Source organism: Psychrobacter sp. 16-MNA-CIBAN-0192 (assembly GCF_040309565.1).
In the GTDB taxonomy this organism is placed as follows: Bacteria; Pseudomonadota; Gammaproteobacteria; order Pseudomonadales; family Moraxellaceae; genus Psychrobacter.
The window spans coordinates 1-57,671 of sequence record NZ_JBEOOX010000011.1 but is presented as its reverse complement, the minus strand read 5'-3'; the positions used below and the strand labels follow the sequence as shown (position 1 = coordinate 57,671).

51 protein-coding genes (1 of these 51 running past the window's edge) are annotated in these 57,671 nt (G+C 43.0%); 24 read left to right on the top strand and 27 right to left on the bottom strand.

Features of this window, described 5'->3' with window-relative positions; genetic code table 11:
• Positions 1-605: the 3' end of an excinuclease ABC subunit UvrC gene (gene uvrC / locus AAEY78_RS09530; RefSeq protein WP_352339111.1), read on the top strand. The gene continues 1,258 nt to the left of window position 1, outside the view; 605 of the gene's 1,863 nt are visible here — the last part of the coding sequence; its start codon lies off the left edge, out of view; its stop codon occupies positions 603-605.
• A 62-nt stretch (positions 606-667) separates the two neighbouring features.
• On the opposite strand, the gene AAEY78_RS09525 is transcribed toward uvrC, so the two are convergent.
• Genes AAEY78_RS09525 through lgt form a run of 3 tightly spaced genes read right to left on the bottom strand, consistent with a single transcriptional unit; the run spans position 668 to position 3,077 of the window.
• Positions 668-1,237, bottom strand: a complete 570-nt coding sequence (locus AAEY78_RS09525) for a dihydrofolate reductase (protein WP_352339110.1) — start codon at positions 1,235-1,237, stop codon at positions 668-670.
• Between the two features lie 46 nt (positions 1,238-1,283).
• Positions 1,284-2,144 (bottom strand): thymidylate synthase, encoded by an 861-nt coding sequence (locus tag AAEY78_RS09520; protein ID WP_352339109.1) that lies wholly within the window; start codon positions 2,142-2,144, stop codon positions 1,284-1,286.
• A gap of 48 nt (positions 2,145-2,192) precedes the next feature.
• Complete coding sequence (gene lgt / locus AAEY78_RS09515; RefSeq protein WP_352339108.1) at positions 2,193-3,077, bottom strand: prolipoprotein diacylglyceryl transferase; 885 nt, start codon at positions 3,075-3,077, stop codon at positions 2,193-2,195.
• Positions 3,078-3,304: 227 nt separating this feature from the next.
• Between lgt and AAEY78_RS09510 the strand changes: the two genes are divergently transcribed.
• Both AAEY78_RS09510 and AAEY78_RS09505 read left to right on the top strand, forming a co-directional pair.
• Positions 3,305-4,123: an NRDE family protein gene (locus AAEY78_RS09510; RefSeq protein WP_352339107.1), complete on the top strand. Its 819-nt coding sequence runs from the start codon at positions 3,305-3,307 to the stop codon at positions 4,121-4,123.
• Positions 4,124-4,265: 142 nt separating this feature from the next.
• Complete coding sequence (locus AAEY78_RS09505; protein WP_352339106.1) at positions 4,266-5,324, top strand: NAD(P)-dependent alcohol dehydrogenase; 1,059 nt, start codon at positions 4,266-4,268, stop codon at positions 5,322-5,324.
• Between the two features lie 107 nt (positions 5,325-5,431).
• On the opposite strand, the gene AAEY78_RS09500 is transcribed toward AAEY78_RS09505, so the two are convergent.
• Entirely contained in the window at positions 5,432-5,953 is a 522-nt protein-coding gene (locus tag AAEY78_RS09500) for an RNA pyrophosphohydrolase (protein WP_352339105.1), read from the bottom strand.
• 485 nt (positions 5,954-6,438) lie between these two features.
• Between AAEY78_RS09500 and AAEY78_RS09495 the strand changes: the two genes are divergently transcribed.
• Positions 6,439-6,858, top strand: a complete 420-nt coding sequence (locus AAEY78_RS09495) for an OsmC family protein (RefSeq protein ID WP_352339104.1) — start codon at positions 6,439-6,441, stop codon at positions 6,856-6,858.
• A 66-nt stretch (positions 6,859-6,924) separates the two neighbouring features.
• Positions 6,925-7,350, top strand: coding sequence for an MAPEG family protein (locus tag AAEY78_RS09490; RefSeq protein ID WP_352339103.1), 426 nt, complete (start codon positions 6,925-6,927; stop codon positions 7,348-7,350).
• A 44-nt stretch (positions 7,351-7,394) separates the two neighbouring features.
• Here AAEY78_RS09490 and AAEY78_RS09485 read toward each other — a convergent pair whose 3' ends face one another.
• The 7 genes from AAEY78_RS09485 to AAEY78_RS09455 form a co-directional block, all read right to left on the bottom strand.
• Entirely contained in the window at positions 7,395-8,426 is a 1,032-nt protein-coding gene (locus tag AAEY78_RS09485; protein WP_502943734.1) for a tRNA dihydrouridine synthase, read from the bottom strand.
• Positions 8,416-9,912 carry a UvrD-helicase domain-containing protein gene (locus tag AAEY78_RS09480; protein ID WP_352339102.1) on the bottom strand — a complete coding sequence of 499 codons (1,497 nt, stop codon included), beginning with the start codon at positions 9,910-9,912 and terminating at the stop codon, positions 8,416-8,418. The genes AAEY78_RS09485 and AAEY78_RS09480 overlap by 11 nt, the downstream gene beginning before the upstream one ends.
• Before the next feature lie 154 nt (positions 9,913-10,066).
• Complete coding sequence (gene tatC, locus AAEY78_RS09475) at positions 10,067-10,813, bottom strand: twin-arginine translocase subunit TatC (protein WP_502943738.1); 747 nt, start codon at positions 10,811-10,813, stop codon at positions 10,067-10,069.
• A 119-nt stretch (positions 10,814-10,932) separates the two neighbouring features.
• Positions 10,933-11,637 (bottom strand): Sec-independent protein translocase protein TatB, encoded by a 705-nt coding sequence (tatB, locus tag AAEY78_RS09470; RefSeq protein WP_352339100.1) that lies wholly within the window; start codon positions 11,635-11,637, stop codon positions 10,933-10,935.
• 125 nt (positions 11,638-11,762) lie between these two features.
• Positions 11,763-12,035 carry a Sec-independent protein translocase subunit TatA gene (tatA, locus tag AAEY78_RS09465; RefSeq protein WP_352339099.1) on the bottom strand — a complete coding sequence of 91 codons (273 nt, stop codon included), beginning with the start codon at positions 12,033-12,035 and terminating at the stop codon, positions 11,763-11,765.
• A gap of 143 nt (positions 12,036-12,178) precedes the next feature.
• Positions 12,179-13,036 carry a bifunctional phosphoribosyl-AMP cyclohydrolase/phosphoribosyl-ATP diphosphatase HisIE gene (hisIE, locus tag AAEY78_RS09460; protein ID WP_352339098.1) on the bottom strand — a complete coding sequence of 286 codons (858 nt, stop codon included), beginning with the start codon at positions 13,034-13,036 and terminating at the stop codon, positions 12,179-12,181.
• A 99-nt stretch (positions 13,037-13,135) separates the two neighbouring features.
• A complete protein-coding gene (locus tag AAEY78_RS09455) occupies positions 13,136-13,576 on the bottom strand; it encodes a thioesterase family protein (protein ID WP_352339097.1) in 441 nt (146 codons plus the stop codon).
• Positions 13,577-14,042: 466 nt separating this feature from the next.
• Here AAEY78_RS09455 and rpmI point away from each other — a divergent pair, with 466 nt between their 5' ends.
• The 5 genes from rpmI (at position 14,043) to AAEY78_RS09430 (ending at position 19,100) form a co-directional block, all read left to right on the top strand.
• Positions 14,043-14,240, top strand: coding sequence for a 50S ribosomal protein L35 (gene rpmI / locus AAEY78_RS09450; protein WP_011281253.1), 198 nt, complete (start codon positions 14,043-14,045; stop codon positions 14,238-14,240).
• A 130-nt stretch (positions 14,241-14,370) separates the two neighbouring features.
• Positions 14,371-14,727 carry a 50S ribosomal protein L20 gene (gene rplT, locus AAEY78_RS09445; RefSeq protein ID WP_011281252.1) on the top strand — a complete coding sequence of 119 codons (357 nt, stop codon included), beginning with the start codon at positions 14,371-14,373 and terminating at the stop codon, positions 14,725-14,727.
• Positions 14,728-15,023: 296 nt separating this feature from the next.
• Complete coding sequence (gene pheS / locus AAEY78_RS09440) at positions 15,024-16,079, top strand: phenylalanine--tRNA ligase subunit alpha (RefSeq protein ID WP_352339096.1); 1,056 nt, start codon at positions 15,024-15,026, stop codon at positions 16,077-16,079.
• Between the two features lie 54 nt (positions 16,080-16,133).
• The gene (gene pheT, locus AAEY78_RS09435; protein ID WP_352339095.1) at positions 16,134-18,557 is read left to right on the top strand and encodes a phenylalanine--tRNA ligase subunit beta; all 2,424 of its coding nucleotides are present in this window, start codon (positions 16,134-16,136) and stop codon (positions 18,555-18,557) included.
• A 243-nt stretch (positions 18,558-18,800) separates the two neighbouring features.
• A complete protein-coding gene (locus AAEY78_RS09430) occupies positions 18,801-19,100 on the top strand; it encodes an integration host factor subunit alpha (RefSeq protein WP_352339094.1) in 300 nt (99 codons plus the stop codon).
• A 226-nt stretch (positions 19,101-19,326) separates the two neighbouring features.
• Here the strand turns inward: AAEY78_RS09430 and AAEY78_RS09425 are convergent, their stop codons facing one another.
• Positions 19,327-19,677 carry a hypothetical protein gene (locus tag AAEY78_RS09425; protein ID WP_352339093.1) on the bottom strand — a complete coding sequence of 117 codons (351 nt, stop codon included), beginning with the start codon at positions 19,675-19,677 and terminating at the stop codon, positions 19,327-19,329.
• Between the two features lie 451 nt (positions 19,678-20,128).
• On the opposite strand from AAEY78_RS09425, the gene ypfJ reads away from it, so the two are divergent.
• On the top strand, positions 20,129-21,016 hold the full coding sequence (gene ypfJ / locus AAEY78_RS09420) for a KPN_02809 family neutral zinc metallopeptidase (protein ID WP_352339092.1): 888 nt from the start codon (positions 20,129-20,131) through the stop codon (positions 21,014-21,016).
• Between the two features lie 166 nt (positions 21,017-21,182).
• Here the strand turns inward: ypfJ and AAEY78_RS09415 are convergent, their stop codons facing one another.
• The 3 genes from AAEY78_RS09415 to trxA form a co-directional block, all read right to left on the bottom strand.
• Entirely contained in the window at positions 21,183-21,428 is a 246-nt protein-coding gene (locus AAEY78_RS09415) for a YMGG-like glycine zipper-containing protein (protein WP_352339091.1), read from the bottom strand.
• A gap of 403 nt (positions 21,429-21,831) precedes the next feature.
• Entirely contained in the window at positions 21,832-23,100 is a 1,269-nt protein-coding gene (gene rho, locus AAEY78_RS09410; RefSeq protein WP_352339090.1) for a transcription termination factor Rho, read from the bottom strand.
• 563 nt (positions 23,101-23,663) lie between these two features.
• A complete protein-coding gene (gene trxA / locus AAEY78_RS09405; RefSeq protein WP_352339089.1) occupies positions 23,664-23,990 on the bottom strand; it encodes a thioredoxin in 327 nt (108 codons plus the stop codon).
• Between the two features lie 400 nt (positions 23,991-24,390).
• Here trxA and AAEY78_RS09400 point away from each other — a divergent pair, with 400 nt between their 5' ends.
• Positions 24,391-25,104, top strand: a complete 714-nt coding sequence (locus AAEY78_RS09400) for an RluA family pseudouridine synthase (protein ID WP_352339088.1) — start codon at positions 24,391-24,393, stop codon at positions 25,102-25,104.
• 61 nt (positions 25,105-25,165) lie between these two features.
• Here AAEY78_RS09400 and AAEY78_RS09395 read toward each other — a convergent pair whose 3' ends face one another.
• Entirely contained in the window at positions 25,166-26,119 is a 954-nt protein-coding gene (locus AAEY78_RS09395) for a D-2-hydroxyacid dehydrogenase (RefSeq protein WP_352339087.1), read from the bottom strand.
• Between the two features lie 439 nt (positions 26,120-26,558).
• On the opposite strand from AAEY78_RS09395, the gene rapA reads away from it, so the two are divergent.
• A complete protein-coding gene (gene rapA, locus AAEY78_RS09390; protein ID WP_352339086.1) occupies positions 26,559-29,447 on the top strand; it encodes an RNA polymerase-associated protein RapA in 2,889 nt (962 codons plus the stop codon).
• Positions 29,448-29,815: 368 nt separating this feature from the next.
• The gene (locus AAEY78_RS09385; protein ID WP_352339085.1) at positions 29,816-30,718 is read left to right on the top strand and encodes an acyl-CoA thioesterase; all 903 of its coding nucleotides are present in this window, start codon (positions 29,816-29,818) and stop codon (positions 30,716-30,718) included.
• A 113-nt stretch (positions 30,719-30,831) separates the two neighbouring features.
• Here the strand turns inward: AAEY78_RS09385 and mutY are convergent, their stop codons facing one another.
• The 5 genes from mutY to AAEY78_RS09360 all read right to left on the bottom strand — a co-directional run bounded on the left by mutY (position 30,832) and on the right by AAEY78_RS09360 (position 38,298).
• On the bottom strand, positions 30,832-32,070 hold the full coding sequence (gene mutY, locus AAEY78_RS09380) for an A/G-specific adenine glycosylase (RefSeq protein WP_352339084.1): 1,239 nt from the start codon (positions 32,068-32,070) through the stop codon (positions 30,832-30,834).
• Positions 32,071-32,136: 66 nt separating this feature from the next.
• Complete coding sequence (locus tag AAEY78_RS09375; RefSeq protein WP_352339083.1) at positions 32,137-33,063, bottom strand: GIY-YIG nuclease family protein; 927 nt, start codon at positions 33,061-33,063, stop codon at positions 32,137-32,139.
• Positions 33,064-33,130: 67 nt separating this feature from the next.
• On the bottom strand, positions 33,131-34,087 hold the full coding sequence (gene ylqF, locus AAEY78_RS09370) for a ribosome biogenesis GTPase YlqF (protein ID WP_352339082.1): 957 nt from the start codon (positions 34,085-34,087) through the stop codon (positions 33,131-33,133).
• A gap of 166 nt (positions 34,088-34,253) precedes the next feature.
• The gene (locus AAEY78_RS09365; RefSeq protein WP_352339081.1) at positions 34,254-37,433 is read right to left on the bottom strand and encodes a DUF2339 domain-containing protein; all 3,180 of its coding nucleotides are present in this window, start codon (positions 37,431-37,433) and stop codon (positions 34,254-34,256) included.
• A 127-nt stretch (positions 37,434-37,560) separates the two neighbouring features.
• Positions 37,561-38,298: a dienelactone hydrolase family protein gene (locus AAEY78_RS09360; RefSeq protein WP_352339080.1), complete on the bottom strand. Its 738-nt coding sequence runs from the start codon at positions 38,296-38,298 to the stop codon at positions 37,561-37,563.
• Between the two features lie 177 nt (positions 38,299-38,475).
• Between AAEY78_RS09360 and AAEY78_RS09355 the strand changes: the two genes are divergently transcribed.
• Both AAEY78_RS09355 and AAEY78_RS09350 read left to right on the top strand, forming a co-directional pair.
• On the top strand, positions 38,476-39,039 hold the full coding sequence (locus tag AAEY78_RS09355) for a YcgN family cysteine cluster protein (RefSeq protein ID WP_352339079.1): 564 nt from the start codon (positions 38,476-38,478) through the stop codon (positions 39,037-39,039).
• 45 nt (positions 39,040-39,084) lie between these two features.
• The gene (locus AAEY78_RS09350) at positions 39,085-39,894 is read left to right on the top strand and encodes a hypothetical protein (RefSeq protein WP_352339078.1); all 810 of its coding nucleotides are present in this window, start codon (positions 39,085-39,087) and stop codon (positions 39,892-39,894) included.
• 31 nt (positions 39,895-39,925) lie between these two features.
• Here AAEY78_RS09350 and AAEY78_RS09345 read toward each other — a convergent pair whose 3' ends face one another.
• Complete coding sequence (locus AAEY78_RS09345) at positions 39,926-41,164, bottom strand: Lnb N-terminal periplasmic domain-containing protein (protein WP_352339077.1); 1,239 nt, start codon at positions 41,162-41,164, stop codon at positions 39,926-39,928.
• 264 nt (positions 41,165-41,428) lie between these two features.
• Here AAEY78_RS09345 and AAEY78_RS09340 point away from each other — a divergent pair, with 264 nt between their 5' ends.
• From AAEY78_RS09340 to AAEY78_RS09320, 5 genes are all read left to right on the top strand, one after another.
• Positions 41,429-42,328: a CorC family transporter gene (locus AAEY78_RS09340; RefSeq protein ID WP_352339076.1), complete on the top strand. Its 900-nt coding sequence runs from the start codon at positions 41,429-41,431 to the stop codon at positions 42,326-42,328.
• A gap of 364 nt (positions 42,329-42,692) precedes the next feature.
• A complete protein-coding gene (gene lnt, locus AAEY78_RS09335) occupies positions 42,693-44,267 on the top strand; it encodes an apolipoprotein N-acyltransferase (RefSeq protein WP_352339075.1) in 1,575 nt (524 codons plus the stop codon).
• A 134-nt stretch (positions 44,268-44,401) separates the two neighbouring features.
• A complete protein-coding gene (locus tag AAEY78_RS09330; protein ID WP_352339074.1) occupies positions 44,402-44,812 on the top strand; it encodes a hypothetical protein in 411 nt (136 codons plus the stop codon).
• 404 nt (positions 44,813-45,216) lie between these two features.
• Positions 45,217-46,782 (top strand): peptide MFS transporter, encoded by a 1,566-nt coding sequence (locus AAEY78_RS09325; RefSeq protein WP_352339073.1) that lies wholly within the window; start codon positions 45,217-45,219, stop codon positions 46,780-46,782.
• A gap of 328 nt (positions 46,783-47,110) precedes the next feature.
• Positions 47,111-48,928 carry an aminopeptidase P family protein gene (locus AAEY78_RS09320; RefSeq protein WP_352339072.1) on the top strand — a complete coding sequence of 606 codons (1,818 nt, stop codon included), beginning with the start codon at positions 47,111-47,113 and terminating at the stop codon, positions 48,926-48,928.
• A gap of 148 nt (positions 48,929-49,076) precedes the next feature.
• Here AAEY78_RS09320 and AAEY78_RS09315 read toward each other — a convergent pair whose 3' ends face one another.
• From AAEY78_RS09315 to AAEY78_RS09305, 3 genes are all read right to left on the bottom strand, one after another.
• Entirely contained in the window at positions 49,077-49,931 is an 855-nt protein-coding gene (locus AAEY78_RS09315) for a hypothetical protein (RefSeq protein WP_352339071.1), read from the bottom strand.
• A gap of 154 nt (positions 49,932-50,085) precedes the next feature.
• The gene (gene fabF / locus AAEY78_RS09310) at positions 50,086-51,459 is read right to left on the bottom strand and encodes a beta-ketoacyl-ACP synthase II (protein ID WP_502943731.1); all 1,374 of its coding nucleotides are present in this window, start codon (positions 51,457-51,459) and stop codon (positions 50,086-50,088) included.
• Positions 51,460-51,723: 264 nt separating this feature from the next.
• Positions 51,724-53,076: an anhydro-N-acetylmuramic acid kinase gene (locus AAEY78_RS09305; RefSeq protein ID WP_352339070.1), complete on the bottom strand. Its 1,353-nt coding sequence runs from the start codon at positions 53,074-53,076 to the stop codon at positions 51,724-51,726.
• Between the two features lie 132 nt (positions 53,077-53,208).
• On the opposite strand from AAEY78_RS09305, the gene tyrS reads away from it, so the two are divergent.
• Positions 53,209-54,420: a tyrosine--tRNA ligase gene (gene tyrS, locus AAEY78_RS09300; protein ID WP_352339069.1), complete on the top strand. Its 1,212-nt coding sequence runs from the start codon at positions 53,209-53,211 to the stop codon at positions 54,418-54,420.
• A 96-nt stretch (positions 54,421-54,516) separates the two neighbouring features.
• Positions 54,517-54,756 (top strand): DUF1653 domain-containing protein, encoded by a 240-nt coding sequence (locus tag AAEY78_RS09295; RefSeq protein ID WP_352339068.1) that lies wholly within the window; start codon positions 54,517-54,519, stop codon positions 54,754-54,756.
• 118 nt (positions 54,757-54,874) lie between these two features.
• Here AAEY78_RS09295 and AAEY78_RS09290 read toward each other — a convergent pair whose 3' ends face one another.
• Both AAEY78_RS09290 and upp read right to left on the bottom strand, forming a co-directional pair.
• Positions 54,875-55,627, bottom strand: coding sequence for an SDR family NAD(P)-dependent oxidoreductase (locus AAEY78_RS09290; RefSeq protein WP_352339067.1), 753 nt, complete (start codon positions 55,625-55,627; stop codon positions 54,875-54,877).
• A 150-nt stretch (positions 55,628-55,777) separates the two neighbouring features.
• Positions 55,778-56,425, bottom strand: coding sequence for a uracil phosphoribosyltransferase (upp, locus tag AAEY78_RS09285; RefSeq protein WP_062533997.1), 648 nt, complete (start codon positions 56,423-56,425; stop codon positions 55,778-55,780).
• A gap of 399 nt (positions 56,426-56,824) precedes the next feature.
• Here upp and AAEY78_RS09280 point away from each other — a divergent pair, with 399 nt between their 5' ends.
• Entirely contained in the window at positions 56,825-57,394 is a 570-nt protein-coding gene (locus AAEY78_RS09280) for a DNA glycosylase (protein ID WP_352339144.1), read from the top strand.
• The last annotated feature ends 277 nt before the right edge of the window (positions 57,395-57,671 follow it).

Genomic DNA, 57,671 nt, shown 5'->3' with positions numbered 1-57,671 from the left:
ATACTATGGGTGAGGCGACCATTGGTAGCTGTGTGGTGTTCGACCAAGGCGGTTCGCGTCGACGCGATTATCGTCAATACGCGATTCATGACATTGTCGGTGGCGATGATTATGCGGCGATGAAACAGGTACTCACGCGACGTTATAAAAAACAGCCGCTACCGGATTTATTATTGATTGATGGCGGAAAAGGTCAGCTGAGTATGGCAAAAGAGGTGCTGGTAGAATTAGGTATTCTCAGCGATACGTTACTAATTGGTGTTGCAAAAGGCGAGGGTCGGAAAGCTGGACTTGAAGTATTACACTTTTTAGATCATGAGCCGCTTGATTTACCGATGGATAGTAAAGCGTTACATTTACTGATGCATATTCGCGATGAAGCGCACCGATTTGCTATCACTGCGCATCGTAAAAAGCGCGATAAGCGCCGCTCGTCATCGGTATTAGAGGTGATTCCGGGACTTGGAGAAAAGCGCCGCCGCGACATACTCAATCATTTTGGCGGTATGCAGCAGTTACTTGGCGCCTCCCAGCAAGAATTGGCAGGCGTACCGGGGATTGGTAAGGTGTTGGCAAATACGATTTATAAAGTGTTACATGAATAAAGAGTAGGGCAGGAAAGGATGTTTTTATTATTGATGCCAGACATGCCGCTATTCATAACAGATTAGCGGCTTTGTCTTTGATAAGTCACAAATTTAAAATCCAAGTCACTTTTTTCATCATGCATTTGCTCAGATTCTTCTGCTACTGTAAATTCGTTTGGCAACTCAGGATAAAACGCATCGCCCTCATTAATATCCGTATCCACATGCGTCAGCTCGATGCGGTCAGTAACGCTGAGCGCCTCGCTAAACACACGTTCACCACCAATCACCCAAATGGTTTTTAACTGAAATTCTGCCGCCAACTCTGCTGCTTGTTGTAGGGCAGCGTCTAAATCATGCACCACTTGCGCATTCTTTTTTTCTATCAGCCCTTGTTGTTGCGCATAATCCAGCTGGGTAGTAATAATAAAACTAATGCGCTTTGGTAAAGGTTTAGAGCCCATTGACTCAAAAGTTTTGCGTCCCATGATGACAATACCTTTAATAGTATCATCACTATTTTGGGTGGTCAGTTGCTTAAAATGCTGTAAATCAGTCGGGATATGCCATGGTAAATCATTGCCTTTGCCGATACAGCGATTACGGCTAATGGCGGCAATTTGCGCCACTTCGATGCTGTTGATACTCATGGTGTTACCTTTTTCTTAAAATAGCTCTTAAATTATAAACACGTTATTAGACTGCTACTGGTGCTTTAATAGCGGGGTGCGATTCGTAACCATCTACGCTGATATCTTCATATTCAAAGGCAAAGATATCTTTAATATCAGGGTTTAATGTCAACGTTGGCGGTTGAAATAGCGTACGGGTTAATTGTAAATTAACTTGCTCACGGTGGTTTTGATAAATATGGCAATCTCCGCCCGTCCAAATAAACTCACCAACTTCCAAGTCGCATACTTGCGCTACCATTTGCGTTAATAATGCATAGCTGGCAATGTTAAACGGTACACCTAAAAATAAATCGGCTGAGCGTTGATACAGCTGGCAAGAGAGCTTGTTGTCTGCCACAAAAAACTGAAACAGCGTATGGCAAGGCGGCAAAGCAACTTGTTCCGCTTCGCAAGGATTCCAGCCTGATACAATCAAGCGTCGTGAATTGGGATTGGTTTTGATTTGATGAATGACGTCCGTTATTTGGTCAACACCATCAGCTGCATAGCTACCATCGGCTTTTTTACTAGCACCATAATTCCGCCATTGATGCCCATAAATCGGACCTAAATCGCCTTCAGTACGATTAAAGCGTGCCGTTTGTGCTGCGGTTGCCCATTCATTCCAAATACGCACGTTATGCTGCTGTAGATACTCAACATGGGTACTACCCGTTAAAAACCACAATAATTCGTACACAATAGATTTAAAATGCACTTTTTTGGTGGTTAATAATGGAAAACCATCGGCGAGATCAAAGCGTAACTGCGCGCCAAAATGGCTAATCGTTCCCGTACCAGTACGGTCACCTTTTTCAGTGCCGTTATTCATAACATATTGCAGCAAATCCAAATAGGCTTGCTCATTTTTGCTCGTAATCATAAAACTGCTCTTTCATATGAGGGTTATGCGGGATAAAACTGCATTTGCTTAATAAGCGCCTTGTTTGCCCCAATCGTAAATACCGCGCTTATAAGCATAAACCAGTAATATAAAACCAAGGATAATCATCGGTGCCGATAACAATTGCCCTTTGGTCATCCATCCTAAAAGGATAAAACCTTGATCAACGTCTGGCTGGCGGAAAAACTCAATGATAAATCGGCTTATACCATAACCTAATAAGAAAATAGCGGTTGCCGCCATACGTGGGCGAGGCTTTGATGAATACCACCATAAGAAGATAAATAATAATAAGCCTTCAGCAAAAGCTTCGTACAGCTGGGAGGGGTGACGTGGCAATAAATATTGTCCGTTGACTTCTAGCATCAGTTCTTGCAGCGCAGGATTGGCTTGCAGTTGCTGCATATCAAAGCCAGCAGCTTGCGGAAAGTAGGTCAGCCAATTATAGCCACCATCTGATACTCGACCCCACAGCTCACCATTAATATAGTTGCCGATACGACCAAATAATAAACCGGTTGGCACTACAGGCACCACAAAATCAAAGACTTCAAACGCTGACTTTTTATACTTACGCGCAAAAAGCCACATACCCAGCATCACGCCAATAAATCCGCCGTGAAAGGACATGCCGCCTTCCCAAACTCTAAGCAGATAAGCTGGATTTTGCAGCAATTCGCCAAATTGATAAAACAGTACATAACCGATGCGACCACCTAAGATAACCCCAAGTGCCCCATAAAATATCAAATCGGAGACCATATCCGTCGACCATGTTTCGCGCTGGGTGCTGCGATACCACGCCAAACCATAAGCTGCAGCAAAAGCTAATAAATACATCAAGCCGTACCAATGTACCTCGACAGGTCCAAGCGCTAACGCTACGGGATCAAACTGGGGATGAATCATCATAAAGGCATCATAAAAGTGGTTATAGAATGCTGCTCATGATAGCAAAAATCAACCCTTAGGCATACACTCGTTATGGATGCAGTTGTGTGTCACAAGCAATTTTGAGTAGTGGCTTATATAAAGTCTGAGTGATAAGAAATCAAAAATAACGCTAGAATAAAGACAGATAAATTAGTGTTAAAATCCTAGATTGGAATTTTGACAAGTCTAAAAAATTAAGGAATATCATGTGTATTGTTGCTATAGCTTGGCAATTGTTTGATGAGTTGCCGTTAATACTATTGTCTAACCGCGATGAGTTTTTGCAACGTCTGACTGAACCTCTGCATCAATGGGCGGATAAGCCAATTTTTGCTGGTCGCGATAGCCAAAGCGGTGGTACTTGGCTGGGTATTCATCAAGAACAGCAGCAACGCCATTATCAAAATGGGCGCTGGGCAGCGGTGTTAAATTTCCGTGATGGCGTACAGGCAGCTGATAATGAGTGCTCACGTGGTAAGTTAGTGACTGACTTTTTAACCACTCATTTAAGCCCGATGGAGTTTGCCCGCCAAATTAGTTTGCAAGACTATGCCGGATTTAATCTCATTATTGGCGATGCTCAGCAAGCGGTCATTGTTAATAATCGCGGTCATGCGCCAACGCCACTTTATGCAGGGTTGCATGTATTTTCTAATGGTCAGCCAGAAGACTGTTGGTTTAAAACTGAACGACTGCGCAGCCGTTTGCGCCAAGAAGTCCTGCCATTAATAAGCGAAAATAGTGCTTTTGAGTATTGGCAAGACGCCGCCTTTATAGCTTTGTCAGACACTACCAAAGCGCCAATAAATGAGTTACCCAAAACAGGAGTGGACATTGCCATTGAACAAGCACTGTCTTCTATTTATATTGATCCGATAGCTTTACCTAATATTGAGACGACAATGCAAACCTATGGTACGCGCACTCAAAGCATTTTGACTTTAAGGCATGATTCCAAGTCCAGTATTTTACCAGCCACTTATCATTTGCAATTAGACAGTCGGGAATATCAGAACATACATTAGATTAATATAAAACCCCTAAAATAAGTGTGGTTTTACTTTGAATTGCTATTCTTATGTCATACACTCAATGAGTAGGGCATCAAAACCTACGATTAATATCTAATGCGATTTAAGTTAATGCTGATCATATAAGGATTGTGCCATGAACATGATGAAATCACTGATATTTATTGAGCCGGGTAAAATTGAGATTGTAGAGAAAAGAATTCCGGATGTAGGACCGAATGATGCTTTACTAAAAATTACCACAACCACTATTTGTGGCACGGATATTCATATTTATAAAGGGGAATACCCTGTTGCCAAAGGATTAACGATAGGTCATGAGCCAGTAGGCATTATTGAAAAACTAGGCTCAGCGGTACAAGGCTACCAAGAAGGACAACGCGTTATCGCTGGTGCAATTTGTCCCAGCTTTAGCTCGTATGCTTGTCAAGACGGTTTCCCCTCACAAGATGGAGGCTACAAAGCCACAGGCGGTTGGCGCTTTGGTAACATCATTGATGGCACGCAAGCAGAATACGTTCTAGTACCCGATGCTCAGGCTAACCTTGCGCCCGTTCCTGATGGTCTGACAGATGAACAAGTGCTCATGTGTCCCGACATTATGTCTACAGGATTCAAAGGCGCTGAAAATGCCAATATTAACATTGGCGATATCGTTGCGGTATTCGCGCAAGGTCCAATTGGCTTATGTGCTACTGCGGGAGCAAGGCTCAAAGGTGCCTCGACCATTATCGCCATTGACGGGAACAATCAGCGTTTAGCGATGGCAAAAAAAATGGGCGCAGATATTACTCTTAACTTTAATGAAGTCGATGTGGTTGACGAGGTATTAAAACTTACAGGCGGGCGCGGTGTTGATAGCAGTATCGAAGCGTTGGGTCTAAAAACTACTTTTGAGCAGGCACTTAAGGTATTAAAGCCGGGGGGCACTCTATCTAGTCTTGGCGTTTATTCTGAAGATTTAACCATTCCCATGGCATATTTTGCTTCTGGTCTTGGTGACCATACGATTCGCACGGCGCTATGCCCTGGTGGTAAAGAGCGTATGCGCCGTTTAATGAATGTCATTGAAACGGGCCGTGTCGATTTATCAGAAATGGTCACTCATACCTATGCTTTAGACGACATTGTCGAGGCATATGATTTATTTATGCATCAGCGCGATGGGGTATTAAAAATCGCTATTAAGCCATAGTCATTACTAGATCATCGCTACTATATCACTGACGTAAAAGTTAACCATAAAAAAAGCCTGTATCGCTTAAATACAGGCTTTTTTGTATTGTAGAATAAAACATAAAATCAGAACTGAATTAAATGATTGTTCTGTTCAGGGATAATCAACTCTTGTTTCAATGGCAGCTCGCGCGCCAACTCTTGTAATGCCCGCTGATATACCCCGCGTTTAAAGTGAATCACTTGACCAAGTGGGTACCAATAACTTACCCATTGCCAGTGGTCGAACTCAGGCTTACCCGCATCAAAGCGAATATGCTGAGTGTTTGGCTCATCTAAGCGCAGCAAAAACCATTTCTGTTTTTGCCCAATACATAAGGGATACTGTCCGTGACGCACGTAACGTTTTGGCAGCCGATAACGCAACCAATCTTGCGTCACCGCCAGCAATTCGACATGACGCGGATATAACCCGACCTCCTCCCAGAGCTCGCGATACATCGCATCCAACGGCGTCTCCCCACGGTCGATTCCACCTTGAGGAAACTGCCAAGCGTTGTGACCAAGACGTTTTGCCCACAGTACCTGTCCTTGTGTATTTGCCAAAATGATGCCGACATTGGCACGAAAGCCGTCTGCATCTATCATGACTAAACCTTTCAAATTGTCTAAAACCGCTTATTTTTTATAAAGTACTGATATACCAGTCATCATTATTATTAAGCAATAGATATTGGGCAACGGGTATCACTACTTTATTAAAATAAGATTCATTGCCATTATTAAACCAAGAAAATAGCAAAATGTGTAACAGTATTTTGCTATAAAATGTTTCACAAATTTAAACCTTAATAATCAATGGTTTAGAATCACAATTCAACAGGCAATTTAATAAAAAATAATCAGTACATATGCACAACTTTTTAGAAAAGATAAATACCAGAAAAGACAAATTAGACAAGTGTATTTTGGCACCATATTCAGCGCTATAATCAACACTATTATTAGTGACACTTGCTCTATAAAATCGAGTTTTCGCTTGTGCTACACTAGCGGCGTGAGATACTTTAAAGTTGATAACAACGTATTAATAAAACGTATTAATAAACTGATAAAAATAAGGACAAAGCATCATGGCTGAATCAAAAGCAAGCGTTACGTGGCAAGAAAACCGCGCCTTTATGGGTATTGCCCCATCAGGACATGAAGTACAGATTGACGCGGATAAAGAAAAAGGTGCAAGCCCAATGGAGTTGATTTTGCTTGGGCTTGGTGGCTGTGCCAGTTATGATGTGGTGGCGATTTTACAGAAATCACGTCAAGCAGTGGTAGGCGTACGTTGCGAATTAACTGCTCAGCGCGCTGAAACCGTACCTGCCGTTTATACTGATATTCACTTGCATTTTGTAGTGACTGGTCAAGATATTAAAGACAGCCAAGTCGAAAAAGCGATTAAATTATCAGCAGAAAAATACTGCTCAGCGAGTCGTATGCTGGCAAATGGCGGCGTCAATGTGACTCACGATTATGAAATTATCGAAGAAGCAGTTTAAGAAGCTGACTAAACAGAAATTCTCTGAATATAACTTGAAAATAGAAGGCTAGGGGCAACAATACTGATGAATGCACTATTTGGCATGATACCCGATACGGTGGCCGCTGCGATTTGGGCGATGGTGGTGGCAAGCCTACTACCACTGAGCATGGCAATGGCAGCAAAAATGCTGGGCGGATTCCGTTTAAGAGATAATGCGCATCCGCGTGATTTTTTGCAGCATACGACAGGGGCAGCAGCGCGTGCCAATGCTGCTCAGAAAAACAGCTATGAGACTTTGCCCGTATTTTTGGTCGCGGTATTGTTAGCGATGCTATTTTTTGTGCCGCAACCCATTGTGAATAAGCTGGCGTGGCTGTATGTGGTTATCCGCATGGGCTATTGCGCCGCTTATATCATCAACTTATCGATATTCCGCTCTATCCTTTGGGGCTTATCGATTGCCTGTATTTTAATGTTATTTTATTTAGCGATTCGTATTAGTGCTTAAATAGTTTTACTATCGTTATAAAATCTACGATATAAAAGCGATTATTAACCATGTGTACTGTTTTTCAGGGCATGGATAATAGTCGCTTTATCTTTTTCACGTTTAATATCTTGCCACAATGCTTGGGCTTCGCTATAGCCTTTAGTGAGCATTGCCAGCCACTGTTTGTAGCGCCCAATAAGAACGATATCGTTTTTCGCCTCGCCATGTAAAAAGTCAATTTGATGTGGAATCAATGCTTGCCAAGATAAAATATTAGCTGTGTTATCTTGGTCTAAATTATTGCTAGTATCAATGCGCGCAATCAAATCAGGTCGCGTCACCGCACCGCGACCTAACATCAAATGTGCGGTGCCCGACTGTTGCATACAAGACTGCGCTTGCTCCGCTGTCCAAATCTCACCATTGGCAATCACTGGAATAGCTAACGTATTAAAGCTTTGGATTTTATCCCAATAAGCGGGCGGTTTATAACCTTGTGTTTTAGTACGGGCATGAATGGTCAGCCAATCGGCACCACTATCAGCAATCGCCCCACGAATATCATCCATTTTCGAGGTATCGGTATAGCCAAGACGAATCTTTGCCGACACTGGAATATGAGCAGGAACCGCTTGACGCACCGCGCTAATAATCTCATACAGCACGGTAGGCTCATCTAACAAAACCGAACCGCCGCGATGATTGTTCACCGATTTAGCAGGGCAACCAAAATTAATATCAATGGCAGGTGCGCCAAGCTCGCAAGCATAAGCCGCGTTTTCTGCCATCAGATGCGGGTCGCTACCGAGTAGCTGAATATGAATCGGTGTGCCGCAGGCTGTTTTAGCATCATTATGCAGCTCTGGCACATATTTATAAAACACATGCGCGGGCAGCAGATGTTGGGTCACGCGAATAAACTCACTAACTGACCAGTCATAAGGTCGACCCAAATCATGGGCAATTTGCGTGAGTATCTGGCGCATTAACGGATCGCTTAATCCTTCCATGGGCGCAAGGAGACGGACAGGATTGGCAAAAAATTGCTGTACTGCTGCGATAGGTTGACGGTCATTCATTATACTAGCTGCCATAAATTACCTTTTTTCCTGCCTGCAATCCTGATATCAAGGGTTGAATATTGGCAATATCTAAGTTTACCTGCGCTCGTGTGCAAGCAACATATAGCAGGCGCAATTCTTCCGGGCTGATTTTAATACCATTGGTTGTCACATCATAATAAAAATCATCATCCAGCTGCACGCGTCCCCACTCAAGACCTTTGGCTTTGTGCGCGGTCGAGATAACATAATCGGCATTTTCAATACTGGTTAAACTATTTACCGCTCGGCTCAACACATTGGTGCCATGGTCATCAACCAATTTCACCAGCGTTTTTAAATCGCTGCCTTCATTGGTTTCCGCATATTCTTGTACATCTGCCCAATTATAAAAATACGCCAGTTCCGGTACGCCATAAGCCGATTTACCATGTTTTAAATTTTCCGCTGCTTGGCAAAATTTAAGCATCCGCTCAGTATCCGCTTGCAAGGCAACGCGATGCCCTAACTTAAGACCCGTTAATAATTGCGACATGGCAGCAGCATTGGTACGGCACAGAATCGCATCTTTTTTACTATGTACCAATTCTTTATCGGTAGAGGAATGCTTCGCTGGATTACCTATTAATGGGACGTCTTCTTGCAATGCCTTTAATAACGTATTGGCAATCTCCGCTATCGGCTCGCCAAAGCGAAAGGACTGCGTTAATAAAGTTTGCGGCAGCGGCAATTTTTTCATCGCATTGACTGCCCCGCGCCACTCATAAATTTGTTGATGAGCATCACCAACATAAATCACTTGCTTGGATTGCTGAGTTAAAATGCCCATCATTAACGGGTCAGCATCTTGCGCCTCATCAAACAGAATAAAATCGGCGGGAATGCTTGGTTTTGATAACGCCCATAATTTAAGATAAATATCATGACCAATACCTGCCGGATGACGCGCGTCAATGGATTGTAGCCAACGCTGCTCAACGGCAGGGTAGAGCATCTCGCGCAGTTGTTCAGCATCTGAGCTATCAAGCCATTTGGGAAATTCGATATGTCTCGGTGCAGGATAACTGGCATGGGTGCTACAAAAATGACTGACCGCATCACTGACAAAACGTGCCAATCGGGCAGGCGTTAACGTAATATATTTATTCACCCCGTCCATTTTTCGGCGCACTTGCACCGGTTGTAGACCTAAATCATCGCCCAAACGCTTAGGTGAAAAGCGAGGCAGTGATAATTTGGCGGTAATATCACGTGGTACATGGCGATAAGCGAGTGAGTGAAAGGTACGACAGTCCACATGACCGGGGAATTTTTGCCGCGCATCATTAGCAATGGCTTTATTAAATGCCAAATATAAACCGCGCCCGCGCAGTCGCTCGCCAATCAGCTTTAATGTCGTGGTCTTACCCGCACCAGCATAGGCGACTACCTTAAATGACTTGTGATCCATCGCCATATTCAGCGCGGAGAGCTGCTCGTCCGTGGGATGGCTCATATAAGCGGGCATAGTTGCAGACATAAAAAAGCTACCTAAAATACAAAGACAGAGATAGAAAATCAGGGGGTAAAAAAAGCCACTGCATAGACAATGGCTGAATGATCATAATAAGGGGGGGGTAATGAGTAATAAGCAGAAATCATAAAAAATAGCGCTGGTATGAATCACTAAATAATTAATGATTTGCCGCGTTATGCTCTGCTGCTACAGTGGTTTGTGGCTCTTCTTTAATCAATAGTTGAGCCAATAATAAGCCAAGCTCAAACAATAACCACATCGGTATCGCCAACATCAACATAGAGACGCCATCCGGCGGAGTGACTATAGCAGCAACCCCAAAACAGCCGACAATAATATAACGGCGTTTGTCCTTGAGAGTCTCAATGGAGACGAGACCGACCAATATCAAGAGTAAGGTCACCACTGGAATCTCAAAAGTCAGTCCAAATACCATAAATAACTTTAATGCAAAGCTAAGGTAGCTGTCGATATCAGTCATGGGCACGACGTTTTGTGGGGCAAACATGATAAAGAACTTCAGTACCCCTTTTAGAACAACAAAGTAGGCAAACGCAACACCGGCATAAAATAAAAATATTGAAGACAGTAGCACTGGAATGGCAATTTTCTTTTCTTTTTTATATAAACCCGGCGCAACAAATGACCAAATTTGATACAAGATATACGGCATCGCTACGAATGCTGCCACAAATATGGTCAGGCGTATCGGTGCCATAAAGTTAGAAGTGATATCAGTGGCAATCATGGTCGAGTTGGCAGGCAATTGCGCGACCAGTGGATCAGATAAAAAATTGTATAGTTCGCGAGAAAATCCTGCCAATGCCAAAAATATAATGAGAACAGCCACACATATTTTAATTAAATGCGTGCGCAGCTCAATCAAATGCTCAGTAATCGGCATATCAGCAAGTGTGTTTGAGCTATCATCCGACTTACTGTGGCTATCTTTTGATAACGCATCTGGCGATGCTTCGGTTTCGGCTATTTTTTCTAGGCGGCTTTTACGCTGTTTGAATAGTTTCATTCAGCCGCTCCTTTGGTATTCATTGCAGCATTTAACAAGACGTCGGCTTTATAATTTGGTAAATAAGGCGCAGAGGGTAAACGGCGTGCTTTGTCATAAGCACCCAAACGGAACCACATGTTTTCCCAAGGTCTAGTTATCATCGGCTGAACAGCGATATTGTCAGTTTTATCTGCTGTTGTGGCTTTACTAATTGTAGGGCTGCTATCAGCGCTATGAGGTATTTCTATAGCGTCATTTGACTGGTCTTGCGGAGAATGTTGGTATTGCTCGTAAGCATAACTGAATGCTGCTGGCACAGATGATATTGCTATATCTTGTTTAGCGTGGTTTGCATCAATATGAGTGAGTATATCAATGTTTGATTTTGAATCATTGACTGACTCAGATTGAGTCTTGCTGTGTATGCTTTGACTTTGCGCATATTCAAATTCTTTCATACTACCGCGCATTTCTGCCATCTCGCGGCGCATTTCTGCTTCAGTTTCTCGAATTTTGGCAAGCTCTTGTTCCATCTGCTGGCGCGTTTCCGCCAAATCAAGCTCAGCTTCTATTTCAGATTGCAACGTTGAGACCGTACGGCGAATTTTAGCGTACCATTGACCAGCCGTCCGCGCTGCCTTAGGTAGCTTTTCTGGACCTAATACAATGAGGGCAATGATGCCAAATAAGAGTAATTCGGAAAATCCGATATCAAACATAACGCTCAAATATAGTAATGAATATGGCAAGTAGACGTTAACATATGATGCTTCGACAAGGATATGTTAAAGCATAACGAGTTAAGTCGTAGAGTGGTCAGCCATTATATGTTAAAGCTTTCACTTTAACGTTTGTGCTGTTCCTCTACTGGTGTAGGACTGATTTCTATATCGTCGATTCGCGTGCCTACATGCCCATCTTGAACAGGGGAGCTGGCTTCGTGATCTAGAATCCGATGCTTATGTGCATGGTCTGCTTGCTCATCTTTTACAGCGTCTTTAAAGCCTTTGACCGCGCCGCCCAAATCTTTACCAGCATTTTTAAGCTTGGATGTGCCAAATACAACAACCACAACGACCAATAAAATCAGCCAATGCGTGATGGAAAAACTGCCCATAACGGTATCCTTATAACCTGATAAAACCAGTGTTAGTGCTAATACATTAAATATCAGTATATTATAACGCGCCATGATGACAAAAAGGTGAAAACAATTGACCCCATAACCGATGAGCTTTTATTCGTTTAATGCTGGGCATGCTATTGTTGACGAGCAGCCTTTTCATCAATACCTGACAGTCCAAAGCGTCGCCCAAGCTCATTTAACACCGCATCTGATTCAATATCAAACCATGCTAAACCCACTAGCGTATGAAACCAGACGTCTGCCACTTCATAAATCAGCTCATCACGAGCGGCGTCATATTGTGATTTAGCTGTATTTTCATCGCAGTTCGCAAAGTCTTTTGCCGCGATTATACTTTCGGTTGCTTCCTCACCGACTTTTTCTAGTATTTTATTAAGCCCTTTGGCATATAAGCTGGCGACATAAGAGCTGTCCGCAGCAGCTTGTTTGCGTTCTGCTAACACTTGATCCAGTTGCTGTAAAATGGGCTTAGTGTTGGATAAATTGTCAGTATTTTTACCAGTGACGTTATGCGTGTCGTTATTAACGTCAGATATTTTTGATGATTCACTATTAACGCTATCTTTCTTATTACTATAAATCTCAGCAGGGTCTTTTAGCACAGCATCAACTGTTTGCCAGACTGGCTCTTGTCCCGATATGTCTAGGCTTTGATAAAAACAAGACTCACGACCAGTGTGGCAGGCGATTCCGCCCATTTGTGTCACTATTAAGACAATCACATCGGCATCGCAATCGAGACGAATATCATGAACGTGCTGGGTATGACCGGAGCTTTCCCCTTTATGCCACAGCTTGTTACGCGACCGTGAAAAATAAACAGCGGTCTGTGTTTGCGCGGTTAATTGTAGTGCCTCAGCATTCATCCATGCCATCATCAAAATACGTCCTGTGCGCTCATCTTGAGCAATCGCAGGAATCAAGCCGTCAGTGTTAAAAGTCACGGCACTAAGCCAAGCAGGTAAGGTCATAGTCAGTCGGTCATCTTATATAAAGGAGAGAAGGAGTCAAACGAGTGGGGAATAGGTCGTGTTTATGGTATAAGCAATATCATCTAGTATAAACCATTATTAAATTCCAAAAGATGCCGGACTCAATTTTTCTTGCATATCAATGGTAATAGTAGTGACTTTATTTAAGCGATAATCATAATTGACAATATGCTCCCGCGCTATTGCCACTCTTGAGCCGTCATGCATGCGCGATACTTTAATAGCAATCATCGCCTCTTTATCAGACAGTTGTTCAACACCCACCTCAAACAACAGCGCTTCTCGCACTTGTACCCGACTGAGAACTGATAACTGTAAATGATTCACTATCAACCCTTGATGGTCGGTATTTATATTGGGTATGCCTTTTGCGTATAAAAAGCGGGCGCGTACCTCTTTTAATAATACAACCAACGCCTCAAGTGTCAAGTAACCCCCTTCAACTTCGGCTGAGCGAACACGCATGAGGGTCTCAAAAGTAAATACAGTCAGCTTAGTATTCAATTCTCGGTCTGACAAGACACTCTCCTATCACGCTAACTATGATAAATCTCTCAACTTTAGTAAATATTATCGCAACTTTGCTAGAGAAATCATAGATGACAATTAAACTGGCGCGTCGACTATCTAATAAGCTGTTATAAAGGCATGACTATTATGAGCAGCAGAGGATAAGAATAATAAGAAAAATCCTATTCTTTTTGTTAGCAGCAAGTTTTGGCGATAATTTATTTGATATTTATCAACTGTTTAAAATGAGGGCACGCGTTAAGCGATTTTGGAGATTGCTTGAGAGCCCTTGTTAGAGGTTACTTGAGAGACCTTGAAAGCCTATAAAACTTTGCTTGGCAAAATGACGTCAGTTCTGCTAAAATAGCGCCTCCCACCTCGAGGCAAATAGAGGTTTAGTGGTTGTTTTGCAACGACTATTCTATTGTAACTATTTGACGACCAGGTTCTATCAAAGACAAAGAGGCAAATCATCATGAAAGTTAAGATGAAAACCAGAAGCGGTGCCGCTAAACGCTTCAAAAAAACAGCGAACGGCTTCAAGCGCAAACAAGCATTCAAAAGCCATATCTTGACCAAGAAATCAGCTAAGCGTATTCGCCAGTTGCGCGGTCTGAAGATGGTGGACAAGTCTGACGAAGCAGCAGTTCGTCGTATGTGCCCATACATCTAATAGGCTATTGTCATTTATATTTGGTCTTAGTAGATTAAAAATAAATGACCTTGCAATCTGATAATGATGTCTATTATTCAATGACATTGTGATTCGTTTAACAGTAATTAAAGAAATCTTGGAGTAATTTATGGCCCGTGTAAAACGTGGTGTACAGGCGAATCGTCGTCACAAAAAAATCTTAAAACGCGCTAAAGGTTATTACGGTGCCCGTTCACGTGTTTACCGTGTTGCGGTACAGGCAGTGACTAAAGCTGGTCAATATGCATATCGTGACCGTCGCAACAAAAAACGTACTTTCCGTCGTCTTTGGATTGCACGTATTAATGCTGGTGCACGCTTAAACGGTTTAAGCTATAGCCGCTTTATCAATGGCATGAAAAAAGCTAACATCGCTATCGACCGTCGCGTATTGGCTGACATCGCTATGCATGATGCAGCAACTTTTACAGCATTGGTTGAAAAAGCAAAAGCGGAATTGGCATAAATAGTCAGCTTATTTAAATGCTTTATTGCCTTAAGAAAAGAAGTGTTTAAATATAAGTTTACTAATCATTAATAGCACCTATATTAATAAAAGCTACCGCAGGTCGGTGGCTTTTTTTATGTGTTTTATCTTACTAAGCTAATCGTAGCTTAATTTTATACTGTCTAAATATTCAAGTTATTTCAGTATGCAGCTTTTCATCAGCGATACATTTATCATTATATTTTCAATAATTTGTAATATTTAGTCACCCTCTTATCCTTAATCGTTTGTTTAAATCAGGAATGAAACGTCTTATGTCTACCCCTGTTGTCACCAACGAGTTGTCGGCGCTACCGACTTTATCTTCTGAGCTGAATGAGGTTCAAGAAGGACAATTGACTGAGCTTGCCTGTACGGCAGAAGCGATGATTGCGCAAGTAACGGATGTCGCTGCGTTACAAGCCTTGCGCGTCCAGTTAACCGGTAAAAAAAGTCTGCTCACCGGCTGGTCAAAGCAGCTGGGTAAGCTCAGTAGCGATGATAAAAAAACCTATGGCGGTTGGTTACATCAGGTGCGTAGTCGCATTCAAGATGCGTTGACGCAGCAGCAACAGCAATTAGAGATCGCTGCATTAAATGCGAAACTTGACGCTGAACGTATTGATATTACTTTACCAGCGCGCGGTGGTCAAAAAGGTCATTTGCATCCGGTGACGATGATTACTCAGCGCATGCAGCAGTTTTTTGTGCAAGCAGGATTTAACGTGGCAACTGGTCCTGAAGTGGAAAGTGATTATTATAACTTTGAGGCGCTCAACATTCCGTCGCATCATCCAGCGCGTGCCATGCATGATACGTTCTATTTTGATGCCCATTATTTATTGCGTACCCATACCAGTCCGGTACAGATTCGAACAATGGAAAAAAGTGCGCCGCCGATTCGTATTATTTGCCCGGGTCGTGTGTATCGCTGTGACTCTGATCAAACCCATTCACCCATGTTCCATCAGTTAGAAGGGCTAATGGTCACAGAATCAAGCACCTTTGCTGAGCTAAAAGGCTTAATTAGCGAGTTCTTGCAGGCGTTTTTTGGTAAAGAGTTGACCGTTCGTTTCCGTCCGTCATTTTTCCCGTTCACCGAGCCTTCTGCTGAAGTTGATATCTTGGCGGATAATGGCAAATGGCTGGAAGTTATGGGCTGCGGTATGGTACATCCGCAAGTATTGACCAATTGCGGTATTGATGCTGAAAAATATACTGGTTTCGCTTTCGGGATGGGGATTGAGCGGTTTGCCATGTTGTATTACGGTATTGATGACCTACGTTTGTTTTTCCAAAACGATGTACGCTTTTTAAAGCAATTTGGCTAGATTTTCGTGCTTAATACGTCACCCTTTACTCCAAAATTCTGATTAGAGATACTTATGAAAATTAGCGAACAGTGGCTACGTCAATGGGTAAACCCCAATATTAGCAGTGAGCAATTAGCTGAACAGCTGACCATGGCAGGACTTGAGATTGACGACCGTTATGCGGTTGCGCGCCCGTTTAGTGGTGTGGTTGTGGGCGAAGTCATTAGCGTCGAGCAACATCCTGATGCTGATAAATTACGGGTCACGCAAGTCAATATTGGCGCAGGCGAGCCAATACAAATCGTTTGCGGTGCACCTAACGTTTGCGTTGGTATGAAAGCGCCAGTGGCAACCGTAGGTGCAATATTACCAAGTGCGGATGCCAGTAATAAAGGGACAGGGTTTGAGATTAAAAACGGTAATCTACGCGGTGTCGACTCTAACGGTATGCTGTGCGGAGCGTCAGAAATTGATTTAACCGATAGTATTGATGGGTTACTTGAATTGCCAGCTGATGCTCCGATTGGTATGGATATTCGTGAATATTTGGGACTGGATAATCAGATATTTGATATCTCAATCACGCCCAATCGCGGCGATTGTTTTAGCGTACGCGGTATTGTCCGCGAGATATCCGTCATTAACGGCTTACCGATTGAAACGCCTGCCATCAAAATGACGGATGTGGCAGCTGATGCGCACTTAGACACGACGCCTATCGTGACGGTCAAGGCAACAGAGGCATGCCCACGCTATTTATTGCAAGCCATCAATACTATTGACCGCAATAAAATGACGCCAAAATGGATGCAAGATGCACTGCTGCATTCTGGATTACGCACTCATAACTTTTTAGTCGATGTGACCAACTACGTCTTGATGGAGCTTGGTCAGCCGCTGCATGCCTTTGATGCCGATACGATTGTCGGTGATATCGTGGTACGTTTGGCACAGCCAGCAGAGACAATTACCTTATTAAATGAGCAAACCATTACCTTAACTGGGGATGAACTGGTTATTGCTGATGACAAAGGTGCACTTGCGCTTGCTGGCATCATGGGTGGTCAGCGCAGTAGCGTGACCGATAGCACGACCAATATTGTGTTAGAAAGTGCCTTTTTTAGTCCATTAGCTATTGCTGCACGTGCGCGCCGTTTTGGTCTGCATACCGATGCGTCACAACGTTTTGAGCGCGGTGTCGATTTTGAATTGCCAGCCTTAGCATTAGCACGGGCTACTGATTTGATTACCAGTATTAGTGGTGGTCAAGCGGGGCAAGTAGTGGTTACTGAAACCGTTGAGCAGTTGCCCGCTCGTGCGCCTATTACCTTACCGATTACAAAAGTACGTGACGTGCTTGGTATTGATATTGAGCCTGCTACCATGGTGCGTATCTTAACCCAATTAGGCTTTGTGGTTGAGCAAACAGAAATAGCGCTTATTTGTACGCCGCCATCGTATCGCTTTGATATGAGTATTAAAGAAGATTTAGTCGAAGAAATTGCCCGTATTTATGGTTATGATAATATTCCGAGTACTTTGCCGCATCTGCAAGTGAGCATGGATTATGATGATACGGCTGACCTAACTTATGAGATGAAACTGGCGATGGTTGATGCTGGTTACATGGAGGCGATTAGCTTTAGCTTTAGTGATGCAAAACTTGAGACGCTGCTTGATGATAAAGCATTAGGTGAAGTGTTGGCACTTGCCAATCCGATATCTAGTGATTTGGCAGTCATGCGCCGCACCTTATTATCAAGTTTGCTGCCTTGTGTGCAATATAACTTAAACCGCCAACAGTCGCGGGTACGCTTTTTTGAGACTGGTCTTAGCTTTGTAGGGCATAGTATTAGCGAGTTGGTACAAACCCCAAGTATTGCTTTGATTGCCGTGGGTAATATTTGGGATGAGCAAGCGTATCAAAATCGTGCGATAGATTTTTATGATCTTAAACATGATATTGAGCAGCTACTGCCCGCATTAATAGACCCTGCTCGTATCCGTTATGAGCGTAGTGAACTTGCTTTCTTGCATCCGGGTCAAAGCGCTAAAGTATATATTGACTATCAGTATCTTGGTTGGCTTGGACAATTGCATCCTAATACCGCAAAACAGCTGGATTTACCGGCGACATGGGTTGCACAATTGGACTTAGCGCCATTACTTACTCTAGCACGTGAACAATATAGCATTGCAACGCCGAGTAAATTCCCGCAAGTGCGCCGCGATATTGCCATACTGGTCGATAGTGAAATCACTGTACAAACTTTACAAGCCACAATTCGTGCAGCTGCCGGTGATTTACTGACAGATCTATGGTTATTTGACGTCTATCAAGGTGACAATGTCCCAGCGGGTCAACGCTCATTGGCATTTGCCTTAATTTGGCAAGACAAACGTCAAACCTTATCGGATGAAGCGGTGAAAACGGTTACTGATAATGTCATTCAAGCGTTAACCGAACAACATCATGCCCAGCTACGCGATCATTAATATCTTAAAGTGAGGCTTAATGTTTGGTCTATGATACGCTTTGCTTCTTGATAGCAATATAGTCGCCTAGTTTGGTTTTCTATAGCTAGATGACTGTTAATAAAGGGTTTTTATTATCATTTAAATAAAAATTGGCTTAAAAATCCTTTATAATCATCAAGGCAATATCTAGAGCAATACCGTTCGTTCAATAATGTCATTATGATATATCAATACTGCACCATTTAAGATAGGAGTCGTACTGTGAGCACCTTAACCAAATCTGATATGATTGAGCATCTCATGTATCAGCTTAACCTAACCCGTCAAGAAGGGCGCTGCTTGGTTGAGAACTTTTTTGATGAGTTGTCAGAGAGCTTGATTGCTGGCAACGAAGTTAAACTTTCAGGCTTTGGCAATTTTGAGCTTAAAGATAAGAGTAGTCGTCCAGGTCGTAACCCAAAAACAGGAGAGCCGGTTGACGTATCTGCCCGCCGCGTGGTTACTTTTAAGACAGGACAAAAATTTCGTCAAAAGGTTGATGAGCGCTTATTTGAAGCTTAATATATTGTAGCGGCGTTTGATATAATAAGAAATAGCAGGAAGGGCTAACATGGGTTAGTAAAGAATTGAAGCTCATGCCGATACTTTATTAACACCAGCTATATTACTAATTTTTATGAGTTGTTTTTTATTATTATTATCTTTGACCCTAAATGACAGACATAAAAAAAGAGAGCATAAGCTCTCTTTTTTACTACAGTGGTATTTATTGTATAAACAATAATACTTACTGAGCTGGTTCTTCAACAACAACAGTATCAGCAGCATTTGCAGCAGCAGTATCCATACCATCAACAGCAGCACCATCAACAGCAGCACCATCAACAGCAGTACCGTCCATAGGAACTTCAGTATCCATTCCAGTGGTAGTAGTAGTGGTTTGCGTGTCAGCTACAACGGCGCCATCTTGTGCATCAACAACATCGTCTTGTGCTTCAACAACATCTTGTTGTGCATCAACAACATCTTCTTGTGCATCAACAACATCTTCTTGTGCATTTTCTTTGTTGCTATCACAAGCAGTTAAGCCCATAGAAGCGGCCATGATACCAGCTAAAGCAAGTAATTTAAGTTTCATACGATTTCTCCGGAAAAATGAAATGAGCAGTAACTATAACTATAACGTAGAAAAAAGTTGAGCTTTCGATATACTCGAAAGTCAACTAATCTTAGTTACAGCTACTCAGCTTTCACGCATTCTATACTCTTTCATTTGAAAAGAAAAGAGGTTGTACAGTTAAGTAACAATAAAGTTGTAATTAATATTTGAAGTACTCAGTTTAATGGCGATTTTAATACAATAGCGCTGTTTACAATCCGTATAATTAACGCGACAGAGCAGAGTATCACTGCATTTCAGCAGGATTTTAGGTTAAGCTCGCCGATAGCTTATTATCGTAAAGATATAATTAAAATTAATCGACTAAAAGGCGTGTTAATTGGCGACGTTGAAGGTTTTGATCTGTAAGTATTTGCACTCTAGATACTGGTAATAACCCCTATATAACTATTCTTTAAGGAAGACAATTATGAAATGGCAAGGACGGCAAGGCAGCTCAAATGTGCGCTCCGCTGGTGGCGGCAAAATGGTAGGCGGCGGTATTGGCGGTATTATTATCGCTGGGATTTTATGGCTGGTATTTGGAGTCAATCCGATGACAGCGCTACAGACAGGACAAGTGGTTGCTGGAGGTGGTAACAGTACCGAACCTGCTACAGATGACGATCGTGATACCCGATTTGTTAAGGTAGTGCTTGGTGATACTGAAAAAGTGTGGCATCAAGTATTCACAGAAGGCGGGCAAACTTATAAAGAGCCATCATTGGTATTATTCAACGGACAAGTTAGCTCGGCTTGTGGCAGTGCTACCTCAGCTACAGGACCTTTTTATTGCCCGGGCGATCAAACTGTCTATCTTGACACCTCATTTTTTGCAGAAATGCGCCAAAATCTAGGGATTAGCGGTGATCAGCAAGGTTCAGGCGATGCTGAAAATCAAGGCAAAGCGGGAGATTTTGCCCAAGCCTATGTTATCTCGCATGAAGTAGGTCATCACGTGCAAACCTTATTGGGCATTACTCAGCAAGTCAATGAGGCCAGTCGTCAAGTCACGCGCGCGCAAGCCAATAAGTTGTCTGTACTGCAAGAGTTACAGGCAGATTGTTTTGCTGGCGTTTGGGCAAATCGCAATCAATCTTTGGTAGAAGGTGGGTTTATCGAACCGGGTGATATCGATGAGGCAATTAATGCCGCCAGTCAAATTGGTGATGATCGCTTGGCAAAAGCCAGTGGTCGCGCGGTAACGCCAGACAGCTTTACTCATGGAACCAGCGAGCAGCGTGTGCAATGGTTTAGCCGTGGACTTGAAAGTGGTAATGTACAATCTTGTGATACTTTTAGTGGCGCGCTATCATAATCGCAATACATAATCGTTAAGATATCAAGTTTACAGTTATAAGTACCAGCCATTAAAAAAGCCTGCAATAGTGATTGCAGGCTTTTGACGTTTTAGAACACTCTCATAACCTAGGATATAACTCGTGTATGAAAGGTCTAGATTATGTTAACCAATAACTTGGCTATTATCTTCTGTTATTGTTAAGAATATATGCACCTGCGCCACCAACTGCAGCACCACCAATCGCGCCACGAGCGATGTCTTTACTGTCGCCACCACTTTTGATAAGCGCACCGGCAGCAGCGCCAGCAGCAGCACCTTTAGCAGTATTGCTCAAGCCACTGTTATAACCATAGCCAGTGTTACAACCAGTCATAATAAGGGCTGAGCTAGCAATAGCGGTCATAGCGATCGTTTTAGCAAATTTCATATGAGTACCTATATAAGTTGTGATAAATGATGGGATACACAGTAAATTCTAATCTAAGCAATAAATTGTTTATGACATGAATACTTAAAAATTTAATATTCATAAAAATTAAGAATAAATTTAGTTAATTAAATTAACCATGCATATCTATTATGTTTTTAATAATAGGCTATTTGTATCAAGGTTGTCGTAGTAGAAGCGCTAAACTTTACAAATATTGTGTAAGTGATGTTACGCTCAAGTATCATTGGTAGGATATTAGCTTAGTATTATTGTATTTATATCGATAATACGCTAACTGTTTTTAGGCATTTCTGTAGAACTCATAACTATAAGAGATAAAAAAAGACCGCTTAATGGCGATCTTTTTTAAAATGAGACAATCTATACCAGCATGGTTGTGCTAGTTTTGCGACTTACGCTTCATTTGTTCAAAGAATTCATCATTGGTTCTCGCCTCTTTTAGGCGATCTAATAAGAACTCAGTAGCTTGCACCCCATCCATCGGCTGCAATAATTTGCGCAATATCCAAACTTTACGCAATTTATCTTCATCGAGTAAACGCTCTTCACGACGTGTACCAGATTTTTTAATATTAATTGCCGGGAAGACGCGTTTTTCTGCCAAGTCACGCTCAAGCGTAATCTCTTGATTGCCCGTACCTTTGAATTCTTCAAAGATAACGCTGTCCATTTTACTACCAGTATCAATCAGCGCACTGGCAATAATGGTTAAGCTACCGCCTTCTTCAACGTTACGTGCCGCACCAAAAAAGCGCTTTGGACGTTCAAGGGCATTGGCATCTAAACCACCGGTCAATACTTTGCCCGATGATGGAATAACCGTATTATAAGCACGTGCTAGACGAGTAATAGAATCTAGCAAGATAACCACATCTTGCTTGTGTTCAACCAGACGTTTGGCTTTTTCAATAACCATCTCTGCTACTTGAACGTGGCGCTGCGGTGGCTCATCAAAAGTCGATGCAACCACTTCACCGCGTACCGTGCGTACCATTTCCGTGACTTCTTCTGGGCGTTCATCGATCAGTAAAACGATCAGATAGCATTCAGGATTATTACGGGTAATCGATTGGGCGATATGTTGTAACAACATTGTTTTACCCGCTTTTGGCGGTGCCACAATGATAGAACGTTGACCTTTACCAATCGGCGCAATCAGGTCAATAATACGACCCGTCAAATCTTCAGTCGTCCCGTTACCAAGCTCAAGCTTAAGGTGCTCAGTTGGGAAAAGGGGCGTTAAATTCTCAAAAATGAGCTTATGACGTGAACGATCTGGGGTATCAAAGTTGATTTCCCCTACCTTTAATAGGGCAAAGTAGCGTTCAGAATCTTTGGGTGGTCGGATAGTACCAGCGATACTGTCGCCAGTTTTTAAGCTAAATCTGCGAATTTGACTTGGGCTGACGTAGATATCGTCAGGTCCTGCCAAATAAGAGCCTTCAGAGGAGCGCAAAAAGCCAAAACCGTCTGGAAGCACTTCAAGTACGCCATCACCGTAGATGGCCTCACCGTTACGAGCATGGGTTTTTAAAATCGCGAAAATGATGTCCTGTTTACGGCTACGCGCCATATTATCAAGACCCATATCTTTGGCTATCGCCAACAGCTCAGCGATTGAGTTTTTCTTTAATTCAGTTAAATTCATAGATAAGTCATTAGCTATTTATCGGGTGAGGCATGCCAGTAGCTGGACAACCCACAACATTGATTAAGATTACGGAAGTGTAGCAATATAGGATAGGTACAGAATTGAGTCTTAAACAGCCTGCATTGTTATCGATCAGGTTTATGTCATCTGACCAAAATCATGGTGAGGTAACAAAAAAGAAAATCAAAAAAGCAATACAAGAGTCAAAACAGAGCTCTGTATCGGTTGTTAAATGTATTTAGTAGCTATACTTGGTAATGATAGTTGTGTTTTGTATTGATAAACACGAGGAGAACAGCGACAAGGCGCGTATGAAAACTACTATTTTCTCTTGTCAGCAGACTATACGGTTTTCACGTTAGGCTTGTCAATTATTTTTGTTAAAAAATTCCGATAATCATCTTTTTCTACAAAAAACGAACAAAAAAGCCACTATCTGCAGTCGATAATGGCTTTTTCATATACTTTACTTAAAGCTGTCTTACCAAATTAAGTCAATAAAGCGATGGCTAGTTTTTATACCTATAAGTAAGACTTTTTAATAACAATCGCTCAAGCGCTTATAAATGTTTATCAAGTACTTTAGCCAGCTCAGCTTTTGGCTGTAAGCCCATAACTGAATCTACTTTTTCGCCACCTTTAAAAACAAACAAGGTTGGAATATTACGGATACCAAAGCGGCTGGCAGATTGTGGGTTATGATCAACGTCGACCTTAACGATTTTCACTTTACCTTGGTATTCAGTAGCCAAGTCTTCTAAAATAGGGGCAATCGCTTTACAAGGACCACACCATGTTGCCCAAAAATCAACCAATACCGGCACATCTGATTCTAAAACATCTTTATCAAAATCAGCATCGGTAGTATTTACAATAAGGTCTGACATAATGTTCTCTCTCTTGTTGTATCTTCTTTCTTAGTAAAAAAATGCAAGCAGAGCTTACAAATTAGAGGCTTTAAAGAAGTTAGCATGGATAAAAATTTGCAATTATCTTACCATGTATTTTGCGTATGAAGGCTCGAAAACAGGTTAAATTAATCAACAATTACGTTTAGTACAATAAATCGAAACATAAAGTAACCCGCTTATCGAGTATTAACTTTGCCAGTGGTTATTTCATTTTAGATGGTACTGGGATATTCATTAAACCGTTTTTTTCAAAGTTTACGTCCTGATTAGGTCATTATATGGCGTAAACATTTTTCTTTATTTCGCTCTAATTCAATGCAGTTCATTTAAGACCAATTCCGTTAATAACAATTCACTTAATAATAAGTAGTCATTTATGCCATTTTCCGATGCCGCTATCGATGCGCTCAACCAGCAAGAAATCCAGCATTCGCCCGATTTTTTTAAGACATTTGCAAGAGATATTACGGTTTATGAAGACGATGATATTTGGGTGGTTGATAAGCCAGCAGGGCTGCTAAGTGTGGACGGTAAGACATTAAAGGTAAGCTTGTTGTCTCGACTTGAGCGCGCAAATCCGGCAGTAAAGCTGATTCATCGCTTAGATATGGATACATCAGGACTACTTATTTTTGCAAAAAACGCCACCGCGCAAACGCATATCAGTAAGCAATTTATTGAGCGCATGCCGCAAAAGACTTATCAGGCAAGAGTGTTTGGTAAATGGGAAACTGTGGGCGCGAAGGGCAAGATATCAGTGCCAGTCCGCTATGAGCCTGCGACTAAGCCGCGCCATATTGTGGATTTGGAGTGGGATAAACACGCGCTAACCTTGTATGAAGTATTAGCGCATGAAGAATGTGCAGGGCAGATGGTCACGCGCGTGGCGTTGAAGCCGGTGACCGGACGCAGCCATCAACTGCGTGTGCATATGGTGCATGTCGGTCACGTGATGATTGGCGATCCTATTTATGCGGAAGATAAAGCACTGACCATTGCGCCGCGCCTTAACCTTCATGCTCAGCAACTGCGCCTCAAGCATCCGGTACTGGGTGCGTGGATGAACTGGGAAAGTCCGGTTCCTTTTTAATTAAGTGTCTGGTTAGACTGTATTTATTAACTCTATCTTTTGAACCATGCTGTTTGAGAAGTTATGCTTTGGTTGCATCATTATCAATAAAGGTGCTGACTTGCTTAGTGAGTATTTGCCATAAGGTTTCTTGCGCGCTTCTACTGCCCCATGCATTATGCGGACTAAAAATAACGCGCGGATGGTCTTTCAATGTTAATAAAGGGTCGTCAACAATGATAGGCTCTTGCTCAAAGACGTCGCTGCCATAACCGCTGATTTGTCCATCATGAATGGCATCCGTTAAGGCTTGGCTATCGACAATACCACCACGCGCGACGTTCACGAGAATGGGCTTTTTACCCATTCTGGCAATGGTGTCTTTATTTATCAAATGCTCAGTTTGTTCGTTTAGTGGACAATGCAAGCTAATCACATCTGCACGCGCCAATACCTCATCAAATGCGGTATAGTCAGCGTTACGCGGCATACGCCCTTGATGCTCAGCCCACAATACGGTCATCCCAAAAGCGTGAGCGATGTCTGTCACGCGCTTACCAATCGTGCCAATACCAATAATGCCCAGCGTTTTATCTTCTAAATCGATGAGCGGAATATCAAGCAAGCAAAAATTACCATCATTTTCCCACGTGCCATCAATCACTTTTTGGTGATAATAAATGCCTGCACGCATTGCGTTTAGCATCAACATAAAAGTGTGTTCAGGCACACTTTTTACTGCATAACCTGCGACGTTATATAAGGCAATATTATGAGCGATACAGGCGTCTTGATCGACATTATTCATACCCGTTGCCGTGATTTGAATCAATTTAAGCTTGGGCAGTTTGGCAATCACCTCAGCGCTAATTTTTACTTTATTGGTAAAAATAATTTCCGCATCTTGGCAACGCTCAATAATGATTTGGTCGTCTTGTGGCGTATCATTATGAGTAATATAATCGCTAATCCCTGCCGGTGCTGGCAAGTTAATATCATCTGAAAAAGATCCTTCATCCAAAAATACAGCGCGCATAGCGGCTCCTGATAATAAGTTATTATTTGTGGTTGGTTAATTAGTCGTAAATGATGGTTTATAATTTTATGGGTCATACTGGATTTCACAGATAACTCTTAAAGTGCGCCTACTAATGTAGCACGTCATTATGGTCAAGCACCATTTAGCTTGACGATATTTAAAGTTCTAGCGATTGCAGTTTCAACTATCCTTAATTAATTTCCTTTTAATAACCCACATCTGAAAACTTGCATCTTACTTATCCTTTATAGATAATCGTCATTTTTCCAAAATTTAGTAGTCTATCCAATAGCTTAGATAAATATACTCTTGAAAAAGTAAGTTAGCGCATGCATCTAGCTGCTAACGCTATATAATAGACACGTTTATGCCGTGATTGATTAAATGACGGTTATTACCACTTTTCTTATCATCTGAGTACAAAAGACATCGCCCTATGACTATCTCTGCCGCTGTATTGCATAATTCTGAATTCGCTGTTGGTCAACGCTATTTATCTGATACGGAGTCCGAGCTTGGCTTGGGTGTGGTTGTCGATGTTGACGACCGCTGTGTGCATATCTTATTTCCGCAAAGTGAAGAAACACGGGTCTATGCAAAAAACTCCGCGCCCTTATCGCGCGTGGTATTTAAAGTGGGCGATAGTATTTGCGACCAACAAGGCTTAACCCATACCGTCACTGCTGTTGATGAAGTGATGGGCGTGCTCAAATACAGTGTCGATGGCTATGATAAAGGCATCATGGAAACTCGCCTTGCCGCTAATATTACCTTGGCAAAACCGCTTGAGCGCCTGCTTGCTGGGCGTATCGAGCGTGGCGATTGGTATGAGCTGCGTCAAGATATCTTGCGCATGCAAGCGGCACTTGCTGGTCATCCCCTTAAAGGGTTGATGGGCGCGCGCGTCGATATTATCGAGCATCAGCTGTATATTGCACATGAAGTGGGAAAACGTATCGCCCCACGGGTCTTGCTTGCCGATGAAGTGGGTTTGGGTAAAACCATTGAAGCCGGTTTAATTATTCATCAGCAACTGCTGACTGGTAAAGCGGAACGCGTGCTGATATTAGTACCGGACAGCTTGCAATATCAATGGATGATTGAGCTGCGTCGCCGTTTTAATCTGAATTTTGCACTGTTTGATTTGGTACGTACGGCGGCAATTAAAGAACATGACCCTGAGCAAAATGTCTTTTTAACTGAGCAATGTATGATTGCCGGTATGGATTTATTGCTTGATCATCCTGACTTGTATGACCAAGCGATGGAAGCGGGTTTTGACTTATTGGTCGTTGATGAGGCGCATCATCTGCATTGGGATGAAGAGCGTGGTGGTAATGATAAATATGACTTGATTGCAGATTTTGCCGAAGAAACGCCGGGTGTGATGTTATTAACCGCAACGCCTGAGCAATTGGGCACGCAAAGCCATTTTGCGCGTTTGCGTCTGCTCGATGCCAATCGTTTTGATGATTTAGATGAATTTATTGCCGGACAAGATGCCTTTGCCGAAACTGCCGCGGTTGCTGGCGTGTTAATAGAAGATAAACCATTAAGTGACGGGCAAATTGCGGCGTTATCGGGCTTATTGAATATCAGTCTCGATGAGTTATCTACGATTAATGATGATGAAAAATTACGCACCCATGCGCTCAATGAATTGCTTGACCGTCATGGTACGGGTCGCGTGCTATTCCGTAATACCCGTGAAAGTGTCAAAGGTTTTCATGGTCGTAGCAGTCAGCCGTATCCTTTGCCATTACCTGAAGCATGGATAGACAGCTATCAAACCTGCGGTAAATTGCGTGAGCAGTTGTGGGGCGAAGAAAATCAGCCCGATGGTGGTTGGTTAGAAGATGACCCGCGGGTGCCTTGGTTGATTGATATCCTAAAAGGCGAGCTAAAACACCAAAAGGTATTATTGATTGCCCGTAGTGGTGCAACCGTTGAGAGTTTGGAGGCGGTATTACGTCTGCATGCAGGTATTAAAACCGCGATTTTCACTGAGCAAATGACCTTGCTAGAGCGTGACCAAGCGGCAGCATTTTTTGCGGATAGTGAAGGCGCACAAATTTTATTGTGCTCGGAGATTGGTTCTGAGGGGCGTAATTTCCAGTTTGCAAGCCAGCTAATATTATGGGATTTACCGGCTAATCCTGATACGTTAGAGCAGCGTATTGGTCGCCTAGACCGTATTGGGCAGACGCAAGAAATCACCTTGCATGTGCCATATGTTAAAAGTACAGCGCAGGAGCGGTTATATCAGTGGTATGACAGTGCGCTGAATATTTTTAATCAAATATCGCCAACCGCGCAAAGTGTGCAAGAGCAATATATTGCTGAATTAAAGCCGTTATTAGAAGGTGCGGATACAGCTGAGAATCGGGCGATTATGCAAGAAGTGGTTACTGATGCGCTGGAAACACGTCTCGAGCTTGAAGCCCAACTGCAAGCCGGTCGCGACCGTTTGTTGGAATACAACTCATGTCGCCCACGCGTCGCTGGTCGTATTGCCGACGCCATGCGTGATTTTGACAGCCATAATGTATTGCCAAAGTTCGTTGAGCGCTTTTTAGCGTCGGCGAATATTGAATATAGCGTGCAGCGCGATGGCTCATGGGTGATTGCACCCGTAGACAGTACGGAAATCAGTGAGTATATCGATGGGTTGCCGCTGGGTGACGAAGACGGTATGACCTTAACGTATGAGCGAGAGCTGGCGCTGCAACGTGAAAATATCGAATATATTACTCACGAGCATCCGTTGATGCAGGCAATCTACGAGCTGGCAACCACCAGCACCTTTGGTAATACCACGGTCGCCACGCTAAAAAGTGCTGCCATGCCCCAAGGGATGGTGATGATTGAGGTAAACTTCCGCGTAGAAGCTATCGCCCCAAAACTTCTTAACTTGCCTGCGACCTTATCAACTCAGAACATCCGTGTCTTTATCAGTGAACAAGGGTCAGATTTATCCGCACGTATCAGTGCTGAGATGATTATGCCGCACGTTGAGCGTTTGGATAAAAACCGCGCGCGCCAAGTGATTAAAGTGCGCGGCGATGTAATTGAGAACCGCTATTATGATGCCGAAGAGATTGCCAAAAAACAACTGGCGGATATCGGTGCGCAGGCAAGTGAACGCTTTAGCCAGCAATGGTCTCGTGAAATCAAACGCCTTAAGCATCTACAAACCATCAACCCGAACGTCCGTCCTGAAGAAATTGAGCGTTTAGAACAGTTAAAGGCGCAAGGCGAGCAAGCATTGGCAAACTTATCCTTGGTGCCGGATTCTATTCGGGTACTGGTAGCGGTAAAACCTTAAAGTGTTGAAGCTTTCATTGTTATTATGCTCATAATTTCCTAATTAAAAGGAGGTACTATATAGTACCTCTTTTTTTATATGACTATTTTAGTCAATTGGGCGACATCATAAAGCTCTAACCCAGTCAGTCAAACTAATGCTGGCTCAGTAGCATTCCGTAACTGGTCAAGGCGATAAATATTAGGTAAGATGTTTGATTTTTATTAATAAACGCCTAAGGATAATCGTTTATGAACCCTGCAGTCATGGACGATTTTACTGTTGATAACACATTATTAACGCTAAATAATTTTTGCTATTCTGAACTGTATCGCACTGATATCAGCATGATATGGGATTAAGGATAAAAAATAAGGAAACGTGCTGTCATGTCCGATTACTCGCAACTGATTGATGAACTGCTTGCCACCGTAACGCTCATTGAAGTGAGCCCTGATGTTTTTGAAGGCAAAAGTCATGATTATGTTGGCGTGCGTATCTTTGGCGGACAAGTGCTGGCGCAGGCAATTATGGCAGCGTCGAATACCCTTACTGAAGATAAACCATGTCATTCATTACATGGCTATTTTTTACGGGGTGGCGATATTACTCAGCCAGTGATTTATCAAGTGCGCCGCTTGCGTGATGGACGCAGCTTGTCAGCACGTGAAGTAACAGCAATACAATACAAGCAAGTGAAGGGTCAGCCCCCTGTTGAGCAGGTTATATTTACCATGATGGCGTCATTTGCGCCAATGGAGGAGGGCTTAGAATATCAAGAGGATATGCCTGTTTATCCACCGCCAGAAGATTTACTTGCTGAGCAAGAGTTAAAAGAAGACTATGTTGGTAAGGTGCCAGACGCGCTCAAAGCGCGCTTTATGCGCCGCCGTCATATTGAGATTAAACCCGTTAAACCGCGCGACCCCATTCATCCTGAACCGATGAAACCTAAACAAGCCAACTGGCTACGCATCCGCGAGCTGGGCGCACAGCCGCAAGCCATTCAGCAGGCGCTATTGGCATTTTCATCAGATTTTTATTTGGTAGGGACGGGCTTAATGACGCATGGCGTCAGCTTTATGACCAGTGGGTTACAAGCGGCGAGTATCGACCATTCGATGCATTTTCATCGTCATTTTGATATGAATGAGTGGCTGCTGTATGACATGTGGAGCGATACCACTTCTAATGCAATGGGGCTAAATCATGGTCAGTTTTGGCAAGACGGTAAATTAGTAGCGACCGTACAGCAGGAAGGCTTGATGCGTTTGCGCGTGCCGAAATCTTAATGCCTATCCTTTTATAGCTAAAGTTATAATTAAAAAAAGCGACTCAAAATATATGTTGAGTCGCTTTTTTATATCGGTTTATTAGGTTGTTTTAAGCAATTATGCATAAAGGTTTATTCTAAAATCTTGACCATCGCTCGTGGTAATCCAAGCGTTGCCTGCGCATTTTCAGCGTTTAACCAATTGATATTAATATCCGCAGCTTGCAATGCTTCGGTCAATGTTTGTACTTGCTCAGTATTTACGGTTAATAATTGCGGTGTTAAATACCAATGAAAATGAGTCAGTGAATGTTTAATCGGTGCATCGTCCAATAAAGTTTTATTGATAGCTGTTGCGACCAATTTATTCTTATTTAGCCATTCATTAATGATTTGCTCAGCGGTGGTAAATTCTACCTCGTATAATTTTTCGTTGCTTGCTACTGTTAAAGGCTTTTCATCAAAAGCTTCTGTCTGTTTAGTAATAGTTTTAACTTTGACGTTGCCACTTGTTTTTTCGATAAACTCCAGTGGTAAGCTCCATAATCCACCCCAAATACCATTATCAGGGCGTTGTAGCCATAATATCTCGCCATCCGCATTTTGAATCAGTAACGCATTGCTAAATTTGCTAGGCTTGGGCTGTTTTTTAGCTTTTACTGGATACTCTTCTTCGCGATTTTGCGCATGTGCCAAGCAATCGTCTTGTAATGGACATAATAAGCAAGCAGGTTTGCGCCTTGTACATAAGGTTGCGCCCATATCCATTATGGCTTGGGCGAACAATCCTGAATTCTCTGTTGGGGTTAAACGCTCCGCCAATGCCCATAATTCTTTAGTGGTTGCGGACTTAGTAATATCACCGTCAATGGCTGCCCAGCGTGTCAATACTCGCTTAACATTGCCATCGCAAATGACGCCATAACGGTGCAAGCCCATCGCCATAATCGCACCTGCGGTTGATGGCCCCACACCAGATATAGCTTCCCATCCTGCCAAGGTCTGCGGAAAATCGCCAGTTTCATCAATCACGGTAACCAACTGCTTCGCGCCCTTATGCAAATTTCGCGCCCGCGCATAATAACCCAATCCCGCCCAATGTTCTGCGACCGCATCCCATTCTGCTGCGGCTAAATCTTGCACGATTGGAAAGCTGTCCATAAAACGTGCAAAGTAGGGCAGCACAGTAGTGACTTGGGTTTGCTGTAGCATGACTTCTGATAGCCAAACGATATAAGGATTGGGCGTGTCGGTCTGGTGTTGTTGCCACGGTAAATCATGGCGACCGTTATCGGTAAACCAAGCGAGAAGACGCAGGGCGAAGGTGTCAAAGTTAGTGTCGGTATGGGCAAACGTAGCGATGGCTGTCATAAGCAGTAGGCAAGCAATTTAAAAGTATGCGGATTATATGAGGGTCGCACGGTAGGATTAAAGGCATTAGCGATAGATACTGTCTAAAGTTTCTCCGGTAGCATTTTTCCATTCAATCCAACCATTTGTAGAACGCCCTGATACTAGTGCGCTAGCGCCACTGGGTGTTTTAAACAGTTGGTTTTCAGTCAATTTATAGCTTTTGTCATTTACTGCGATTAATTTACCACTACTCAGTAAACCCTCTTTTAACCTAATTATAAATGGTGGCGCTGATGTTACTTGCGCTTTTCGTATCAAAGACCCTGCTAATATCACAAAACCATCGTCGTCATAGTAGCCTTGAGCATCGCCATCTTTAACCTTGTAGTAAAATAATGGCGGTGCAAGCTCGATAGTAGGTATCTCTATTTTTGTTGTAGCCTGATTGGCAGTGTTAACAATAGACGCCAATTCAGCACGGTAAATTTTATGCTCATTAATATTTAAGGTTTCAAATATGGGTTGCCCCATCGTTGATAATAAAATACTTAATGTATGAAATAATTCTTCACAATCTGCTTTGAGCGGGGCAGGCGTGTGAGGTAATGAGCCATTATTACCATTTAATAACTCGTAGCGGGCTGCCTGTTTTGCTGTTTCAATAGCTTTGTATTCTAAGTAAAGAGCATGAGTTTGAGTAATAGTGTTATTGGTTGATAGCATCACAAAAGCACGCTCCCAAAAATCTTTCTTCAGGTTGTGCTGTTGAATACGATTACGCAACTCACCTGACTGTCCAATGTATAACTGCGGTAATCCGTTTAATTCACTACTTCCTACCAAAAAATACAAACCAACTTGAGCTGAATCTTCCATGGTTAAGAATTCTTTCATATGAACTCTAGGCACTTCGATAAGACGAGCAGTTCTAGTAGTCATTTCAGCACTACGGATACCGCGTGGATTACCCGTTGGTAAGAAGATTTGAATCGTTTTTGCAGATGGGGTCATGGACAGCCTGTGTTAATTGAAAAACAGTTCTAAAATTTCTCATAATGTTAAACAGAAAAACAAAAACCTACTTCCGATTCTTCCGCGTCTTTAAGCGACGCAAGCGTTTTTCTTCTTCCTTAGCCACTCTTTTTTCTTCAAGGGCAATGCGTTGTTCCGCAACAACGGCTTCTTCCGCTTCACGCATAGTAGGGGTTTCCAGACTGATGCGCCCAATCGTACCACTGCGCAGCTCATTGACAAGGATTTCTGACATGCGGTAAATATCAACGACACCGCCTTTCTTCAATAACCCTCGATTGCGCCCTGCGATTTCAAAGAACTCTCCATCTGTCTTGGGTAATTGTTCAATTTTATAACGCTCTTTTAACAGCTCAGGATACGCCTGCAACAAATATTCAGCGGTATAACCAGCAACATCATCAAAATCAAATGCTGTATCACGAATACCGCCCGTTGCCGCCAAGCGATAACCTGAATTGGCGTTTTCCACTTTTGGCCACAGCATACCGGGCGTGTCATACAGCATGATGCCACCATCAAGTTTAATCAGCTGCTGCGACTTGGTGACGGCAGGCTCATTGCCCGTTCTGGCAACGGCGCGACCGGCTAAAGTATTAATCAACGTCGATTTACCGACGTTTGGAATACCCAAAATCATCGCTTTAATCTGTCTGCCTGATTCGGCTTTATTGGGCATGAGTTTTTTGCAAAGCTCAATAATACGGTGTACGTCTGCCGCTTTATTGTCATCAAAAGCCAGTGCTTTGACACCATCTTCTTGTTCAAAATAATCCATCCATGCTTGCGTCATCTCAGGATCGGCAAGGTCGGCTTTATTTAAAATTTTAATCACCGGCTTGTCACCGCGCAGGGTGGCGACCATCGGGTTTTCACTGCTATACGGAATGCGCGCATCGAGCACTTCGATAATCACGTCCATTTGCGGCATGATTTCTTTGACTTCATTGCGCGCTTTGTTCATGTGTCCGGGGAACCACTGAATATTCGCTCTCGTATCCATTTGCTGTTATAACCTTTTATTCATAAAATAGGATGCTAAAAAGTGACAATGCGTCGCTTTAAGCAATGACGTTCAGTTTACTACATAAGCCACGTACTGATGCTAAAAAGTAAGGATGCGAAAAAGTGCTCCCGCTACAACTTTAGTTTGTCTCAATGAGAAATGATTATTCTGGTAGTTTTGCAGTCTCATCATGCACAGGCGGCAACGGCGCTAAATAGCCAATCAGTGAAATCAAACTGCCTGCACCAAGGAAAGAAATTACTCGCCAAATCGCTTCTGTCTGTGATAAATCAACTAAAACCAGTTTTAAGACTACAATACCCAATAAGCCAATGCCCATAAACCACAGCGCGCGCTGCCAATAGCGACTGGCGATAATGGTGGCGAACAATGCCAGCAGCGTCCATAAAATAGTCAGACCCGTTTGCACTTGCTCGCTGTCCCATGCGTTGCCCGTATTACTATAACCAGTATTATTGTACAAATTACCAATCCATAACGGCGTATCAATAAAGGCGTGCAACGTTCTGACCAACATACTAGAGACTATCCAAAAACCAATCAGGGTCAACACAATCAGTAACGTGTCGCTTTTGCGAATGGCGGTGAATAGATTTTGCTGTTGCATGCCACGTTGACGCAATAAATACACGCCCAGTCCGTAAAATACTACCAGCCATAACGTCACATCATATAAGTTGAATAATGGGAAATAAGGCAGTCCCCAAATAACGCCATCGTAGGTAAAGTTGGTACAAATTACCCAGCCCAAGGTTAATGGTACAAATATTTTGGCGCTATTAAGTAGTGCTTCTTGCCAATTAAACCAGTAGAGCGTGCGCCCTGAAGAAGAACTTTCCGTCTGATTATAATTTTGCTGACGGTATGTTAACCACAGTCCAGTCAGCATGAGCGCAATAGGCACAAGGATAGTGACCACGCCTTTTGAATCCGGTAATTTATAATGTACCAATTCGGCAATAATGATAATGCCCGTGCAAAGCCAACTGGCGCTATCGTAGCTTTTCAATTCTGCACCGCTATCGTTATCTTTATTGGTATAGCCATGCCATGTTTTTAACCATAATTGACCAAACACTAGCCAGCCGATGATTAAAGTTATAAATATTGACCAATAAAAGCTTTTCCATTGATAGCCGAATTCATACTTTTGCGGCAGTTGAAATAGTAGCATGGTATAAAATAACAGCAGCAAACCATGGCTAAATTGCCTGACCTCACGCCACGGACGGTATTGATTTACGGCATAATAAAGGATAAGACTGGTTAACGTTGCCAATGCAATCAGCGCCGTCGTTGCCAATTGCCAACTGGCAAACCATTCATCAAAATCGATTATCAATACGTATAGCAACCAACCCATCGCGGTAAGCGTCAACAAGCGTATTAAAGCGGGACGTTGCCAAATGAGTTTAAACGTCACGCTTTGGCTATTAATACTAGCAAGCCATTGCTGAGCGGCGGTGTCACTGATGCCTAAAGCTTTGGCATAATCTGATAATGTGTGATGGTCATTCAGTGAGTTTTGGGGTTTATCAGAAGCAATTGTTAGGTTTTGAATCTCTAAAGCAGGCGAATTGCCGGCACGTAAAATAAAGACGCTGGCAACGGCACTGATGGCAGAAATCGTTAAAGCGAGTGTTGGATAATGGTCGATGCCCATGAAGTTATTCAATAACATAGCAACACTAACGAGCTGCAATATTAAACCCAATAATACCGACCACGCCCGCAGTGAGCGACGCCCAAACCATACCAGCGCTAAGCCCTGTACCGACCAGCTAAAGGCAATCCACTCTGCATCTAATGCCAGCGGAATCACCAAGGCTAAAAAGCCAAAACCTAATGCCAGCATTCCTTCCGTAATTAACGCATAACGCTGACTGCGCTGAATAAATGTCCAACCAAGTCCCAAGTATACCGCCGCTAAAATGGCACTGGTTAAGGTTAAAGCGTGTTCAATATCATGCAGTAATGCTGAAAATAACCCAAATGCCAATAATGGTACGGAGAACAGCAGCCCGATATCAATGGGAAACACATAGCTGTTGTGCTGACTTTTGCTATCAATAATTTGCTCATTATTGCTGGCAGTAATGGCATGAACGGTAGCGACTTCATTGTCATCGTTATAAGCAATGATTTGCTGGGCATAGCGGATGACGACGAATAAATAAAGTATAACGTGTAGCGCCACGAGCAACGTCAACGTCCAGCGCTGATTAGCAATGATTGCCGTTAAGCTTTCAGTCAATCCCCAATAATATGCCAGCCCAAACGTCACGCCCGCACCGAATAAATTGAGCACCTTCCATGGACGATAATGAGCGATAACAGCAATGGTCACGTTTAATAATAAGTAATAGCTAAATAATGCCGTTAAACTGCCCGTATCTTGACTGGTCAAAATGGGCGCAAAAAATCCACCGGATAATGCCATTAATGCCAAAGGAAACGCGTTTTGACGCACGGCTAACGCTACTGTGATTGCTGATATTATTCCCAATGTTAAAAAGCTGGGCAGACTACTCATCACCTGATAAACGCTATAAGCAAAAAAAGTGGTTAAATAAGCGGTTGCCAGTCCTGCGCCTTGCAATGTAATACCGTACGCAAAGCGCTTGGGTGCAAGTTTGAATCCCAGTCCGGCAAGTGCCACCCCTGCCACCCCAATCGCTGATAACTTAATACCAATCGGAATCTCGATATATTCACTAAGCAAGCGTAATAACAACACCACGCCAACCAATAACACTAAGACCCCGACACGCACGACCAAATTACCGCCCAAAAACCAGTTTTGTACAGAATGAAAAAGGGAGGTGACGATAGGAACTGAGCGCTCGTCAGGCTCTATCAGTGCAGTATTTATTTTATCGCTTAAAGGCTGATTTTCAGGCACGAGTGGTTGCGTTGCAGGCGATGATACAAGATTATTTGATAGAGGGTTAGATGTTGAGTCATCAAGCGGTAACGGTGGCGGCATTGACATTGCTGTTGAAGACACTAAATTTTCAATGGGTAAGTCAGTGTCAAATATGCTTTTTATAGCAGTAGTATTTATCGCAGAATTTTTTTCTACAGTAGATTCGTTGAGTGCGCTATCGGCTACAGAGTGAGCAGATACGGAGTGTTGAGTTGAGCTTGCATTTTCCTTTTTTTGCTCAATTATTTGCTGTTCAAGCTTGCTCTTTAACTGCGTCATATCTTGCCGCAATTGTGCCAGTTGCTGATGCAGCCTAATATAAAGGGCAATCATAATTACTAGTAAGGTAATCACTACTAGCCAGCCTAAAGAACCCATCAAAAAATATAGCATCATCCCCACTCAATCTGTCTGTCCATTGAGTGATAATGACGCTATTTGGTTCTAAGCACAAGAGTGACGCGTCCAGCGCGCCACATTTATACCTATCTGCGCTTATTGAAAATGTATCTATAAAGCTTATTTAACCTAAATTAGCTTTCATAAATTCCAGCATATTGTCCCAGCTTTGTTTCGCTGCGGCTTCGTTATAACCTAAATCTACGCCATTTTTGGCAGCGCGTTCATCAGCTTGTGGATTGGTAAATCCGTGCTTCGCGCCGTCATAGACATCAATAGTATAGTCAACATCAGCGCCATCCAGTTCTGCTTTGAGCCCTTCAATAGCCTCCATCGATACCATCGAATCATCGCGACCATGTGCTACCAAAACTTTGGCAGTGAACTTCTCATCAGCAGGCTGCTTAGGTGATGGATTGCCGTGGAAAGTAGCAACGGCTTTTAAAGGCATGCCTTCGCGCGCCATATCAAGGACGATTTTGCCACCAAAACAAAAACCGATTGCACCTAAGTTATCACCGTCAACGGCAAGTTGATCGCTAAAATCATTAAGAATCAAACGGCAACGTGCCATCAGCATATCTGGGTCTTCTAGTACTTGCTCCATCCATATATTGGCTTGCGCAGCATCTGAGGTTAGTTTGCCTTCACCGTAGACATCCATAGCGACTGCGGCATAACCGGCTTTTGCCAAACGTTCGGTAGTATTTTTTGGGTGCTCGACCACGCCCCACCATTCTGGTGCCACTAAAATACCGGCTACGAGTTTATCGTCAGCAGCGTTTTCTGGTAATGCCACGTAGCTGATAAGTTGTACACCATTTTCGGTGGTGCTAATAAGTTCAAAGGTCTTAATTGACATAATAGTGTCCTTGTTATAGTTGAAGTTTTTTTAGATTGAGTATTATTGGTTTATATTTATTAATAACGCGTCATTTACTTACCAGTACTAATATTTACCCGTACTACCATAACGCCCAACTTCTGCAAAAACAGCTATAATACTGTAACGCTCTTTATCAATATGCGACGCAACTTTATGACTTTAAATTTATTAAATAACGATAAATCCGGCTTAAATGTCGATACAGACACGCCTTTATTATCTGAAAATGACGCGACGGAATCCCTGCGTCCGCAATTTTGGTCGCGCTATACGTTAGCGGAATTAAACCCTAGCGAGTGGGAAGCTTTATGTGATGGCTGCGGTAGCTGCTGCCTGATTAAATATATCGACGAAGATGAAGATGGCAACGTGGATGAAAGTCTGGTCGAGTATACCGATGTGACTTGTCAGCTTATGGACTGCGCGACGGGCTATTGCAGGCATTACGCGACTCGCCAAGAGCACGTACCAGATTGTATTCAGCTGACGATTAATAATCTGCCCAATATGATGTGGCTACCGTCGCACTGCGCTTATAAGCGCTTATATAAAGGGCAAAACTTGCCAAGCTGGCATTTATTGTTAACCCAAGATGCAGTGGCAACCCAGCAACAAATGCGCGCAGCTAATGTCGGTGTGGCAGGGCGCTGCGTGACTGAAATCGGGATGGATGATGAAGAGATGGAGACGCGCGTGGTTAATTGGGTACAGCCGTAGCTTATTATTTGTTTAAATAAAGTCTTATTATCCAAGGATAAGGATATGTCTCAAAATTATTTAGAAATAAGTGCTTTAAAAGTCAGTCTCATATTAGGGGCTGCATTTTTATTAAGCAGTTGCTCAAATATTTCTCCTTTGACCAAATCTAACATCTCTACCAATCAAACGGCTCAAGCCCTACCGACAAAGGGTACACCATTACCTGTATCCGCTATTAAACCAGCTGCTTTTGTTGTCGATTGGCAAAAGATAGAGGCAATTGCAGATAAAAAATATCAAGACGAGCCATTGGCTGATTATTATTTTAATATTTTATCTAAAGAAGAAAGGAATGGAGCGCCTTGGTTTTATGCGCAAGACTTTAATGTCTCTATTGAAGAGGCGCAGCGCCGATTATTATTGCAAGGGATTAGCTCACCACTGATTGAAGCGATTGCAGAACACTTGGGCACGACGATTGCGGCAATTTATTATGATAATAATGACGCCAATGAGTATGCGATTAAGGTGACGACACTGAGTATGGTAAAAGCTGTCCCGCCAAAATACGTGTATCATTTTAAGCAAAAGGAGTTTAAAGACTACTCGTTTCCTATTTATATCCAAGCGAGTAGTGATAAAAAGCATCAGCAAATTTTTGCATTGCAAGAAAAAGCGTGGCCTGAGATATTAAAGCGTTATCCAGACACTCAAAGTATTGGTTTTAGCCCAATGACCAATACTATTAATGTGCGCATTTATCGCAAAACAACGGATGAAGCTGAACGCCAACGTATAGAAGTTGAGTTGACGCAGCTTGTCGGTCATCCAGTAGTGGTTGAATTTATGAAAAATCGAATCACGACGCTATAAAGTGAGCAGTTTGTTATTTACCCTTTAATACTTAATGAGGATTCACCCGTATCGCATGAGAATCAGCCAATGGCGGAATAGGAATACCTTGGCGAATTTGCATTGAAAAATCGCTGCCATGAATGTCATTGCTTTTGCCATTGTCAAAGCCTTTCACTTTCGGGTTAATATGCGCCTGCTCATACCATTTATCCATTGTCCACGGTTGAGCGTCTGTCTCTGGCGCTGCATCTAACATACCAATGTCGTGGAGATAATTGGGCAACCAACCGGATACCCAAATCCGATAATCCCACGGCAAGCGCTCACCGCTGACAATACGCGCCATATAAAAGATAATATTGGTACAATTGCTGGTTAAGGTGTTATACCAAGCGGGTTTTGCATTGAGCTCATCTGCTGCGGTCAAATACGACTCAAATAACGACTGCACTTCACGCTGATGCAAATGGCTTATAGGAAATAAATACACCTGCTCACCGCGCGCATTACTGCGCGTGTAAATGATATCACGCTCCTCTGAGGCAATCAGGCTCAGCTCATAACGCTTAAAAAATCCGCCTAGCGCCGAAAAAGTTTCGCCATTTTCTTTACGAATCTCTAGCGAAAACGACAGCGGACGGTCATCTTCAAAGCGGAAACTTACCAACGTATGGGCAATCAATGGTCCCATCCAATATGAATTAATCACATCAACACCGGACAGTTTACTCATATCGACGGTACGCGTTTCCCAACGTTCTGTTGTCTCGTCGCCTGTCTGCCAATCAAAATTACGCACATTAGTGAAAGTCACCAAATCTGAATTATTGGCATCGCGCGTATAGCTTAATACTTGAGACACTTCTGGCTTCCAGTCGCGTTGTTGTTGCGGCGTGATAGACATAAACCAGCCTGCGCCAAGCAGCCAAACGGTTGCATATAGCCCAGTCAGCCACTTAACCGCCGTACCTTTTTTATCGTTAAAAAGTTTAGGGGAAAACTGCTTGGGTAAATAGCGCACAGTAAGCAATGCGATTAATAAACCAACAATAACCGTCGTTGCAAACCATGTCAGCGGACGACTTACGCCAAGCTGATACCAAATCGCCATTAATAACCAAACGGCAGATAACATAAGCCCCAATATAATAAAAAATTGTAGAAGATAGTGTCGCCATGAACGCAGCCACGAATGTCGCTTATGTATACCGTTTTGATGAGTGGATACGAGCGATTGATTCTCAATACGTTTTTTGAATAGGCGCGAGATAAGGGAACGAGGGGACATAAGGCTCAGTGCTATCATAATGCGGTGAATAAGGATTTTGACCATAGCAAAGTTTGGCACACACTGACAATACAATTTGGATAAATTTGTCGTTGAATGTCGAGTAAGCTTGCGATAAAGTGAAGCTAATTTAAACCGCTTTATTTATTTTTTATCGTTAATACTGCTGTTTTATTTATGGTTTTTATCTCCATATATCAGGCTGCGTATTATTTTAATCACTGTTTTAATGACTATTAACTAAAGAGGTTAACTCACACCACCATGTCTGACGACACTCCCAGCCCGAGTAGTTGGTCGATGCGCGGCTTAAAACGCTGGCTATCGACCGCCCCCGAAACCCGTGACGAACTGATTAGTCTTGTGCAGCAATCGCGTCAATTTTTAGAGCCTGATACGGTAGATATGTTAGAAGGCGTGCTTGATTTGCCAGCGACCCAAGTTCGCGAAATCATGACACCGCGTCCGCAAGTTGTTGGACTGCATGAAAGTACCAGCCTTGCAGAAGTGATGGATATCATTCTTGAAACCACTCATTCGCGCTATCCCGTGTTTGATAGCCAAGATGATGATGCGGTCATTGGTATCTTGCTTGCTAAAGACTTGATACCGCTCCTAGTGCACATGGTGCGCGACGAAGACGATAAAATTGAGAGTAAACGCCTAAAAGATTTGGTGCGCCAGCCGCTGTATATCAGTGAAACTGCGCGCTCTGATACTTTATTACGCTCGTTACAGCGCACTCAAGTCCATATGGCAGTAGTCATCGATGAATTTGGTAATTTTGCTGGTATCGTGACCATGGAAGATTTGCTCGAGGAGATTGTCGGCGACATTGTTGATGAGCACGATGACTTTGATGAAGACAGTGATATTAATAATATCGTTATTCATCCAGAAAAGCCCAATACGTGGCGGGTACAAGCCTCTACCGTGATTGAAGACTGTAATGATGAGTTGGGCAGCCATTTTGATGATACCGATGTCGATACCATGGGCGGGCTGGTCATGCAAACGCTTGGTCATGTGGGCGATTTGGAAGGCGAGAGTGTCACGATTAATGACTGGCAAATTACGGTCACTGATGTTGAAGGTCGCTTTATTCAGAATTTAGAGCTGACCAAAGTAATGCCTGAACAACATCATCTTATCGGCAGTCATTAACTGGTGAGGTGATAAGTAAGTATCTAGAACTTATCTAACATCTATCTAATAAAAACACGGCTACGGTCGTGTTTTTTTATGGCTGCTATTTGGACAATGTAAGCGGTCACATGCAAGCGTTCTGATGCAAATGGCGCTAACAAATGGCGCTGGCTAGTGACACTAGCAAGTAACACGAGCCAGCAATTTTCCCCATTTTTTAGCACAGGCTGTTATGATAGGCGGGTTTAATTTTGAGAGACTTATTTACCAGTAAAATCATCTTTAAAGAAATCCTTACAGTAAGTTAAGAGGCGTGATTTAGCGGTAATAAGCAGGTCTTAAAAGTTGATAAATTTGGATAATTGTTATTTGGATAACTGCTATGCGCCTGACTACGGCTGATTTACAAAAACGTTTGAACCCGAATAAAAATACTGCGCGTCCCTTTGCGATTACTTTACTGCTGGCTTTTGCTGCGGGGGCGATATTTTTATGGGCATTAGCACCGTATGGCTTTTGGCCGTTAGCCGTGGTGTCGCCAGCGCTATTGTATGCGCTGTTATTGCCTGAGATGAGTGGCAAGCGTGCCTTTTTTATTGGTGAGGCTTACGGTACGGGGCTATGGTGTGTTGGCGCATTTTGGTTATATACCTCAATCCATGATTATGGCGATACGCCTGCGTGGCTGGCGCTGATTATGATTGCGCTCATGGGTCTTGGGATGGGTCTTTTTCATGGCTTTTTGGCGCTGGTATTTAACCGTGTGGTTGGCAAGCAGCCATTATCATTTGCTGCGCTGTGGATATTGCAAGAGTGGCTAAAAACGTGGCTGTTTACTGGCTTTCCGTGGTTGTTCGTCGGCTATGCCTTTACCGAACAGCGCTGGTTATCTTCGCTTGCGCCCGTCGCTGGTGTATTTGCCATCTCATTTGTAGCGGTATTATTTGGCGCAAGTTTGGTTGAGTTGTTCCGTCGTCGCGGCGGTTATATGCTCGCCTCGCTCGCATTATTGGTTATCAGTGTTTCGCTATGGCTGATTAATCCGCAGTGGACGAAGCCAAAAGGCACGCCGGATTTATCGGTATCGCTCATTCAAGGTAATATCCCGCAGGATTTAAAATGGCTAACTGAATATCAAATAGAAACCCTTAAAATCTATGCTAATTTGACGCGTGATGAATGGGGGCGTGATATTGTTCTGTGGCCTGAGTCGTCTATTCCGATGTTCCAAGATGAAGCAGTGGGCTTTATTAATGAAATGGTAAAAATGGCAAAAGCCACCAATACCACTTGGATAACCGGTATTCCATATAAAGATGAAGCGGCATTTAATACTAAAACCGATAAGTATCCACCGTTTTATAACAGTGTGATTGCCCTCGGCGCTCAAGCGGATGGCTTATATAAAAAGCAGCGTCTGGTGCCCTTTGGTGAATATATTCCCTTTGAAGGGATGTTTGATATCTTGCCCAATCTAGCGGGTAGCCAAGATATTATGAGCTACAGTCGCGGTAGGGATAACCAGTCACCGCTACAGGTGCGCGGTCATAATTTGGGTGCTGCCATATGTTATGAGGTAGCTTATCCTGATACCACGCGCAAAAATGCCATTGGTACGGATTTTTTATTGACCATCTCGAATGATGCATGGTTTGGTACCTCAGCAGGTCCCTTGCAACATCTGCAAATGGTACAAATGCGCGCCTTAGAAAACGGACGCTGGTTTATGCGTGCGACCAATACCGGCGTGACCGCCATCATTGACCATCAAGGTCATATCGTAAAACGCTTGCCACAGTTTGAACGCACTGTTCTGCGCGGTAATATTCAAGCGCGCGTCGGTAATACGCCGTTTATGAGTCTGGGTCACTATCCGATTTTAATCCTTATCGCCTTGCTACTGTTATTAAGTTATCTTGGTAAACGTGCCAGCGCACGAGCGAATATAGGACGTTAATACGGTACATCACATGCTTTTCATAAAAGTGTGATAATAAACCCTTTAAATAGTTAAGGGTTTTAACAAAACGGTATAAATTGCGATATAATAGGTTAAAATTTTACATATTTTTTGTGCAAGGTGGATCAGGTATGTCAGAACATATTGTCGAAAACAACCCTAAAAGAGAGTTTATGTTTGCCTTGGGCGGCGTTGGCTTATTTTTAGCAATCGTTTTACTGATTGGCGTTTCAGGATTCTTACGTCCTGCCGGTGAGCACATTACAGCGAAAACAGCTGAAGAAGCACCCGTAGCTACAGCGGCAGTCCCTGCTGCTAGTACTGATGCTGCCACTACTGATGCTGTCGCTGAACCAGCAGCAACCGAGGCAACTCCTGCAACTGAAGCTGCTCCTGCCGCTGATAAAGTAGCAACGCCTGCTGCCGACGCAGCTGCTACAGATAAAGCTGAAGCGCCTGCTGCTAATGCAGACAGTACAGCTAAAGCAGATGAAGAAACAGTAGAACCTGCTGAAGCTGATAAAGCCGCAACTGCTAAGTAGTAGCGCTTATCGCATCGTCAGTATAATGTATTGAAGGTAAATTATACTGACACTTTGCTAAATAGCGAATGGTGCGGAAAACCTAAGACGACGTTTTAGACGGCTACTATAAGCCGTCTTTATCGTTGGTAAAGTTTTCTCAAATGAGATTATCATTACCGTTATGGTTGCTTTTAACGTATTTATTAGTCTGTACTTATTAATAAAAAGCCCGCTATCATGTTTTGATGGCGGGCTTTTTTGTAGGCGTCATTGATAAGGGAGACGACTAAAGCTACCCAGCTGGTATCCATTTTTTTCTTTACATGCTTATAGTCAAGTGAAACAATAACCAGCATTTGTGACTGCCCGTGAGTATTATCAAGGGTTTGGTTGTTATTGAGCGCTATATAAAGGAATGATTTATGAGTACGGAATCACAGTCAGAAGTTAGCGCTGCTGAACTAGCGGCGCTGGAAAATGGATTTATGGGACATCCAAAACCACTACGACCGTTATTTTTCACCGAGATGTGGGAGCGCTTTTCTTATTACAGTATTCGCCCGCTGTTGGTACTTTTTATGGTGGCAACCGTTGGTAGTGGCGGTTTTGGCTTCGATGAAGCCACTGCGTCAGCTATCTATGGTATTTTTGCCGGTTCCCTTTATTTAGCTGCCGTTCCCGGCGGTTGGCTTGCGGATAATTGGCTTGGTCAAGAGCGTGCACTATGGTGGGGCAGTATTATTATTGCATTGGGTCATTTGTGCATTGCGCTATCAGCGATGTTCGGTATGACGCTATTTTTCGTCGGTCTAATCTGCATTGTCCTTGGTTCAGGCTTATTTAAAACCTGTATCTCGGTGATGGTGGGTGCGTTATATCCCAAAGGGGATTCGCGCCGTGATGGCGGTTTTACCTTATTCTATATGGGTATCAATATTGGCGCGTTATTAGCGGCACTTATCGTTGGCGTGTTTAAAGAAAAAGGTATGTGGCATGTTGGCTTTGGGGTCGGCGGTCTTGGTATGTTGGTCTCTTTATTGATATACCGTTTTTCAGCCAAAAAAACTTTAAATCATTATGCTCGCGCCAAAAATATTAAACCGGAATGGGAACATTCAAATGATCGTTTTAGCAACGTCGGTCGTTGGGTAACCGGCTTTATTGCCTTACTAGCGCTTATTGTGGTTTTAGTAGCGACGGGTATCATGCCATTTGCGCCTGAGATGGTGGCAGAGTATATGACCTATATTATTGCTGCCGTCGTTCTGTTGTATTTTGTGGTTATGTTCCTCTCGCGTCGTCTCGATAAAACCGACAAGTTACGCTTATTGACCTGTTTGATTCTGATTATTGGCTCAACGCTATTTTGGTCAAGCTTTGAGCAGCAACCGACGTCGTTTAACTTGTTTGCTGATAATTATACTGATTTGAATGTTTTAGGCTTTGAGATACCCAGTATTTGGTTTCAATCGTTAAATCCGCTGTTTATTTTACTATTAGCCCCCATTGCTAGTATTATTTGGGTCAAGCTTGGCAATCGTGGGCTTGAACCAAACAGTATGACCAAGTTTGCACTGGGCATGCTATTAGCGGCGGCAGGTTTTGCCTTGATGATATTTGCCTCTAAAAGTATTTTGACCAATGAAGGCGGCTTGGCGTCACCCTTATGGTTGGTCGGCAGTTTATTTCTGCTAACTCTTGGTGAATTAGCACTCAGTCCAGTTGGGCTATCGGCAATGACCAAACTTGCGCCAAAAGGAATGCAAGGTCAGATGATGGGGCTGTTTTTTGCTTCTGTGGCGCTGGGTAACTTAGTTGCTGCCTTTTTTGGTGGTCACGTGTCCGCGGATAAAATTGAAGGGTTGCCTGGTTTATTCACCACCATGACGGCATTTTTAGTTGCTACTGCGATTTTACTTCTTGTCTTATCGAAGCCCATTAATAATATGCTCAAAAAGAGTGAGCAAGCGGATCAGCTCAGTCAGTAATAATGCATAAATAAGATACTTATCCATGAACATTTCTAAGACGTGTTACCATTATCGGTAGCACGTTTTTGCTATTAGCGATGCAAATAGTATCAATAAACCATTGAAAACGGATACTTTGCCCAAACATCGTATGATACGTTTTTAGAAAAATGATAATAGTAGTGCTCTATCGAAAAAATATCATTTTATTAACCTAATTGTTTTATTAAAGTAATAGTATTGCTATATAGCACTTTCGCTTTTGATACTGTAAAGCTAAGCCAAACATCTAGTCCAAGTAATATCTTCAAGCAATACTTCTAAGCAATCAATAAGGAATACCCCAATGAATAAGCAAAACATTCATGATCGCATCAGTAAGCTACGTCAAGCGTTGGTCGAGCAAGACTTGACTGCCATCATTGTTCCATCAGCTGATCCTCATTTATCTGAATATTTGCCGGAATATTGGCAAGCGCGCCTATGGTTATCAGGGTTTACTGGTTCAGTTGGGACGTTGGTGGTGACCGCTGATTTTGCAGGATTATGGACAGACAGTCGTTATTGGGTACATGCAGCAGCGCAATTAGAAGACACAGGCATTAGCTTGGAAAAACTTGCACCCGGTCAGCCAAATCATATTGATTGGCTAGCGGCAAATTTGCAAGAAGGGGATAGCGTGGCAGTCGATGGCAATGTCTTGTCAATTGCTGAGCAAGACCGTCTGTTAAGTGCTTTTGATGACAATGAGATTACATTAATAACCGACCGTGATGTGCTTGCCGATATTTGGAGCGATCGTCCAGCATTACCCGTTGCCCAATTGTATGAGCATAACGCTCAATTTGTTGCGCAGTCGGCAGCTAAAAAGCTTGCTGCGGTTCGAGATGGCATGGCAAAAGCAGGCGCGACGCACCATCTGTTATCAAGCTTAGATGATATTGCCTGGCTGACCAATCTGCGCGGTGCAGATGTGGATTACAATCCGGTATTTTTAGCGCATATGCTCATTGATGCTAAAGATGCGACATTATTTATTGATAATAATAAAGTCAGCTCAGAGATTGCACAACGCTTGCAAAATAATGGTTTTACCCTTGCAGATTATGAGGCGATACAGGATGCTTTAGGCGCACTGACGCCTGATGATTTATTATTATTAGACCCAAGTAAAGTGGCGGTTGGCACGTTATCAAAAATGGTCGATGACGTCGGCTTCATTGAGAAAATGGCTCCCAGTACCTTGCTAAAATCAGTCAAAGCTGATGCTGATGTTGATCATGTCCGTGAAGCAATGCGCCAAGATGGGGCGGCATTATGCGAATTTTTTGCGACATTTGAGCAGCGTTTAGCAGACGGTGAGCGCTTAAGTGAATTAGACGTGGATAGTATGCTGATTGACGTCCGTAGCAAGCAACCGCATTATGTCTCGCCGAGCTTTCCAACGATTGCCGGTTTTAATGAAAATGGTGCGTTACCGCATTATCGTGCTACGTCAGAGAATTTTAGCTATCTAGATGTGAATGAAGGCGAAGGCGGCTTGTTACTCATTGATTCAGGCGCACAATATCAAAATGGTACTACGGATATTACGCGTGTGGTCGGTATCGGACAGGTAAATGACGAGCATAAACGCGACTTTACCACGGTGTTAAAAGCGCATATTGCCTTAGCAAAAGCACATTTTCCTGATGGTATTGCCTCACCACTGATTGATGCGATTTGCCGCGCCCCACTTTGGCAAGCGCAGATGGATTATGGACATGGCACTGGTCACGGCGTTGGCTACTTTTTGAATGTGCATGAAGGTCCACAAGTGATTGCCTATAGCGCCAGCATGCCAAAAGAGCGCGCGATGAAAGCCGGTATGATTTCAAGTAATGAGCCTGGTCTGTACCGTGAAGGACAGTGGGGCATTCGTATTGAAAATTTAATGGTCAATACGCGTGTTGCTAATCCAGCCGAAACTGCGTTTGGTGATTTCTTAAACTTTGAAACTTTAACCTATTGTCCAATTGACACCCGTTTGATTGAACCGGCATTATTAACGCAAATTGAAAAAGACTGGTTAAATAGCTATCATCGCCAAGTGTATAGCGAGCTGAATAGCCGCGTAACCGGTGCAGCGCTTGCATGGCTGACTGAACGTACTCAAGCGATATAAAACTGGTTTAGATAAATCGTATTAATTAATCCCTAAACAATAAAAAGCACCGGATAAATCACTTATCCGGTGCTTTTTTATGCGTTATATCGTTATAGACTGAATAATCAGATACTGAATAGTAAGAGTCTGATATTTTAAGATACTATTACTTATTATCGCTATTGCTCGCAATAGACGTTTGCTCACTCACTTGCTCGCTAAGTTTACGGCTTATCTCAGCGCGTAACCACGATTTTAAATCTTCAGACAATTGCGCCATTTGGTCACTTAAATAATCATCAATATGCATACCAAGCTCATGGATAAAGGCTTCATTGTCTTGGTTTAAAATCGGTGCATTAACTAAAGTGTCGGTAATAGGGGTAGGTTTTACGGTATCGGTGCTGGCATGCTGTTGCAAAGCCGATAGCACTTTGTCTTTATTACTATTGACCTGACCTTTACTGGGTTTTGATTGAATGGTCTCAGCCGTTTCTTCATCATTATGATTATTATCGTTTACAGTAGTTTGTGGTTCTTGTGTTGGCGCTGGTTCATAGGACTTTGCTAGTACTTGGCTGTCATCATCGCTGCCACTCTTAATCTCACTATCACTGTCATTAGAATTATTAGCATCATTATCATCAGTAGTAACTTGATTGCTCTGTATTTCTATTGCTGCGGCATCTTCTTTTTTCTGATCTTCTTCCTCTTGAGCCTTTTTTTCTTCTGCTTTTCTGTTGTCTTCTTTTTTGCTCTCTTCTACTAAACGTTGTTCATCAGCAAGTTTTTGCGCGTCAGCAACGGCTTTAGCAGCGGCTAACTCAGTATTATGAGCGTCATATAATAACTCTATATGTGCATCAAGGTCAGGTTCAATAAAGCTAAAGTCGGCAAGTTCGGTATCAGGTTGTAGCAAGGTATTGATGTCTGTCAATTCTTGTACAATCGCTGCCCGTACAAGCTTTGGTGCGTGCGTCCAATGCTGATAGAATTGATGAGAAAATGAGTAGCTTGACATGATATGTTCCATAAGGTTCCAAAAATTACCCCTTATCATACGCAAGTACAATAAGGGGCTGCAAGAGGACAAACGTAGCAACATTAAATCAATCTGACGTTAATAACGTTGCTAATTTTAAGAACGGTTTAACCTTGGTAATTTTAGAAGTTGTCTAAGCTTGAGTCCAACGGGCAAAAATTAAAGAACCATTGGTGCCACCAAAGCCAAAGCTATTTGACACGGCATAATTAAGATTACTGACGCGACGTGATGTATTGGCAACGTAATCTAGATTGCAATTGTCTTCAATATTATCAAGGTTAATGGTGGGCGGTATATGCTGATGTTGCAAGGCAAGTACGGAGAAGATGGCTTCAATACCACCGGCTGCACCCAATAAATGACCAGTCATAGACTTAGTAGAGCTGACTAAAATACTGTCTTTTACCGATTCAAATACCGTCTCAATCGCGATGGACTCAGCGACATCACCGGCTGGGGTGCTGGTACCATGGGCATTAACATAGCCCACAGCTGATGCCTCGATACCGGCATCATTAAGCGCATTTTGCATGGCTCGTGCTGCCCCATTACCGTCCTCTGGAGGGGAGGTAATGTGGCTCGCATCATCGCTCATACCAAAGCCGACGACTTCCGCCAGTATGGTCGCACCGCGCGCTTTAGCATGAGTCAGGCTCTCTAACACCATCACGCCGGCACCGTCACCTAATACAAAGCCATCACGGTCTTTGTCAAACGGGCGTGAAGCGCGAGTTGGCTCATCATTACGCGTAGACAACGCATGCATGGCACCAAAGCCTGCCATACCTAGCGGGCTTGAGCCTTTTTCACTGCCACCAGCAACCATCACATCTGCATCACCATAGGCAATCAGCCGCGCTGCTAAACCTATCGCATGCGTTGCGGTGGTGCACGCCGTCGCGGTTGCTAGGTTAGGACCTTTCAGTTTGTGCTTAATTGCTACCAATCCTGCTGCCATATTGGCAATGGAGCCAGGGATAATAAATGGTGAGACCTTTTTAGCGCCTTTATCACGCAGCATCGCGCAGCTGTCTTCGATGGTTTGAATTCCGCCAATACCTGAGCCGAGAATAATACCAAAACGTTCTTGATCAACATTCTGTACCGGCATATCTCCGGTACTTATTTCCTCAACAAAACCTGAGTCTTTCAACGCCATTGCCGTGGCAGCAACGGCATAATGCATAAACTCATCATAACGGCGCGCATCTTTAGCAGTCATATACTGCGTGGCATCAAAATCTTTTACCGTACCTGCAAACTGAGTGCGAAAATCCGTGGCGTCAAAATGCGTAATTGGCGAGATTCCGCTATCACCATTTAATAAGCGCGCCCACGTACTTTCAACGTCAAGTCCTAGCGAGGTAATCGCCCCCATGCCAGTGACCACCACACGCATATCATCCGAGCGCTCGTAGTGGTGCGGCTTGTGACGCGTCTTTTGTGGTGACGCTACGTTAGCAGGAGCTGCTTGCGCTGTCAGTGAATTGTTATGTTGGCTCATGCAATATATCCTATACTTTGCGGTCCTAAAGGAGGTCTTACGGATGTCGTACGGTCATTATGCAGTGCGGTACCATACGTTATTTATAACGTGATATTGTCTTTTTGGCAACCATTATAAAGCACATAAGTGCACGGCTGTAAACTTAATAGTCAACATTAATAACTTTGTTGCAGGGAGCTATAAGCAGATAATCATAATAAGTGCCGGTGCAGTCGTTTTGTTATGCAAAGTAACAGGCTAAATAAATGTCATGTTAAAAAATTACGCGAAGCAAACTTGTCCTAATACCACCTCTTTATGCGCGCCAGTTACCGCTGGCAAGTTACCCGTTTCGCCCATCAATGTTTGCCTGGCTAACCATGCAAATGCTACTGATTCGACCCAAGTTGGCGCAAGTCCCAAACTTGCAGTTGTGTCCACAAGGCAATGCGGTAAATGGGACTGCAGGCGCGTCATCAGATAGCTATTTAAAGCACCACCACCACAAACATAAACGGCATTGGCGTTCATACTGGTATCGTTATTAATAAAGGCGGAGATTTGATGGGCGGCACTAATTGTAGTAAGTTCAGTAAGGGTTGTTTGCACATCGGCTGCCGAATAGCGAACATTGGCAGCGGCTTGCTCGAATATCTGTAATTCTGCTTGTAACCACGCCATATTAAAATCTTCCCGTCCGGTACTTTTTGGATAGGGTTTGGCAAAAAACGGATGGGTTAATAATTGAGCAAGTAATGGTTCGATAATTTGTCCAGATGCAGCCCATGTACCGCCTGCATCATAGTTTTTATCCGTATGTAACGCTATCCACGCATCCAATAATAAATTGGCAGGACCGGTATCATAACCAACCACTTGCGAAATTTTAAGGTTATTCGTTGCTGGCAAGACCGCAATATTAGCAATACCGCCCAAATTAAGTAGCACGCGCGTGGTATCTGCTGTTGCAAATAGCGCTTGATGAAAAGCGGGAACCAGTGGCGCGCCTTGTCCACCGACCGCCATATCGCGGCGACGAAAGTCACTCACTACACTAATGCTCGTACGTTCAGCAATAATATTGGCATCGAGCAGTTGCAAGCTAAAGCCCATGTGCGGGCGATGGCGCACGGTTTGTCCATGACAGCCAATCGCCAACACGGATTCTGAAGCGATATTGGCTTGTTGTAATAAAGCATTCACCACCTCACTGGCAAATTCACCATAAGCTTTGCTTGCCCAACCGAACCAATCTAATTCACTGTTCGGCTCACCATCTTGGCTACTTGGTTCATCATTTTGCACGATTAATTGTTGCACGCCATTGGGCTGACACAATGCCAATAACACCTCGCGTAATCGTGGCGGAAAATCTTGGCTATAAGTCGCCACTAATTCCATTGGGGACTTGTTTGCATCAGTATTGTCATGAGTAAATCGACAAATGACTGCATCCATTCCGTCCAAACTGGTGCCCGACATCATGCCAATATATAAGCCCTCATCGAAACTTTCAAATACGGTTTGCTCAAGCACATCGGTCAGCGTGGCATATTCTGACGCACTATCTAAATCTGCAGCTGAATATAGCTCGTCATTATTTTGAGTATCATCACTAGGTATAGGGTTGGTCATGGCAATTTACCTTAAAAAACGCTAATATATCTGCCAAATTCTACCATTTTTTGTACGCCTTTAAGGTTCTAAACCTTTTAACGGGTTTAATAAATGCACAAAGACAATTTATAAGACAATGAAGAGACCACTATGACCGAGCATTCATACACCCTAGAAGAACAACTTGCCCTTATCCAACGTGGTACGCAAGAGATTTTATCAGAAGACGATTTGGTAAAAAAATTAAAACTAAACCGTCCTTTGCGTATCAAAGCGGGCTTTGACCCCACCGCGCCTGATTTACACTTAGGTCATACAGTGTTGATTAATAAGCTTAAGCATTTTCAAGACTTAGGTCATGAGATTTATTTTCTAATTGGCGACTATACCGCAAAAATCGGCGACCCTTCTGGTAAAAATGCCACCCGTCCACCATTGACCGATGAGCAAATCCAAGCCAATGCCAAGACGTACGCTGAGCAAGTCTTTAAGATTTTGGATAAAGAAAAAACCCGCATCGTCTTTAACTCTGAATGGTTTAAAGACATGTCAGCGGCAGATATGATTCAGCTTTCTAGCCAGTTGACTGTCTCACGTATGCTTGAGCGTGATGATTTCTCTAAACGCTATGCGGCGCAAACGCCCATCGCTATTCACGAGTTTTTATATCCTTTAGTACAAGGTTACGACTCAATCGCGCTAAAAGCTGACATCGAGCTTGGCGGTACGGATCAAACCTTTAACTTATTAATGGGTCGCACTCTACAAGGTCGCTACGGTCAAGAGCCACAAGTTTGTATCACTGTGCCGATTTTGGAAGGTTTAGATGGCGTTAATAAGATGTCTAAATCGCTGAATAACTATGTTGGCATTTATGATGCACCGGGCACCATGTATCAAAAATTATTGTCTATGCCAGACACCTTAATCCGTCGCTACTTTGAGTTTTTAAGCTTTAAGCCAATGGAAGAGGTCGAAGCGTTAATGGCAGAGATGGAAAACGGTCGCAACCCACAAGAAATCAAACGTATTCTAGCCGAAGAGTTGATTGAGCGTTTTCACGATGCCGATGCTGCTGCCAATGCGCACAAATCAGCAGGTAATGTATTAGCCGATGGCGAATTGCCAGTCGATTTACCTGAAGTGACGCTAGGTTCAGAAGGTCAAGACGCCTTATTTATCGCCCAAATCTTAAACCAAGCTGGACTTGCCAAAAACAGCTCATCCGCCAAAGACATGTTAAAACGTGGCGCGGTAAAAGTTGATGGCGACGTGGTTGATGGCGGTTTTAGCTTAACATCCGGACAAACGGTTGTGATTCAAGCAGGCAAAAAGGCATATGCAAAAGTAACAGTAGCTTAATCAATCTGCAAAACGTAGTGAGAAAAAGGTCGACTTTTAATTGTCGACCCTTTTTTAAATATGGATTAACAGAATTTTTAAAGTCAGGAGTTTGCTATGACCCAGTCAACTAAAAACACCATTCCCCAAGGCATCTACCAACATTATAAAGGCAATCTTTATCAAGTCCTACATACCGCTCATCACTCAGAAACTGAAGAATCGCTAGTCGTTTATCGCTGTCTGTACGGTGATTATGACGTTTGGGTACGCCCTTTAACCATGTTTACTGAAACGGCTTTGGTTGATAATAAAGAAATGCCAAGGTTTGCACTTATTAAAAAATTATCTGATTAAATTTTTATTTTATGATTTTTGAGCAAAAAAAAGCGACTGATGGAGTCGCTTTTTTGTATGTTCTAACTGCTAATGCTACTAAACATTATTTGCAGTTGATAAAGTCAAATAAAAACACCTAAGAGTTTTGCTTTGCAATCGTCAGCCCATTATAAGTTTGCGCAACAGGCATGACTTCCAAGCGATTGACGTTAATATGCGCAGGCGATTCAATGAGCCACAATAAAATATCGCCAATATCATCACCGGTCATGGTTTTAAAGCCCTGATAAACTTGAGCTGCTTTATCATCATCGCCATGATAGCGTACGTTTGAAAACTCAGTACCCGCCACATTACCCGGCTCAAGATTGGTTACCCGTACTTGCGTACCGACTAAATCCGCGCGCAAGTTTAAGCTAAATTGCTTCACAAATGCTTTCGTCGCCCCATAAACGTTGCCACCAAAATATGGCCAGCTACCCGCAATCGAGCCTACATTAATAATATAACCACTGTCGCGCGCCACCATAGCAGGCATTACCGCATGGGTCACTGACATGAGCCCTTTGATATTGGTATCAACCATCCGCGTCCAGTCATTAAGATCAGCTTCATGCGCAGGCTCTGTACCCAGCGCCAATCCCGCATTATTCACCAACACATCGATTTGCTTAAAGGCTTCTGGCAAATCAGCAATGATTTTTGGAATAGTTTCGGGTTGACTTACGTCCATCACCACGGGCAAAAACAACTCACCAAGGTCGTGTGCCAGCGCATTCAGTCTATCCAGTCGTCTCGCACAGCCGATTACCTGATGACCTTTAGCCACCAAACGCCTTGCCAATGCTTCACCGAATCCTGCGCTTGCCCCTGTAATCAATACGTTCATTGGTTATCCTTATAATCCTTGATAAGTGAATAATGACGGTTAACAACAACCTTTTTTAAGAAACTGTTATAAAATTATTATGAAATGGTTATGAGTTTATGATGAACTTACTACGACCTTGATGACTTTTTATTTTTAAAAATTTAACGCCTAATGTTGACCTTCTTTTTTACCGAAGATTTTATCGCCCGCATCACCAAGCCCTGGAATGATATAACCATGCTCATCCAAATGACTATCAAGTGCTGCGGTATAAATGGTCACATCAGGATGCGCCTCATTGACCAAACGCACACCTTCAGGTGCGGCAACCAAAACCAATGCCTTAATATTATTACAACCATGCTTTTTAAGCATATCAATGGTCGCCACCATCGAACCACCGGTCGCTAGCATTGGGTCAATAATCAATGCAGGGCGCTTGTCCATATGACTCACGAATTTTTCAAAAAACGGCACTGGTTCCAGCGTTTCTTCATCACGCTGCAAACCAACCACCGAGATTTTTGCCGTTGGAATCATATCGAGCACCCCATCGAGCATGCCAATACCAGCGCGCAAAATAGGCACGATGGTTACCGTCTTACCGATAATTTGCTCACCCGTGATTTCACCACACCAACCTTCCATCAAGAAGGTTTCAATTTCAAAATCGCGGCTCGCCTCATAAGCCATCAAGCGGGCAAGCTCTTTGGTCAAGGTACGAAATTTATAAGTACTACAGTCCTTTTCGCGCATCAGGCTCAGTTTATGACGTACTAACGGATGGTCGATTACGTTAATCTTTAGGTCATTCATAAGTACTCTCTTGGTTTCGGTCTTAGGTTAGGCAGTAGTCACTTTGCAAAGTGATATCTTTATTAAAAGATAGCGATAACAAATCGTATCTTGACTGTACATGACAAGCTTTTATATTAGTAAGGGCATAAATGATAAGCTTAGCTAATAAGGTAATTGCTTTATAAAGTCATTATAGACATCGTTTACAATAACTATCATACCAAAAAAACCACTTTTCCGATGAAGAATATCATGACCAACACCTCAGCTAATTCTCACACAACATACATAAAACCTGTTAACGACTTCATATGGCAGCAAGCGCTACAAATCGATTCACCACATGATTTGCCACACGGTTCGCCACATATCGAAACCCATCCTTTTGGACCTGTGCTACCGCCAGATGCTACCGTCATGATGATGGGTAGTTTTCCGCCCACAGCAGATAAATGGGCAATGAGATTTCATTATCCCAACTTTCAAAATGACATGTGGCGTATTTATGGGCGCGTATTTTTTGACGATGCCGATTATTTTAGAGCAGGTAACGAAAAGCGCTTTGACCCTGAACGTATCCGCGCCTTTATGTTTGAGCGCGGCATCGCCTCTTGCCCGACCGTCGTCCAAGCGATTCGCGAAACCGGTAACGCCTCTGATAAAAATCTAACCGTCGTCACCACTATCGACTTAGATACTATCTTGCCGCAAGTTCCTAACGTAACATCTTTATTTACTACGGGCGGCAAAGCAACAGAAGTATTATTAAACCTATTGCATGAGCCACCTGCCAAATCAAAACAGCCCAAGACCAATCAAAGTATTGATTATCCTTATGAATATCATAATGCTGCTAATAATAAAGCAGGTAAGGTAAATGATTTAACCTTATATAGACTCCCTTCTACTTCCCGCGCTTACCCATTGGCACTAGATAAAAAAGTTGCTGCTTATAAAGACTTCTTCAAAAAGATAGGAAAGCTATAAACCAAGTGAGTTATAAAACGCTCAGCTATATAAGTGTATAAAACAAAACTAATAAGAAACATAGATAAATAATAGTAAATAAAGGACTGCTGATAATAATTAAAACTATTTTTGTCTCTAACGTATTGATAATTAACCAGTATCAATCATACTGTCAGATAAGACTAGAAATAGTATCTAGAATCTCTTGACACCCCTACCAAACTCTATATAATACGCCCCACAGCAAAGGAAGCTAGGCGATAAGATAACAAACTTATCACTTAACGGCTTAAGT

What these genes read in the sequence shown, in the direction of transcription:
- AAEY78_RS09350 (WP_352339078.1), top strand. Translation starts at nt 39,085, where the DNA reads ATGTCTCAAAATTATTTAGAAATAAGTGCTTTAAAAGTCAGTCTCATA.
- AAEY78_RS09320 (WP_352339072.1), top strand. Translation starts at nt 47,111, where the DNA reads ATGAATAAGCAAAACATTCATGATCGCATCAGTAAGCTACGTCAAGCG.
- lgt (WP_352339108.1), bottom strand. Translation starts at nt 3,077, where the DNA reads ATGATGATTCATCCCCAGTTTGATCCCGTAGCGTTAGCGCTTGGACCT.
- AAEY78_RS09415 (WP_352339091.1), bottom strand. Translation starts at nt 21,428, where the DNA reads ATGAAATTTGCTAAAACGATCGCTATGACCGCTATTGCTAGCTCAGCC.
- AAEY78_RS09280 (WP_352339144.1), top strand. Translation starts at nt 56,825, where the DNA reads ATGATGATGGGTAGTTTTCCGCCCACAGCAGATAAATGGGCAATGAGA.
- AAEY78_RS09355 (WP_352339079.1), top strand. Translation starts at nt 38,476, where the DNA reads ATGACTTTAAATTTATTAAATAACGATAAATCCGGCTTAAATGTCGAT.
- upp (WP_062533997.1), bottom strand. Translation starts at nt 56,425, where the DNA reads ATGAATGACCTAAAGATTAACGTAATCGACCATCCGTTAGTACGTCAT.
- ypfJ (WP_352339092.1), top strand. Translation starts at nt 20,129, where the DNA reads ATGAAATGGCAAGGACGGCAAGGCAGCTCAAATGTGCGCTCCGCTGGT.
- AAEY78_RS09290 (WP_352339067.1), bottom strand. Translation starts at nt 55,627, where the DNA reads ATGAACGTATTGATTACAGGGGCAAGCGCAGGATTCGGTGAAGCATTG.
- tatA (WP_352339099.1), bottom strand. Translation starts at nt 12,035, where the DNA reads ATGGGCAGTTTTTCCATCACGCATTGGCTGATTTTATTGGTCGTTGTG.
- AAEY78_RS09490 (WP_352339103.1), top strand. Translation starts at nt 6,925, where the DNA reads ATGAATGCACTATTTGGCATGATACCCGATACGGTGGCCGCTGCGATT.
- AAEY78_RS09485 (WP_502943734.1), bottom strand. Translation starts at nt 8,426, where the DNA reads ATGGCAGCTAGTATAATGAATGACCGTCAACCTATCGCAGCAGTACAG.
- tyrS (WP_352339069.1), top strand. Translation starts at nt 53,209, where the DNA reads ATGACCGAGCATTCATACACCCTAGAAGAACAACTTGCCCTTATCCAA.
- AAEY78_RS09375 (WP_352339083.1), bottom strand. Translation starts at nt 33,063, where the DNA reads ATGACCCCATCTGCAAAAACGATTCAAATCTTCTTACCAACGGGTAAT.
- hisIE (WP_352339098.1), bottom strand. Translation starts at nt 13,036, where the DNA reads ATGACCTTACCTGCTTGGCTTAGTGCCGTGACTTTTAACACTGACGGC.
- AAEY78_RS09365 (WP_352339081.1), bottom strand. Translation starts at nt 37,433, where the DNA reads ATGATGCTATATTTTTTGATGGGTTCTTTAGGCTGGCTAGTAGTGATT.
- trxA (WP_352339089.1), bottom strand. Translation starts at nt 23,990, where the DNA reads ATGTCAGACCTTATTGTAAATACTACCGATGCTGATTTTGATAAAGAT.
- AAEY78_RS09385 (WP_352339085.1), top strand. Translation starts at nt 29,816, where the DNA reads ATGTCCGATTACTCGCAACTGATTGATGAACTGCTTGCCACCGTAACG.
- AAEY78_RS09330 (WP_352339074.1), top strand. Translation starts at nt 44,402, where the DNA reads ATGTCAGAACATATTGTCGAAAACAACCCTAAAAGAGAGTTTATGTTT.
- AAEY78_RS09395 (WP_352339087.1), bottom strand. Translation starts at nt 26,119, where the DNA reads ATGCGCGCTGTATTTTTGGATGAAGGATCTTTTTCAGATGATATTAAC.
- tatC (WP_502943738.1), bottom strand. Translation starts at nt 10,813, where the DNA reads ATGCCGATTACTGAGCATTTGATTGAGCTGCGCACGCATTTAATTAAA.
- AAEY78_RS09505 (WP_352339106.1), top strand. Translation starts at nt 4,266, where the DNA reads ATGAACATGATGAAATCACTGATATTTATTGAGCCGGGTAAAATTGAG.
- pheT (WP_352339095.1), top strand. Translation starts at nt 16,134, where the DNA reads ATGAAAATTAGCGAACAGTGGCTACGTCAATGGGTAAACCCCAATATT.
- lnt (WP_352339075.1), top strand. Translation starts at nt 42,693, where the DNA reads ATGCGCCTGACTACGGCTGATTTACAAAAACGTTTGAACCCGAATAAA.
- AAEY78_RS09495 (WP_352339104.1), top strand. Translation starts at nt 6,439, where the DNA reads ATGGCTGAATCAAAAGCAAGCGTTACGTGGCAAGAAAACCGCGCCTTT.
- AAEY78_RS09305 (WP_352339070.1), bottom strand. Translation starts at nt 53,076, where the DNA reads ATGACCAACCCTATACCTAGTGATGATACTCAAAATAATGACGAGCTA.
- AAEY78_RS09400 (WP_352339088.1), top strand. Translation starts at nt 24,391, where the DNA reads ATGCCATTTTCCGATGCCGCTATCGATGCGCTCAACCAGCAAGAAATC.
- AAEY78_RS09340 (WP_352339076.1), top strand. Translation starts at nt 41,429, where the DNA reads ATGTCTGACGACACTCCCAGCCCGAGTAGTTGGTCGATGCGCGGCTTA.
- AAEY78_RS09425 (WP_352339093.1), bottom strand. Translation starts at nt 19,677, where the DNA reads ATGAAACTTAAATTACTTGCTTTAGCTGGTATCATGGCCGCTTCTATG.
- ylqF (WP_352339082.1), bottom strand. Translation starts at nt 34,087, where the DNA reads ATGGATACGAGAGCGAATATTCAGTGGTTCCCCGGACACATGAACAAA.
- AAEY78_RS09480 (WP_352339102.1), bottom strand. Translation starts at nt 9,912, where the DNA reads ATGTCTGCAACTATGCCCGCTTATATGAGCCATCCCACGGACGAGCAG.
- AAEY78_RS09510 (WP_352339107.1), top strand. Translation starts at nt 3,305, where the DNA reads ATGTGTATTGTTGCTATAGCTTGGCAATTGTTTGATGAGTTGCCGTTA.
- AAEY78_RS09525 (WP_352339110.1), bottom strand. Translation starts at nt 1,237, where the DNA reads ATGAGTATCAACAGCATCGAAGTGGCGCAAATTGCCGCCATTAGCCGT.
- AAEY78_RS09315 (WP_352339071.1), bottom strand. Translation starts at nt 49,931, where the DNA reads ATGTCAAGCTACTCATTTTCTCATCAATTCTATCAGCATTGGACGCAC.
- rho (WP_352339090.1), bottom strand. Translation starts at nt 23,100, where the DNA reads ATGAATTTAACTGAATTAAAGAAAAACTCAATCGCTGAGCTGTTGGCG.
- AAEY78_RS09325 (WP_352339073.1), top strand. Translation starts at nt 45,217, where the DNA reads ATGAGTACGGAATCACAGTCAGAAGTTAGCGCTGCTGAACTAGCGGCG.
- AAEY78_RS09295 (WP_352339068.1), top strand. Translation starts at nt 54,517, where the DNA reads ATGACCCAGTCAACTAAAAACACCATTCCCCAAGGCATCTACCAACAT.
- rpmI (WP_011281253.1), top strand. Translation starts at nt 14,043, where the DNA reads ATGAAAGTTAAGATGAAAACCAGAAGCGGTGCCGCTAAACGCTTCAAA.
- AAEY78_RS09345 (WP_352339077.1), bottom strand. Translation starts at nt 41,164, where the DNA reads ATGTCCCCTCGTTCCCTTATCTCGCGCCTATTCAAAAAACGTATTGAG.
- tatB (WP_352339100.1), bottom strand. Translation starts at nt 11,637, where the DNA reads ATGTTTGATATCGGATTTTCCGAATTACTCTTATTTGGCATCATTGCC.
- pheS (WP_352339096.1), top strand. Translation starts at nt 15,024, where the DNA reads ATGTCTACCCCTGTTGTCACCAACGAGTTGTCGGCGCTACCGACTTTA.
- fabF (WP_502943731.1), bottom strand. Translation starts at nt 51,459, where the DNA reads ATGAGCCAACATAACAATTCACTGACAGCGCAAGCAGCTCCTGCTAAC.
- AAEY78_RS09520 (WP_352339109.1), bottom strand. Translation starts at nt 2,144, where the DNA reads ATGATTACGAGCAAAAATGAGCAAGCCTATTTGGATTTGCTGCAATAT.
- AAEY78_RS09500 (WP_352339105.1), bottom strand. Translation starts at nt 5,953, where the DNA reads ATGATAGATGCAGACGGCTTTCGTGCCAATGTCGGCATCATTTTGGCA.
- rplT (WP_011281252.1), top strand. Translation starts at nt 14,371, where the DNA reads ATGGCCCGTGTAAAACGTGGTGTACAGGCGAATCGTCGTCACAAAAAA.
- mutY (WP_352339084.1), bottom strand. Translation starts at nt 32,070, where the DNA reads ATGACAGCCATCGCTACGTTTGCCCATACCGACACTAACTTTGACACC.
- rapA (WP_352339086.1), top strand. Translation starts at nt 26,559, where the DNA reads ATGACTATCTCTGCCGCTGTATTGCATAATTCTGAATTCGCTGTTGGT.
- AAEY78_RS09360 (WP_352339080.1), bottom strand. Translation starts at nt 38,298, where the DNA reads ATGTCAATTAAGACCTTTGAACTTATTAGCACCACCGAAAATGGTGTA.